The 52426-nt window shown below is 58.1% G+C and carries 46 protein-coding genes and 2 pseudogenes; 21 read left to right on the top strand and 27 right to left on the bottom strand.

Going from position 1 to position 52426, the window contains the following annotated elements; all coding sequences use genetic code 11:
• Nucleotides 1-97: 97 nt before the first annotated feature.
• The gene (locus BXP70_RS25525; protein WP_086596960.1) at nucleotides 98-298 is read right to left on the bottom strand and encodes a hypothetical protein; all 201 of its coding nucleotides are present in this window, start codon (nucleotides 296-298) and stop codon (nucleotides 98-100) included.
• 251 nt (nucleotides 299-549) lie between these two features.
• Here BXP70_RS25525 and BXP70_RS25520 point away from each other — a divergent pair, with 251 nt between their 5' ends.
• From BXP70_RS25520 to BXP70_RS25510, 3 genes are all read left to right on the top strand, one after another.
• The gene (locus BXP70_RS25520) at nucleotides 550-831 is read left to right on the top strand and encodes a hypothetical protein (RefSeq protein ID WP_086596959.1); all 282 of its coding nucleotides are present in this window, start codon (nucleotides 550-552) and stop codon (nucleotides 829-831) included.
• Between the two features lie 208 nt (nucleotides 832-1039).
• A complete protein-coding gene (locus tag BXP70_RS25515; RefSeq protein ID WP_218779868.1) occupies nucleotides 1040-2071 on the top strand; it encodes a hypothetical protein in 1032 nt (343 codons plus the stop codon).
• A 269-nt stretch (nucleotides 2072-2340) separates the two neighbouring features.
• Entirely contained in the window at nucleotides 2341-2559 is a 219-nt protein-coding gene (locus tag BXP70_RS25510; RefSeq protein ID WP_086596958.1) for a hypothetical protein, read from the top strand.
• A 339-nt stretch (nucleotides 2560-2898) separates the two neighbouring features.
• Here the strand turns inward: BXP70_RS25510 and BXP70_RS25505 are convergent, their stop codons facing one another.
• The 6 genes from BXP70_RS25505 to BXP70_RS25485 form a co-directional block, all read right to left on the bottom strand.
• Entirely contained in the window at nucleotides 2899-3306 is a 408-nt protein-coding gene (locus BXP70_RS25505; protein ID WP_086596957.1) for a hypothetical protein, read from the bottom strand.
• Nucleotides 3307-3557: 251 nt separating this feature from the next.
• Nucleotides 3558-3884 (bottom strand): hypothetical protein, encoded by a 327-nt coding sequence (locus tag BXP70_RS25500; RefSeq protein ID WP_086596956.1) that lies wholly within the window; start codon nucleotides 3882-3884, stop codon nucleotides 3558-3560.
• A 737-nt stretch (nucleotides 3885-4621) separates the two neighbouring features.
• Nucleotides 4622-4792 (bottom strand): hypothetical protein, encoded by a 171-nt coding sequence (locus BXP70_RS30060; RefSeq protein ID WP_179197838.1) that lies wholly within the window; start codon nucleotides 4790-4792, stop codon nucleotides 4622-4624.
• 3 nt (nucleotides 4793-4795) lie between these two features.
• On the bottom strand, nucleotides 4796-5077 hold the full coding sequence (locus BXP70_RS25490) for a hypothetical protein (protein WP_086596954.1): 282 nt from the start codon (nucleotides 5075-5077) through the stop codon (nucleotides 4796-4798).
• Nucleotides 5078-5307: 230 nt separating this feature from the next.
• Nucleotides 5308-5478, bottom strand: coding sequence for a hypothetical protein (locus tag BXP70_RS30055; RefSeq protein ID WP_179197837.1), 171 nt, complete (start codon nucleotides 5476-5478; stop codon nucleotides 5308-5310).
• Between the two features lie 174 nt (nucleotides 5479-5652).
• Entirely contained in the window at nucleotides 5653-5937 is a 285-nt protein-coding gene (locus tag BXP70_RS25485) for a hypothetical protein (RefSeq protein WP_086596953.1), read from the bottom strand.
• A 155-nt stretch (nucleotides 5938-6092) separates the two neighbouring features.
• Between BXP70_RS25485 and BXP70_RS25480 the strand changes: the two genes are divergently transcribed.
• The 4 genes from BXP70_RS25480 (at nucleotide 6093) to BXP70_RS25465 (ending at nucleotide 15976) form a co-directional block, all read left to right on the top strand.
• On the top strand, nucleotides 6093-6686 hold the full coding sequence (locus tag BXP70_RS25480) for a Crp/Fnr family transcriptional regulator (protein WP_086596952.1): 594 nt from the start codon (nucleotides 6093-6095) through the stop codon (nucleotides 6684-6686).
• 92 nt (nucleotides 6687-6778) lie between these two features.
• Nucleotides 6779-7711 carry an NAD-dependent epimerase/dehydratase family protein gene (locus tag BXP70_RS25475; RefSeq protein WP_086596951.1) on the top strand — a complete coding sequence of 311 codons (933 nt, stop codon included), beginning with the start codon at nucleotides 6779-6781 and terminating at the stop codon, nucleotides 7709-7711.
• Between the two features lie 129 nt (nucleotides 7712-7840).
• Nucleotides 7841-8539 carry a hypothetical protein gene (locus BXP70_RS25470; RefSeq protein WP_086596950.1) on the top strand — a complete coding sequence of 233 codons (699 nt, stop codon included), beginning with the start codon at nucleotides 7841-7843 and terminating at the stop codon, nucleotides 8537-8539.
• A gap of 678 nt (nucleotides 8540-9217) precedes the next feature.
• Nucleotides 9218-15976 (top strand): FG-GAP-like repeat-containing protein, encoded by a 6759-nt coding sequence (locus BXP70_RS25465; RefSeq protein ID WP_086596949.1) that lies wholly within the window; start codon nucleotides 9218-9220, stop codon nucleotides 15974-15976.
• An 857-nt stretch (nucleotides 15977-16833) separates the two neighbouring features.
• Here the strand turns inward: BXP70_RS25465 and BXP70_RS25460 are convergent.
• Complete coding sequence (locus tag BXP70_RS25460) at nucleotides 16834-17814, bottom strand: IS110 family RNA-guided transposase (RefSeq protein ID WP_086596948.1); 981 nt, start codon at nucleotides 17812-17814, stop codon at nucleotides 16834-16836.
• A 639-nt stretch (nucleotides 17815-18453) separates the two neighbouring features.
• Between BXP70_RS25460 and BXP70_RS25455 the strand changes: the two genes are divergently transcribed.
• The 3 genes from BXP70_RS25455 (at nucleotide 18454) to BXP70_RS25445 (ending at nucleotide 20935) form a co-directional block, all read left to right on the top strand.
• Nucleotides 18454-19662, top strand: a complete 1209-nt coding sequence (locus BXP70_RS25455; protein ID WP_179197836.1) for a helix-turn-helix domain-containing protein — start codon at nucleotides 18454-18456, stop codon at nucleotides 19660-19662.
• 134 nt (nucleotides 19663-19796) lie between these two features.
• A complete protein-coding gene (locus tag BXP70_RS25450; protein ID WP_086596946.1) occupies nucleotides 19797-20348 on the top strand; it encodes a hypothetical protein in 552 nt (183 codons plus the stop codon).
• A gap of 35 nt (nucleotides 20349-20383) precedes the next feature.
• Entirely contained in the window at nucleotides 20384-20935 is a 552-nt protein-coding gene (locus BXP70_RS25445) for a YceI family protein (protein ID WP_086596945.1), read from the top strand.
• Between the two features lie 568 nt (nucleotides 20936-21503).
• Here BXP70_RS25445 and BXP70_RS25440 read toward each other — a convergent pair.
• Nucleotides 21504-22715, bottom strand: coding sequence for an alpha/beta hydrolase-fold protein (locus BXP70_RS25440; RefSeq protein ID WP_086596944.1), 1212 nt, complete (start codon nucleotides 22713-22715; stop codon nucleotides 21504-21506).
• A 350-nt stretch (nucleotides 22716-23065) separates the two neighbouring features.
• Nucleotides 23066-23290, bottom strand: a complete 225-nt coding sequence (locus BXP70_RS29675; RefSeq protein WP_143436680.1) for a hypothetical protein — start codon at nucleotides 23288-23290, stop codon at nucleotides 23066-23068.
• Nucleotides 23291-23705: 415 nt separating this feature from the next.
• On the opposite strand from BXP70_RS29675, the gene BXP70_RS25430 reads away from it, so the two are divergent.
• The 4 genes from BXP70_RS25430 (at nucleotide 23706) to BXP70_RS25420 (ending at nucleotide 27495) form a co-directional block, all read left to right on the top strand.
• On the top strand, nucleotides 23706-24854 hold the full coding sequence (locus BXP70_RS25430) for a TlpA disulfide reductase family protein (RefSeq protein ID WP_317044489.1): 1149 nt from the start codon (nucleotides 23706-23708) through the stop codon (nucleotides 24852-24854).
• 402 nt (nucleotides 24855-25256) lie between these two features.
• Nucleotides 25257-25802 (top strand): hypothetical protein, encoded by a 546-nt coding sequence (locus tag BXP70_RS29670; RefSeq protein WP_143436679.1) that lies wholly within the window; start codon nucleotides 25257-25259, stop codon nucleotides 25800-25802.
• Between the two features lie 286 nt (nucleotides 25803-26088).
• On the top strand, nucleotides 26089-26559 hold the full coding sequence (locus BXP70_RS25425; RefSeq protein ID WP_179197835.1) for a S41 family peptidase: 471 nt from the start codon (nucleotides 26089-26091) through the stop codon (nucleotides 26557-26559).
• A 114-nt stretch (nucleotides 26560-26673) separates the two neighbouring features.
• The gene (locus BXP70_RS25420; RefSeq protein WP_086596941.1) at nucleotides 26674-27495 is read left to right on the top strand and encodes a hypothetical protein; all 822 of its coding nucleotides are present in this window, start codon (nucleotides 26674-26676) and stop codon (nucleotides 27493-27495) included.
• Nucleotides 27496-27673: 178 nt separating this feature from the next.
• On the opposite strand, the gene BXP70_RS25415 is transcribed toward BXP70_RS25420, so the two are convergent.
• The 4 genes from BXP70_RS25415 to BXP70_RS30695 all read right to left on the bottom strand — a co-directional run bounded on the left by BXP70_RS25415 (nucleotide 27674) and on the right by BXP70_RS30695 (nucleotide 30811).
• Nucleotides 27674-29401: an FG-GAP-like repeat-containing protein gene (locus tag BXP70_RS25415; RefSeq protein ID WP_086596940.1), complete on the bottom strand. Its 1728-nt coding sequence runs from the start codon at nucleotides 29399-29401 to the stop codon at nucleotides 27674-27676.
• Between the two features lie 227 nt (nucleotides 29402-29628).
• On the bottom strand, nucleotides 29629-30027 hold the full coding sequence (locus BXP70_RS25410; protein ID WP_086596939.1) for a hypothetical protein: 399 nt from the start codon (nucleotides 30025-30027) through the stop codon (nucleotides 29629-29631).
• Between the two features lie 104 nt (nucleotides 30028-30131).
• Entirely contained in the window at nucleotides 30132-30491 is a 360-nt protein-coding gene (locus BXP70_RS31130; protein ID WP_394335009.1) for a recombinase family protein, read from the bottom strand.
• Nucleotides 30470-30811, bottom strand: a complete 342-nt coding sequence (locus BXP70_RS30695; RefSeq protein WP_394335008.1) for a recombinase family protein — start codon at nucleotides 30809-30811, stop codon at nucleotides 30470-30472. Before BXP70_RS30695 ends, BXP70_RS31130 begins: the two co-directional genes overlap by 22 nt.
• 272 nt (nucleotides 30812-31083) lie before the next feature.
• Here BXP70_RS30695 and BXP70_RS25400 point away from each other — a divergent pair, with 272 nt between their 5' ends.
• Together BXP70_RS25400 and BXP70_RS25395 are read left to right on the top strand one after the other, a co-directional pair.
• The gene (locus BXP70_RS25400; protein WP_086596938.1) at nucleotides 31084-31758 is read left to right on the top strand and encodes an IPT/TIG domain-containing protein; all 675 of its coding nucleotides are present in this window, start codon (nucleotides 31084-31086) and stop codon (nucleotides 31756-31758) included.
• Between the two features lie 383 nt (nucleotides 31759-32141).
• The gene (locus tag BXP70_RS25395; protein WP_086596937.1) at nucleotides 32142-32597 is read left to right on the top strand and encodes a GNAT family N-acetyltransferase; all 456 of its coding nucleotides are present in this window, start codon (nucleotides 32142-32144) and stop codon (nucleotides 32595-32597) included.
• Nucleotides 32598-32602: 5 nt separating this feature from the next.
• On the opposite strand, the gene BXP70_RS25390 is transcribed toward BXP70_RS25395, so the two are convergent.
• Nucleotides 32603-33190 (bottom strand): Crp/Fnr family transcriptional regulator, encoded by a 588-nt coding sequence (locus BXP70_RS25390; protein WP_086596936.1) that lies wholly within the window; start codon nucleotides 33188-33190, stop codon nucleotides 32603-32605.
• A gap of 110 nt (nucleotides 33191-33300) precedes the next feature.
• Between BXP70_RS25390 and BXP70_RS25385 the strand changes: the two genes are divergently transcribed.
• The 4 genes from BXP70_RS25385 to BXP70_RS25370 all read left to right on the top strand — a co-directional run bounded on the left by BXP70_RS25385 (nucleotide 33301) and on the right by BXP70_RS25370 (nucleotide 36402).
• Nucleotides 33301-34230, top strand: coding sequence for a DMT family transporter (locus BXP70_RS25385; protein WP_086596935.1), 930 nt, complete (start codon nucleotides 33301-33303; stop codon nucleotides 34228-34230).
• Nucleotides 34231-34241: 11 nt separating this feature from the next.
• Nucleotides 34242-34748, top strand: a complete 507-nt coding sequence (locus BXP70_RS25380; RefSeq protein ID WP_086596934.1) for a GNAT family N-acetyltransferase — start codon at nucleotides 34242-34244, stop codon at nucleotides 34746-34748.
• Between the two features lie 49 nt (nucleotides 34749-34797).
• Nucleotides 34798-35586: a PhzF family phenazine biosynthesis protein gene (locus BXP70_RS25375; protein WP_086596933.1), complete on the top strand. Its 789-nt coding sequence runs from the start codon at nucleotides 34798-34800 to the stop codon at nucleotides 35584-35586.
• A 222-nt stretch (nucleotides 35587-35808) separates the two neighbouring features.
• The gene (locus BXP70_RS25370) at nucleotides 35809-36402 is read left to right on the top strand and encodes a GNAT family N-acetyltransferase (protein ID WP_086596932.1); all 594 of its coding nucleotides are present in this window, start codon (nucleotides 35809-35811) and stop codon (nucleotides 36400-36402) included.
• 24 nt (nucleotides 36403-36426) lie between these two features.
• Here BXP70_RS25370 and BXP70_RS25365 read toward each other — a convergent pair whose 3' ends face one another.
• From BXP70_RS25365 to BXP70_RS25320, 10 genes and pseudogenes are all read right to left on the bottom strand, one after another.
• Nucleotides 36427-37050: an NAD(P)-dependent oxidoreductase gene (locus BXP70_RS25365; protein ID WP_086596931.1), complete on the bottom strand. Its 624-nt coding sequence runs from the start codon at nucleotides 37048-37050 to the stop codon at nucleotides 36427-36429.
• 14 nt (nucleotides 37051-37064) lie between these two features.
• Complete coding sequence (locus BXP70_RS25360) at nucleotides 37065-37868, bottom strand: inositol monophosphatase family protein (RefSeq protein WP_086596930.1); 804 nt, start codon at nucleotides 37866-37868, stop codon at nucleotides 37065-37067.
• 81 nt (nucleotides 37869-37949) lie between these two features.
• Entirely contained in the window at nucleotides 37950-38813 is an 864-nt protein-coding gene (locus BXP70_RS25355) for an AraC family transcriptional regulator (RefSeq protein WP_086596929.1), read from the bottom strand.
• Between the two features lie 584 nt (nucleotides 38814-39397).
• On the bottom strand, nucleotides 39398-39895 hold the full coding sequence (locus BXP70_RS25350) for a hypothetical protein (protein ID WP_086596928.1): 498 nt from the start codon (nucleotides 39893-39895) through the stop codon (nucleotides 39398-39400).
• A 634-nt stretch (nucleotides 39896-40529) separates the two neighbouring features.
• Nucleotides 40530-41519, bottom strand: a pseudogene (locus BXP70_RS25345) (pectinesterase family protein).
• A complete protein-coding gene (locus tag BXP70_RS25340) occupies nucleotides 41507-42568 on the bottom strand; it encodes an alpha/beta hydrolase (protein WP_086596927.1) in 1062 nt (353 codons plus the stop codon). The pseudogene BXP70_RS25345 and the gene BXP70_RS25340 overlap by 13 nt, the downstream one beginning before the upstream one ends.
• 52 nt (nucleotides 42569-42620) lie before the next feature.
• Complete coding sequence (locus BXP70_RS25335) at nucleotides 42621-44291, bottom strand: glycoside hydrolase family 28 protein (protein ID WP_086596926.1); 1671 nt, start codon at nucleotides 44289-44291, stop codon at nucleotides 42621-42623.
• A gap of 20 nt (nucleotides 44292-44311) precedes the next feature.
• On the bottom strand, nucleotides 44312-44527 hold the full coding sequence (locus BXP70_RS25330) for a pectinesterase family protein (protein ID WP_245849750.1): 216 nt from the start codon (nucleotides 44525-44527) through the stop codon (nucleotides 44312-44314).
• A 58-nt stretch (nucleotides 44528-44585) separates the two neighbouring features.
• Complete coding sequence (locus tag BXP70_RS25325; RefSeq protein WP_086596924.1) at nucleotides 44586-46229, bottom strand: RagB/SusD family nutrient uptake outer membrane protein; 1644 nt, start codon at nucleotides 46227-46229, stop codon at nucleotides 44586-44588.
• A gap of 21 nt (nucleotides 46230-46250) precedes the next feature.
• Nucleotides 46251-49226 carry a SusC/RagA family TonB-linked outer membrane protein gene (locus BXP70_RS25320; RefSeq protein ID WP_245849751.1) on the bottom strand — a complete coding sequence of 992 codons (2976 nt, stop codon included), beginning with the start codon at nucleotides 49224-49226 and terminating at the stop codon, nucleotides 46251-46253.
• 1367 nt (nucleotides 49227-50593) lie between these two features.
• On the opposite strand from BXP70_RS25320, the gene BXP70_RS30690 reads away from it, so the two are divergent.
• On the top strand, nucleotides 50594-50731 hold the full coding sequence (locus tag BXP70_RS30690; protein WP_394335007.1) for a beta-xylosidase family glycoside hydrolase: 138 nt from the start codon (nucleotides 50594-50596) through the stop codon (nucleotides 50729-50731).
• A gap of 348 nt (nucleotides 50732-51079) precedes the next feature.
• On the opposite strand, the gene BXP70_RS25315 is transcribed toward BXP70_RS30690, so the two are convergent.
• Both BXP70_RS25315 and BXP70_RS30685 read right to left on the bottom strand, forming a co-directional pair.
• Complete coding sequence (locus BXP70_RS25315; RefSeq protein ID WP_086596922.1) at nucleotides 51080-52132, bottom strand: LacI family DNA-binding transcriptional regulator; 1053 nt, start codon at nucleotides 52130-52132, stop codon at nucleotides 51080-51082.
• 199 nt (nucleotides 52133-52331) lie between these two features.
• A pseudogene (locus BXP70_RS30685) lies at nucleotides 52332-52426 on the bottom strand (short-chain dehydrogenase); the annotation flags it as partial.

The raw sequence follows: 52426 nt of genomic DNA, 5'->3' as shown, positions 1-52426 counted from the left end.
CCCGTAGCATGGCCGACGACGTACTTACCAACGGGCAAACTAGTCATCGCCGGGCTGGCGCGCAAGCCGCCCCAGCCGCTCGCTTGCTGCCGACAAGTTATAAGCCGCTCATTACTTCTTGGGAAGCGAGTATCTCTACCCAACTCAGCTCCCCGGCCACGTAGCGCTGGTAGAGTTGCTGGTCCTGCGGCGAGGACTTGCGGTGCGCTTCGGCGGCCAAGACGAGCAGTTGGTGCAGAATGTGCGCGCGCTGCGGCGGGGTTTGGGCGGCGGGTCCGAACTTACTGTTGTAGGCCATATCAGAAGAACCAGAAGAATGAAAGGTTTCCCAAAAGTACCGGCCCAGGGTAGGAAACGTGCCCGTATAAACGCGGGAATACGCTTGCCGTAACTACGGGATATAATTACGTAGTTGCCTTTTGGGAAACCAGTATTTTGACGGTAGGAGGCAGCTGGTCCAGTAAGTTCCTTTGTCCGAGTAACTTACTTCCAGCGTCGGCGTGCTTGTTCGCTTTACCAGCAAGTGTCCCCACGACAACCCGGTCCCTTATGCTTGCTCCTACCCACTACCAGTTCGGCAGCGCGCCCTTGGGGCCCTCGCTCGCACTAGCGAATCTAGTCGACAACGTAGTCGCTTCGTCTGACCAGCCCCGTCCGGTGCTCCACCTCGATGGCAGCGCCCTGCCCTATCAGCGCACGCTGGGTGTGTGCCACCAAGTAGCGCAGCTGCTGTTGCTACACCGGGCCGGGTTCCGGGTCCGGCTCTACCCCATACACCCAGCCCTGCACCGCTGTCTGCACCTGTTAAAAGTCGCGCACTTGTTCCGGTAGCGTGCCTAGCGGACGTCTGCTGATCATCGACCCAAGAAGGACGGCCAGCGAATAAGACGGACAATGACCAGTTGACGCGCGAACCGAGCTGGGTGCTTTCTCGGTCGCCTTCCACGACCAGCTTCTGCTAGCTTCTCGCTGCTTTTCTACTCGGATCACAGGGGCAAGCGGCTACTAATTCTCTATTTACTTCACATCCTGTACGCCGATGACACCTACGACCCCTCTGCCCGCTCCGGTCTCGGAGCAAGTGGCGGCTTTTACCCCCTCGCACCCCGGCCTCGCGGCGGGTAAGCGCATTTCCTGGGGCGCCGTCTTCGCCGGCGCCCTGATCGCCATCGTCCTGCAACTGGCGCTCAGCTTGTTGGGCTTAGGCATTGGCCTGGGCACCATTGACCCCTTGAGCGAGAAAAACCCGCTGGCGGGCCTCGGCATTGGGGCCTCCATCTGGTGGCTGGTTACCACGCTGGGTTCGCTTTACCTAGGCGCAAGTGTTGCCAGCCGCTTCGCCGGCATCCCGCGCCGGATCGATGGCTTGCTCCATGGCCTGCTGATGTGGTCGCTCGTCACGCTGATGACGTTCTACCTGCTCACGACCGCCGTGGGACGCATCATGGGGGGCGTGACGGGCGTCGCCGGCCGGGCGTTGTCAGGCGCAGGTGCGGGGATTGCTGCCGCCGCTCCCGGCGCGGGCGAGGCGATTAAAAGCGAACTGAAAGAACAGGGTATTGACTTGAGCGACCTCAAGCACCAAGCCCGCCTGCTGCTGCGGCAAACCGGCAAGGCGGCGCTAACGCCGGAAAACCTGAAACGCCAAGCGACAGCAGTGGGTACCCAAGCCCAAGCGGAAGCTAGTCAAGCCGCAGCCAACCCGCAAGCCGCCAGCGACAGCTTCGACGACGTTATTGACAACCTAACCCGTAAAGCCGAAACCCTGGGTAATGCCGCCGACCGCGACGCGGCCGTAAACGTGGTGATGCAGCGCACGGGCAAGAGCCGCCCCGAGTCGGAGCAAATCGTGGATAACTGGCTTGCCACCGCCAAGCAGGCGCAGGCCAAGTTCGCGGCAGTGAAAGTGCAGGCCGAGCAGAAAGCCCGCCAAGCCGGCGATGCCGCCGCCGAAGGGCTCTCCAAAGCGGCTCTGCTCGCGGCCCTAGGTCTAGGGCTGGGAGCAGCCGTAGCGGCCTTTGGCGGCCACCGGGCCACCCCCACCCAGGACACTATGCTCGCTCCTGCTTAGAGCACCCGCTACAATGCCTCCGCAGCCCCTATCTACCCGGATCTCGCGCTATGCTGCACTACGCCGACGCCTACTTGGGGGTGCCTTGCTCGCCGGCTTGCTGTGGCTGTTGCAGCCTACGTAAGGCGCACTCGCGGCGGTAACTCGTTGCCGACATGCGCGGCTCTGTGGCGCGGTTACAGGCCTTAAACCACTGCTGCACAAGCTGATAAGATAAATTTAGGATCTTGGGACATGCAGGCTGCGCTGGGCGACGTTTTATTTGCCTTGTGGACAATGGCCAGCTGTGGCTAAGTCCCACCTACCGCTTGCAAAAAGTGTGGTGCTCCGTTGTGCTCGATCGGAAGCGCTTACACCACCAAGCGGCGCTGGAGTATGGGCAAGCCTTGTGCATGGCTTACTTGCAGATGTACCCCCAGGCAGCACACCGCGTGGGCCAGCGCCAGATTCTGAGTGTGTTGCTGCGAGCGTTAGATACGGTGAGCTAGCTTCTGCCGTAGGCAAGAAATGCTCTGGTCAACGAGGCAAGGCGTTTACTAGTCCAGATGGGCACCTGAACCTGTGCCGCGGCCCACCGACGGGAAAGCAGGAAGCAGCGGATTGCCCCAGCTAGGAAGCTGTTCAGTGCGCTAACCAGGAAAATAGTAGAGATAAGAGGCTATCATAGTGGTGAATAGGTGATAGCGCTAGTGGCAAAAGGCCCGGCCAATGACCGGGCTCTTTTGTTAGACCTACTCTATAGTCCTCGCGGTAAGTTGGCGCCTTGCAGTAGTTTATTGGTGTAGGTAGTACTTTTTTGGATCAGTGTACATCTCGCCTAAAAATTGCTAAGAGCAAATAAAATGGGTATTACGAAGCCACTCATACGCAGTTGCCCCTTCGTTAAAGGTAGCGATGAACGGCTTGTCCGAGTGCTCCACAAAGGAGGTGATGGTATCGTTAGTCGACCAGTCAGTCGCATTGATCCAAGAGATGACACAGACTCCCAGGTCCGCGAGCCGAGGTAGGTAGTTGTTCGCTACCCAAGTACTGATTTCGCTCCAGCCATCCAACGCTTGGCTGCTATCACAAAGAAGCTTCGAAACTGGCACTTCGTGCACGTGCTGCAAAATAATGGCGCAGGCCGCCAGCGAGGTTGTACTATCCTGCCGCCCAGTCCACTGGGCATAGAGCCAATTGTTATCCGAATCGTGGTGTAGCGAGAAAGTCGGGCAGCGAAACAAGGGGAACAGCATAGCTTACTTACGCCAAAGCAGTTACTTGTAGTTATACGGAAAATTCTAGTCGCCTTTTGCAACCGTTGTATTAAACACGTAGAGTTGCGGGTAGTACCTAGGAAATTAGTTGTTGCGCTTTACTCACCACGCCGCTTTAGAGCAAGCTGGTCTGTATAGATTACTATGCACGCTGTTGGCACTCTCGCAGCCATTCTTCTGCTTCCGTGAGTTGGTGGAAGACTTGTAATTCGATTACGTCTACGACGGCTCTAGGAAGGGAGAGAGACAATATCGGCGCGCGTGTCGGCTTGTACCACGTGCGCCACGTAGCGCAAGCCGACCTCCAAGGCTTGAGGTAGCCATACCCGCTGGAGCCATTCCACGGCGTCGAACCACGGCCCTTGCAAGCCACTGTTGTCGTTGAGCAAGTACGGACAGGGCCGAACGCCCGCGTGCGCCAGGTATTGCTCGGCGCTACTCATGGCTTCTACCGGATCCACGTAGCCGTGCCACGTGGCGCGCAGCCACTGGTCCTGTTCCTCATACGTGAGCGTGCGGCGGCTGCCATCGACAGCACGTAGCGCACCTAAGATCATAAGGAAAACAGAATAGTAGTGCAACTAAATACAGTAAGCAGTTGGTAGAACAGCTGTCCTTTATGGCTAGGAAACTGCGCACTCCCGCGAGGCTCCAAACTTTCTGGCAGCCTACTTCTAACATCTTGCCTAAGATAGCCTTAGTTCGCTGCTCAGGGTCTAGTTGGTTATTCACGGCGGCAAGTACTTCCTCAGACACAAGGAACTCTCCAATGCCTTCCAAGCGTAGCAATGGTTGATGTTTTTCTCCCTTCGCTACTTGCTCAGAGTCGAGTGCATAACTACCTGTTTCAAATTCCAGGTGCCCGTGAACGCCAGGGGTAAACATTTCGCCAGGTCTCAATGGGATAGCCATAGTGGGTAAGCGTTAGGGTGAGAGAATAAATCTTACCAGAAGATAAATAGACTATTGAAAGCTTTTAGCCTGTAGATAAAGATCGGCTTCGTTTTCTCCTCAGGCGAGCGGAACTGACAAGGGTTGATTCGCTTTCTCAACTCCGCTATCAAATCAGCAATAGTCACTTCCTCATAAGTCATCAGGTGGTATCGTCCGTGTCCTCCTGAGTTGATATAAGCATACACTCTGGTTGCCAATTGCTCCCTATCCGCACCAAACCACTGGATAGTTTCAATGCAGAACTCGTTGTGTAGCCCCTTCTTTCGCTCAACATGTGCGTGGATCTTCTTTCCCAGCCATCTTAGCACCGCTGCTGATTAGTGGAGTGCTTATAGCTGTCTTACTTGATTATACCTTTCTCCTGCCGCTCATAGCGCCGAATAAAGCAGGCTAGCTCATCAGCCGGAATACCTTGCTCACTCTCAGCAAAGGCTTTCGCCTTACGTGGATGCACCTGGTAATAGAACGCCTCCATGCGCAAGCGTTCCCCACCCTTAGGCTCTCGCTGCATGTCCTATGTATCCTCGGCTGAGAAGGGCACGATCGTACTCCTACTTCCTTTCGGCGAGTACACCCTCAGGTCGCTCTTGGTTGCCGTGGTCAGAGATACATCCCAACCTGCCTCTCGCCACTGGCGCCACTCGACAAGAGGATCGGCTAGGCGCACTACCTCGGCCGGCTCGAAAGGCGCACAGAAGCGGGCTAGCTCAGCGGTGAGTGGTACGCGCGCTTGTACATCGAGGGCACGAGTCACCAGCACGAGCGCACCATTTTTCTGCCCTTCTAGCTCCCACAAAAACGAGGCTTCTAGTGGGCTATCTTGCCCAGCAAACCGCTACACAACGACCCGGTTGCTTGCTTGGCTAGGCAGTCCCGACACGTCGTAAACTATAGTAGGCATACGGAAAGAGCTTGCAAATGCTCGGGGCTCACCGCAGTATTCTCTTATGCTAGATCCGTTAGTTTTACGTAGGGCAGGTAGTCCGCCAAGGCATCCGGGCTAGTGAAGCATCGGCACCGGTGTAGCTAGTTGCTCTCCGGATCATAGTAGACCTCGACAAAGAAACTACCGAGGTAGTAAAGAGTGATCAGATCTTCCCCTTCGTAGCGGGTAGCCAGATGGGTGCCTTCCATCAGTGCGGTACCGATTTGAACGGCCCGAGAGAAGGCTTGGAACTTGGCAAGCGTCAGCAGCATGCCTAAAGATAAAAAAGCCTTTGCCGCTCTATCCCTCTACGGCCGGTAGCACTCGGGTGCTTCATTGACAAAGGGGATCTCTCGCAGCTAACAAGATCATTTTTTTACGTATGTTGGTGTTGCTAGAACATTACCCATTAGCGACGAAAGAGCCCGGTTATTGACCGGGCTTTTTTAGGGACGGTTTTCGGGTTGAAAAATAGCATCAAACAAAGCCCGCAGCTGCTCCTGCAACGACCGAGGAAGCGTAGCATAGGGATAAAACCAGTACGTAGCACCCTGCTTGGACAGCACGTAATAGTGGCTGATATCGGGTTCTGTGCCTTCCTCAGTTGGTAGTTCGCGCTCGAAGAAGCGGCGATACGCCTCGTGTTGTTGCAGCTGGTGGCCGGCTTTGGTGAGCACGGCGGAAAGGCGGGTGCCAACGAGGCCGGTGCCGCTGGTGAGGAGGCTGTTCATGGGAAGGGGCTTTGGAGTTCCGGCAGAAGAGCATCAGAACACCACAAAGGACCGGCCTGCCCGCGAGCCCAAACGATAACAAACGCTAAGAAATGCGGCACCAGCGGTATCTTCCCCAGCCTCTTCCTCCATGCCGTATCACTGCCTGTTCATTCATGCTGCCGTCCTTCCCCGAATCTGCGTTGCGCCTGCGCCAGCACCTGACCCAGTTTGCTCCTCTGAGCGACGAAGACTGGCGCTTGCTGGTGCCGCACCTGCGCCTGGCGCCCCTGGCCCGGCACGCCGTCTTTGCCGAACAGGGCCGCGTCGCGGCCGACGTGGGTTTTGTGCTGGAAGGCATGTTCCGGCAGTATTATACCAAAGATGGCGAGGAGCGCACCAGCTACTTCTTTTTTGAAGACCAGTTGATCGGCGCCTACTTCAGCAGCCTGACCGGCCGGCCCTCGCTGGTCACCATCGAGGCCTTGAGTGCGGGCTGCTGCCTGACGTTTCCCTACGCGGTGCTGGTTGACTTATTTGGTCAGCGCATGGCCTGGCAGGAGTTCGGCCGGCGGTTTGCCGAATACCTGGCCGTGGGCCTGGAAGAGCGCCTGGTAAGCCTGCTGCTGCTCAGCCCCGCCGAGCGCTACCAGGCCCTGCTGGTCAGCGGCGACCCCAATATCCTGGCGCGGGTGCCCCAGCACTACATCGCCAACTTTCTGGGCGTGACGCCCGTGAGCTTAAGCCGCATTCGCAACCGCACTGCGTAGGGGCAGTAGGGCCGCCATTTCTTAGCATTTGTTATCGTTTTAGACCGGCGGCGCGGCGCAATTTTGTCCCGTCACTTACCTGCTAAAACCGCATGAAACTCCACACCATCCTGGGCGCCAAGGGCACCATCACCACGCAACTACTGCCGGTGCTACAACAGCACGGCGAAAAAATCCGGTTGGTTTCGCGCCACCCCACCCCGGTGGTGGGAGTCGAAACCCGGTCAGCCGATTTTCTGGACGCCGAACAAACCCGGCTGGCCGTGGACGGCTCCGCCATCGTGTACCTGCTCGTCGGCTTAGAATACAGCGCGAAAGTGTGGCGGCGCGACTGGCCCGTGATTATGGGCAACGTGATTGCCGCCTGCAAAGCCACGCAGGCCCAGCTGATTTTTCTCGACAGCCTCTACACCTATGGCCGGGTGGAGGGCGCAATTACCGAAGCCACGCCGACGCGGCCAGTGAGTGAAAAAGGCCGAATTCTAGTGGAGGTTGAACAACTGCTGCTGGCCGAGCGGCACCGCGGCGGGCTGCCGGCCATCATCGCCAAAGCCTCCGATTTTTATGGACCCGGCGTAGTCGAGAAAAGCTGGGCTGGTACGCTGGTGTTCAGCCGTCTGAAAAAGAAACAAACCCCGCAATGGCTCGTGAATGCCCGCGTGCCGCGCACCTACACCTACACGCCCGACATCGGCCAGGCCCTGTACGTGCTGGCGCAGCACCCGGAGGCCTTCCACCAAACCTGGATATTACCCGTCGCCTCGCCGACGCTAACCGGTCAAGAATTCAGCGCCTTGGCGGCGGAGTACATGCAGGGTACCGGGAAGGTGAAGGTGCTGCCCAAATGGTTGTTTGGGCTGATGGGGCTATTCATTCCGTTTATGAAGGAGGCGCGCGAAATGATGTACCAGGACGAGAACGGGTACGTGCTGGACTCCACGCGCTTCAACCAAACGTTCGGCTTTACGCCGACCCCCTACGCGGAAGGCATTCGGGTCACGGCGGAGTGGTTTCTGAGAAATTGATCATGGCGGCAGCCGGCCCAATGTGCCGGCCCTCGGGGCCACGCCGCGCTGTAAGTAACAGAAGCCCAGGGCTAGCCTGCCTGAACCATTGTACGCTGCTTTTACATCCTTTTCCCCAACCCCCATTTTATGTTTCTCGGACATTTCGGCGTCGGCTTTGGCGCCAAAACGCTGCAACCTCGGGTGTCCTTAGGCACCTTCTTCCTGGCCGCCCAACTCGCCGATTTGGTATGGCCCACGCTGCTGCTGCTGGGCGTGGAGCGCGTGAACATCGTGCCGCACGCCACGGCCACCAACGCGTTTGCTTTCGTGTATTATCCCTTCACGCACAGTTTGGTGGGCGAGCTGGTGGCGGGCCTATTGCTGGGGTTGGTGTACTGGTTGCTGCGCCGTAATGGGCAAAGCGCGATGCTGGTGGGCCTGCTGGTGCCCAGCCACTGGCTGCTCGATGTGGTGGTGCACACCCCCGATTTGCCCCTGTATCCCGGCCCGTCGCCGCTGTTCGGGTTGGGGCTGTGGAACCAGATTGCCTTAACGCAAGTGGTCGAGTTTGCGCTCCTGGGCGCGGGTCTATGGCTTTACGTGCGGCGGACCACTGTCCGCAATGGCAAGGGACGCTATGGCCTACTGGGATTGGTGGCGTTCCTGGTGCTGATCCACGTGGGTAGCCTGTTCAGCCCGCCGCCCGCCTCGGTGGAGGCGTTGGGGTGGTCGGGGCAGCTGTTTTGGGTGATTGTGCTGCTAGCCTATTGGGTGGACCGCAACCGTGCGGTGCGAGGCCTGCCGGAGGGCGAACCGCGGCGGGCGGCTGTCCCACCCATTTCTTAGCGTCTATCCGAACAGGAATTAAAAACTGGTCATGCTGAGCTTGTCAAAGCAGCTCCACCGCAGCAGTAAATTTCCTTTGGTGTTCGAAAGCTAGGTTTGTTGGAGCCACACGGCACCCAGGCAAACTAGCAAGCCAAGCTTACGGCTTTACGCTTTTATACTTGGGGCCGTTTCAGCAGCAAGTGGCGCTTTTTGGGTACGTATCTAACCGCTCCTTTCGGTGAACACCTGGCAGCTGCCTGGCACCAGGTGCTCGTCGGTCATTGCAGCGCTCGGCGAGTTTAGGAAACGCGCCAGAAGTAGCAGTGTGCTTGGACATTTTACAAGGCTCTCATGGTCACTGATGTGATCCCTCAGATTCACTGCCGAGAATTATTGCAACCATCACCTGGGGTAAGGTACCAACAATGATCAGCGCCTCGTAGGCTCTGGTCGTTTTGCTTAGGGCCAAAGTAGTAAGAACATGGCGCGGGCAGGCAAGCTGCTTACAAGCAGTTGACGCTTATATTATTATACTGATTTTTAATAGTATTTACTTGGCAGATAGCTTACGTTTAGGCCTCTCCTATAGAGGTCACCTAGGTCTGCTAAATTCCGCTTACTCCATACCGCTAGTTGCTGGCTTTCAGCAGCCTATGCTTTGATTTTGCTTTCCACTCTCGCCCACCTTTACCTACTATGGATCAAACTACTACTCGGTTAAGTTACACCAACAGGCTGACGACCAAGCTTCCGCGCTTTTTGCGAAGCGGGTTGATGCTGATGCTGCTAGGCCAAATCGGTGCTGCTAGCGCCCAGGCGCCGGTTGTTACAAGCCTGTCGCCAACACGTAATGCCCGCACCGCCCCGCGCACTACCACTGTCGCCATCAGCTTGAGCCAACCCTTAAGCAACAATGCCAGCACGCAAGGAGCGCTGAAGGTTTTTAGTCAGCAGGTGGGCGGCAAGCAAGCGGGCACGGCTGTGGTTAGTGGCAGTACGCTCAGCTTTACTCCTGGCATCAGCTTCAAGCCTGGCGAAACGATTTTTACGACCATTACATCGGCAGCGCAAAGCGCAACGGGCAGTGCCGCCATTCCACACGTATTTCAATTCACGACCGCTACCGCACCTAGCCCTGGCACGTTTACCGGGGGTTCGGACCCAGCAGTGGGCGCCAACCCACAGGAGGTGACCCTGGGGGATGTGGATGGTGATGGCGACTTAGACCTGCTCACGGCTAACTACGTAGCTGCCAGCAACAGCTTTGGCACCGTGAGTGTGCGCCTGAACAATGGCAGCGGCTCCTACAGCGGCGGCGCAGAAGTGAGCGTCGGCATCGGGCCTTATCAAGTGATACTCGGCGATGTGGATTCCGACGGCGACCTGGACCTGCTCACAGCCAATGCTAACTCCGGCATTACGGGCACTGTAAGTGTGCGCCTCAACAACGGCAACGGCAGCTTCTCGGGTACCACCGAGGTAGCCGTGGGCACCAGTCCGCACGGTCTAGCTCTCGGCGATGTGGATGGAGATGGCGACCTGGATCTGCTGGCCGCCAACTACACCGTAGCGGGCCCCACCACTACCAGCACCGTGAGCGTGCGCCTGAATACGGGCAATGGCACCTTCAGCTCGGGGCCTAGCCCTGAGGTCAGTGTGGGTCCACGACCAATAGCGGTTGTGCTCGGTGACGCCGACAGCGATGGCGACCTAGACCTATTCACGGCTAATTCCAGCGGCACCACCGTGAGCCTGCGCCTGAACAACGGCAGCGGCTCCTTCTCCGGTACCACGGAAATAAATGTTAATAGCACTCCGCATGCGCTGGCTTTGGGCGATATTGATGGCGACGGCGACCTCGACCTGCTGGCCACCAACACCTACGGCAACCCCAGCGCCGTAGCCGTGCGCCTCAATAACGGCAGTGGCTCGTTTTCCGGCACCCAAGTCGTGCCAACCGGAGCTGGGCCGCGCAGCCTAGCCCTGGCCGACGTAGACGGTGACGGCGACTTGGACTTCATCACGGCTAACTCCGGTAACTTTTTTAGCAGCGCACCGAACGGCACCACCGCGAGCATCCGGCTGAATAATGGCAGCGGCACTTTCTCAGGCACGCAGAACGTAACGGTAGGCATGCAGCCAAACGATGTAGCCGTAGGCGACGTGGATGCCGATGGTGACCTCGACTTCGTAACGGCCAATACGGTAAGCAACACTGTTAGCGTACGCCTGAACCAGCCCTTAGCCCTACCCGTCATCACCAGCTTGTCGCCGACTGCAGGCCCTCCGGGTTCCAGCGTGGTGATTACCGGCACCTTCCTGTCTGTCAATAATTCGGTTACGGTCACTGGGGTCACGTTCAACGGCGTACCGGCAGCTAGCTTTGTGGTAAACTCAGCCACGCAAATTAGGGCTACCGTACCAGCCGGTGCCACGTCCGGCCCGCTCGTGGTCGTAACCACCCTAGGTGCTAGCAATGGGATGAATTTCAACGTGGTGCCGCCATTAGCAGTTACTGCAGTTTCGCCGGTGCGAAACGCCCGCTCGGCGCCGCGCAATACGGTCGTGGCCGTCACCTTCGATCAACCGCTGAGCCCGGCCAGCAGCACTGCGGTTCGGGTTTTCAGCCAACAGGCCGGCGGCGCAAAAGCCGGAGCTGTTGGCGTGAGCGGCAGCACCCTCACTTTCAACCCGACAACCGGGTTCAAGCCCGGCGAAACAGTTTCTGCGACGATAACGACCAACGTGCGCACCGCCACTGGTACGCCTCTGCTGGCGCCGCACGTTTTTCAGTTTACCACCGCTACCAGTCCGAGCACCGGCACCTTTGACACCGCCGCTGCCGTGCCAACGGGCCTCTCGCCAGCAGTAGCCGCCACCGCCGACGTAGATGGTGACGGTGACTTGGATCTACTTGTGGCGAATAGCGGCATCAACACGGTGAGCGTGCGTCTAAACAACGGTAACGGCATCTACACCGGCAGCCGGGAGGTGACCGTCTTCGGCAACGTACTGGACCTGGCCGTGGGCGATGTAGACGGCGACGGCGACCTGGATTTCGTGACCGCGCCTGTCAGCTTTAGCACTGGTAACATCCTAAGCATCCGCCTGAATGATGGGGCCGGCAACTTTAGCAGCGGCGTGAATGCCAGCACTTTCGGGGAGCCACTTTCCATTACGCTCGGCGACGTAGATGGTGACGCCGACCTAGATCTGTTGGTCGGAGCTAGCATTGGCGTGGGCACGGTGAACGTGCTCCTTAACGATGGCACCGGTCGCTTCCTCGAAGATTACGCTCAGTCTATTACTGTGCGTAATCCTACCGAGCTGAACCTAGGTGATATCGACAACGACGGCGACCTGGACCTACTCACCGTCTACACGTCCGGCAGCGCTGTGAACGTCGCGTTGAACAATGGCAATGGTCGCTTTGCCAGTCCGCAGAGCATTGGGGTGGGCAGCAGCCCCTACCTGTTAGCCCTCGGCGATGTCGATGGTGACAATGACCTGGACTTTATTACGACTAGCTCCACTACCAACGCACTCAGCCTGCGGCTAAACAATGGCAGTGGCGCGTTCAGTAATGGCTCGGCCTTCACCCAAACCAACAACCCGACTGCCCTACGCCTGGGCGACATTGACGGTGACAGCGACCTGGATCTGTTGCTGGCCTATGGCAATAGCAGTGTGGGCGCCGTGAGCGTGCGCCTGAACAACGGCACCGGCAGCTTTAGCGGCAACCAGGAAGTAGTCGTGGGCAATCAACCGACGGCAATTGCCTTGGGAGATGTAGACGGCAACGGCACGCTCGACCTAGTAACAGCCAATCTGGCGGCTAACACGGCTAGCGTATCCCTCAACTTGAATCAGCCGCCTCCGGTTATCAGCAGCTTGTCGCCGGGGAGAGGCCCGGCGGGAACCCGCGTGGTCATTACGGGTGCTAATTTTCTTAACTTCAGCACTGTTACGTTCACTGGAGTCCCGGTTGCCGAGGTTATTTCCCGCTCGGCGACTCAGTTAGTCGCATTAGTGCCGGCGGGCACAACCAGCGGTCCGGTAGTCGTTACGACTCCTTCGGGCACCAGCAACGGCGTATTCTTTACCATCACGTCTCCTTTGCTGGTTACGGCTGTGGTGCCGGCGCGCAATGCAAGCGCCGCGCCACGTACCACCCCAGTAGCCGTCACGTTTGATCAAGCGCTGAATACCAGCTCCGTCTTTCAACAAGCATTGAACGTATTTGGCCAGCAAACGGGCTTGAAAGCGGGCCGTGTAGCGGCCAGCGGCAGCACCCTGACCTTTACGCCAGGCACTGGTTTCAAGCCCGGGGAAACAGGGTTTGCTACCGTTACCTCGATGGTACAAAGCACAACAGGTATCCCTGCCAAGCCGCACGTATTCCAATTTACGGCAGCTACGGCACCAGCGGCGGGCACCTTTGGCGGCGGCTCTGACTTGTCAGTAGGCACCAACCCAGTGGCCATTGCCACCGGCGACGTGGATGGCGACGGCGACCTGGATCTAGCCGTAGCCAGCATCTACAGCGTCGTGAGTGTGCGCCTGAACAATGGCAGCGGCTCCTACAGCGGCGGGCAGGATGTGAGCGTGGGACGCATTCCGCGCGACCTGATTTTTGGCGACGTGGATGGCGACGGCGACCTGGATTTGCTGGTCAGTGATGACCAGAACAGTAAGATAAGCGTGCGCCTGAACAACGGCAGCGGTAGCTTCAGCGGTGACCAGGAAGTGTCTGTTGATAATAGCCCGCAGAGTCAGGCACTAGGTGACATCGATGGCGACGGCGACCTGGATCTGGTGACGGCCAATGCCAGCGGCACGGCAAGCGTGCGTTTTAACACGGACGGCATATTCAGCGGCACGCAGGAAGTAAGCCTGGGCGGCACGCTCCTGCGCGTGGCCTTAGGTGATGTAGACAGCGATGGCGACCTGGACCTGCTCACGACCAATAGCAGCGGCTTTGTGAATGTGCGCCTCAACGACAGTGCGGGCACCTTTAGCGGCACTACCAACGTCCCCGTCGGCGGCTACGCGTATTCGCTGGCCACCGGCGATGTCGACAAGGACGGCGACCTGGATTTGGTAATAGGCAACTTTTATAACTTCGGCGGCGGCAACGATAACACGACCGTGAGCGTGCGCCTGAACAAGGGTGATGGCACATTCAGCGGCAACCAGGAGGTACTCATTGGTGCCTCCATTCAGAAGGTAGAGCTCGGCGACGTAGACGGCGACGGTGACCTAGACCTGCTGGCCGCGAACCTCCTGAATGCCAGCGGTGCCGTGAGCGTACGCCTGAACAATGGCAGCGGCACCTTCTCCGGTGTGCAGGAAGTAGCGGTATTGCAGCCCTCCGGCCTAGCTATCGGCGATGTGGATGGCGACGGCGATCTGGACCTTCTAACCTCCAGCAATGCCAGCAGTGGCGCGAGCATCCGCCTGAATCAGGCCGTGGCGGCACCTAGCATCTCGGGCATCTCGCCAGCGATCAGTCCGGTGGGCAGCACGGTGGTGATTACGGGCCACGACTTCCTGAACACCACGGGCATTACCTTCAACGGCGTGGCTGCTACCAGCTTTGTGCTGAGTTCGACCACGCAACTCACCGTTACGATACCCGCCGGCGCGACCTCTGGCCCAGTGGTTGTCACGACGAACGTGGGCGCCAGCAACGGCTTCCAGTTCACGGTTGGTCCTTTGCTTTCCATTGTCACCTTCAACCCGGCGCGCAATGCCACGGCGGCCCCGCCCACTACGCCGGTGGCGCTTACCTTCAACCGCGAGCTAAGTACCAGCGCGGCTACCTTGGGAGCCTTGAAAGTCTTCAGCACGCAGTCGGGCGGCCAGAAAGCAGGTACGGCAAGCGTTGGCGGCAACACCCTTACCTTTACCCCCAGCGCTGGCTTCAAGCCCGGCGAAACCGTCTTTTCGACGGTGACGACAGCTGTGACCAGCAGCGGCAACCAGTCCTTCCTGGCGCCTTACGTGTTCCAGTTCACCGCGGCTACGGCTCCTGCTGCCGGCATCTTTGGCGGCACTCTTGAAGCGAGCGTCGGCACCAACCCGCAGAGCGTGGCCATCGGCGACGTGGATGGCGACGGCGACCTGGATCTGCTCACCGCCAACAATCTGTATAATTCCGCTTCTACCAGCACCGTGAGCGTGCGCCTGAACAACGGCAGCGGCATCTACACGGGCATGCAGGAGGTAAGAGTCGGCACGGGTCCTTACAGCGTGAAGCTGGCCGACGTGGATGGCGACGGCGACCTGGATCTGGTGACGGCCAATGCTAGCTCTGGGCAGAGCAACACCATCAGCGTGCGCCTGAACAATGGCAGCGGCCTCTTCTCCGGCACTCAAAATATGAGCGTCGGCAACCTGCCCCACGATATTGCTTTGGGCGACGTCGATGGCGATGGTGACGTGGACCTGCTCGTGGCCAACTACGTTACCTTCGGTCCGAACTACGAGACCAACAGCACCGTGAGCGTGCGCTTGAACAACGGCAGCGGCATCTTCAGCACCACAGGCCAGGATGTGGTAGTAGGGCCACGGCCGCTGCACCTAGCGCTGGGCGATGTCGACAAAGACGGCGACCTGGATTTTGTGACGGCCAACTCCAGCGGCACCACTGCCAGCGTGCGCCTCAACAATGGCACGGGCACCTTCTCCGGCACCCAAGAGGTGACGGTAGGCTTCAGTCCGCAGGATATCGTACTCGGCGACGTGGATAGAGATGGCGACTTAGACCTGCTCACGGCCAATTACTACGACTACACCAACCCAGCTGATAATTTCACCAACAGCACCGTAGGCGTGCGCCTGAATGATGGCAATGGCATCTTCAGCGGCACCCAGCAAGTCTGGGTGGGGCAAGGGGCGAGCAGCATTGTCCTAGGTGATGCCAATGGGGATGGTGACCTTGATTTGTTTGCCACGAACAACCTCACGCGCAACATTGGGGTACGCCTGAATAATGGGACGGGGACCTTCAGTGGCTTGCAACAGGTAGCCGTCGGCATAAACCCCGCCGGCATTACCCTAGGCGACGTGGATGGCAACGGTACATTAGACATATTGGTAGCGAACAACAGCAGCAACACGGTGAGTGTGCGCCTGAACCAAGTAACAGCGACAGCTACTACGCAAGCGCGTGTGTTGGCAACTGTTTCGCCGCAACTAGCGGAGCAAGTGAGCCTATATCCAAACCCGGCTCGCACGTACGTGCGGCTTCAACTGCCTCGCGCGCTCACCCAAAAAGCGGTGCAGGTACGCATGCTTAATGCGCTCGGTCAAGTTATGCTCAACCAGAAGTTCACGGCTCAGCAGGCGGCCGATGGGGTGGAACTGACGCTCGGCGAGCTAGCGGTGGGCATCTACACGGTACACGTACATACGGCTGATGGCATTGTCACTAAACGCCTAGCGGTGGAGTAAGCGGATTGCCAGTGGCAGAAGCTTCTCACCGCTTCCTAAAAAGGGGTTACCGGTCAAGAGTTGCTTACAAAAGCGACCGAAGCCTGTCATAGGCTTCGGTCGCACTGTTTTTGAGTCGGCACAGCTGCCTTACCACGGAGCTAATGGCTTATACCTAGGGTGGCTGTTGCAGAACTTGCAACAACAGGCTTACGCGATACCAGCAGCAGTAATCAACCAGGTAAAAGAGTATGGTGGTAGGCTTCGCTAATCCAGCACAACTTGCTTATCATCCATGCGGCTAAAAAGTGTACCGGAACGAGGGAAGCGAACGGCACTTAATACGGACGCCGCTCACTTCCCTCGTTCTGGGCTCATGGGGGCGCTTAGTGGCTCCTCTTTCTACCGCAGCGCGGCTACTCTACGACCAGGTGCTGGATGACTCAGCTTTAGTTTGTGTGTAGGCACATCCTGTAGTGGCTTGGTGATAAGGGCTCTACCTCGAGTTCTAGGACCGTTTGCGGGGCGGCAACTGATGCTCCAGCACCAGTTGCCCTAGCGCGTTGAGTACGTGTACGTACAGGGCGTGCTGGCGCAGCAGGGCCGGCAGCAGGAGCCACACCACTTCCTCAACCGGGTTCGAACACAGGCTAAGCTGAGCGGCGGGCGTGGTGCTGCTGACAGCCGCGAGCCTAGCGGAAGCAGTGGTGGAAATAGGCGCGCACCCGGCGAGCTGGTTCCTGCTGCGTGGAAGGAGCCGTACGCTTGTCTTTACAGAAAATGTTCTAAGTAGACAAAAGCCAGATTCAGGCTGTGAGTCAATTTGCCTGTAATCTTGAAAAAGCTGCTTAACACGAACTGTGTTGAAAGTCAAGTATTCAAGATGATTTTGAAGCAAATTCAGCTTGATACGGCACGCCGGATTTGACAATGGCAAAAGCTTGTTTGAGCAGTTTGTTGCAGACCGCAATTAGGGCCACTTTCCCGTTCTTGCCTTTGGCCACCAGCCGATCGTAGAGCGCCTGACACGCTGCATTCTTCTTCTTGGCCGAGAAGCTACACATGAACAGCTTACCGCGGATTAAGCCGCCGCCCATTTTCGTGATGCGCACCTTGCCGCGGATGCTGGTGCCCGAGCTGTGCTCCCGGGGCGAGAGCCCGGCCATGGCAATAAGTTGGCGATAGTTGTCTAGCTGCCGGAACCCGCCGGCAAATAAGAGCAGCATACTAGCCGTCTTGCGGCCAAGGCCTGGAATCGAGCACAGCAGCGCAATTTCCTTACTGAACCGCTGTTCGAGCAAGAACAGAAGTTCGGCCTCCACCGCCTCGACCTGTTGAGTCAAGACTTTTAGGGTCTGTTGAAGCCGCTTCAAGGCAGTCTTGCTGATCACAGGTTGCCGTTGTAGCGCTTCCAAAGAGTTGCTGACCATTGTTTTCTGCTTGAGTAGCTGCTCGGTCACTTGTTCGAGCTGCCGGCATTCCACCAAGACCGCTTCATCCGGTTGCCAGAGGGTAACGGGCTGTTGCTGGCCATAGCGCAGCAGCCACTGCGCATCTTTGCGGTCACTCTTGCCTTTGCTCAGGTGCATCTGAATGAAGCGTTTGATGACCAAGGGGTTGAGTACCGCTACGTGGCCGCCCTGCTCGTACAGGTAATAGGCCAAGGCCAAGTTATAGGTGCCGGTGGCCTCTATCACAAACAGGCAGTGCGCCCCACAGGTCTTCACCAGCTGCTGAAAACCCGTTTTGCTGTTGCTGACTTCCACGTGCTTTAGTTGCTGGTCAGCCTGGTAACACACGGCGAGCGTGGCTTTACTCACATCAATGCCGACGACGGGAAAAGACAACTGAGGATCCATAGTGGGCCACGTTTAGCATGAACAGAAAGAGAACAAAGGAATTCTAGGGAGTCTTTTGCTATCCTACTACAGGCTCTCAGCCTCACGGAACTGTCCAAAGTGGCCCTAGAAAAAGGAGGGGATTGTCATGTTAAACGGGCTCGTAATGGCCCCATAATCGGTGAATCTTACTCCTCCTTTTTCCTTCTCATCAACCCTCAATACGGTGGGTAGGCGAACATAGGATAATGCGAGAGTTATAAGAGCAACTTCGGAAAGTGGTTGTTTTGGCCTCCTCACTCGGCCTAGTCCCAGCGTGGTACTTTGCCAGAAGACTGGGCTCCTATTTGGGGTGTTGTTAAACAAATAGGGCAAAACCTCCAGCTCAAGAGCACCGGGGTCTACTTTCCGAGCTTAATCCAGTCAAAACTAGGTATAACGGCGTGATCGATAGCATAAACGTTTGTTTATACAAGCTTCTTTCGACTGCTTTAAGGAGCGTGTAAGACTATCATTCCTCGTTGCTTTTACGACGTATTTGTGCCTTATCCTTATCAGCAACATTTAAGATGCTTAGCTTCCGAGTTGGAGGTGTTTCCGATTTGTTTAACAACACCCTAGATGCTGAGAATAGGACATTCTTTTCTGGCCTTCATGCCCATGCAAGTCCCGATTTCCTTAATGACGGTATCGTTGTTTGCCGTCATTGCACAAGCTTTGTTCGCGGCCGGGCTGCTGGCTGCCGCGCCCATCAACCAGGTTTCCAACCGCTTTTTGGCCCTGTTGATGGTGGCCATTGCGCTGTGGGTGCTCGATGGATTTTTCCGAGTGTCGGGGCTATACGGGCAGAACACGGGGCTGTATTTCTCGCCCATCTACTACTCGCTGGCTTTTGGGCCGCTGTTGTATTTCTACGTGCGCAGCCTAGTCAACCACGGGTTTCGCTGGCGGGCGCTGTACGGGTGGCACTTCGCGCCGGTGCTGGCGCAGGCGGGCCTGTACTGGTGGCTACGTTTCCAGCCCTACGCCGTGCGCAACGACTTTTGGCAGCAGGTGCACCGGCCATTCACCTACCGCTTGGAATTTCTCGGCACTTGGGTGTCGCTGATGGGATACCTGTTTCTGAGTTTGCACCTGCTGCGGCAGTATAGCTACTGGCTGGAAGATAATTTCTCGGAGGTGTCGCGGCTGCGGCTACGCTGGTTGCGCTGGCTGCTGATGCTACTGGCCTTTGTGAGCGGGCAGTGGCTAGTGGAACTGGTGCTGCGCGAGTTTTTTGACGTGTACTACCGCTACGATTATTCTACTGAATTGCTGGGCGTGGTGGTGTTCGTCATCGGCGTCGTGGGGCTGCGGCAGGCCGACATGCGGGCCGTGCATTTCATACCGGAGGCAGAGACAGACTCAGGCACCGCCGCCACGACGAAGCCTGCGTTTACTGCGGCGCCTTTTGTCGCGTCGGCTGTACCGCCTCCGGCCGAGGCGGAACTTAAAAAAATTCCTGCATCCGTCGAAGCCGCGATTTCCGTCCAACCCGACGCGCTCATCATGGAGTGCATTCGCCGGGCACTGGTCGACGACAAGCTGTATCAAAACCCAACGCTAACGCTGGCCGAACTCGCGGCCCACACCGGCTTGGCCCCGCGCCTCATTTCCTTCACCGTGAACGCCGGCTTTGGTCGCTCCTTCAACGACTTGGTGAACGGCTACCGCGTGGCCGAAGTGCAGCGCCGCCTCGCCTCGCCTGACGCCCGTCGCTTTACCCTCCTGGGCATTGCCTTCGAGAGCGGCTTCAATTCCAAAACTACCTTCAACCGCATCTTCAAACAGGTGACCGGCATGGCCCCGCGCGACTACAAGCCGGGTTAAATACAGCACAACAACCGCCGTTACCCGGCGGAAACGTCCCACATCCGGTCTTGGGACGGCCCACATCCGGTTTTGGGGCGCTTGGCATTAGGAGGGGCCACCACCTTTGGGTCGTACTTCAAACGCCCCACCCCATGACCCGTTTCCTGCTGCTAGCCCTCGGTGCGCTGGCCCTCCGCCCGGCCCTGAGCCTGGCCCAAACCACCCCCGCGGCGCCGACCCCGCCAAGTACGGCCTGGACCGACCGTTCCCGCGCGCTGCCCGACGAGTTGCGACGCCTGCCCGTGGGGCTCACGCTGCGGCACTCGCCCGGCGTCATTTACCCGGAGCCCAACCCCGCCGTGCCCGGCGGCTACGTGTGGAAGCACAGCACCGCGGTGCGGGCCGAAGACGCCGACTTGGAAATCGTGACCTGCGGCAGCTACATCTGGTACAGCGCCGCCGGCTGGCAAACTAACCTGCACGAAACGCCCGCTGAATTCGCCGAGTTGTTCAACTGCCCCGGCGGCAAGTTGAAGAAGGGCGTCACCTACACGTTTGCCCGCAACTACCGCTACGCCGCTAGTGCTAAAAGCCTGTATGGCGGCGATGCTCTGTGGTTCATCATCGCCAAAGACGCGCAAGGCCGCCTCTACAAAGGCTACGGCCTGATTGAAACCGAAGCCGCCCCCCAAGCAGTCAAATAACCGTTCCACCTCGCCCATTCGTTGCTCAAACACTCATGAAAAAGCTGTTGATTCTCTTGTTGCCCTGCCTGGCTCTGCTGGCTGCGCGGCCCGCGACCACCACTTACCGCCTCGACGCCGAGACCAGCGCCCTCACCTGGACTGGCCACGCTGAAGCTGGTTCCTGGGCCCCGCAAGGCACCATTCGCTTGCGCGAGGGCCGCGTGCTGACCGATGGCCAAACCGTACGCGCCGCCCGCGTCGTGGTCGACATGATCACCATAACCCACGAGAAAGCCGACTTGGCCGAACACCTGCGCGGGGCCGACTTTTTCGACGTCAGCAAGTACCCTACCGCCGTGTTCGAGCTCACTGAGTTCCACGGCGGCCAGGCCACGGGCACGCTCACGCTGAAGGGCGTAACCAAGCCCGTGGCCTTCCCTGTGACGGTGACCCCGGCGCCCGGCGGTCTGCGCCTGCGCGGCACTGCCAACCTCGATCGCACGCAGTTCGGCATCAATTACAACTCCACGGCCTTTTTCCAAAACCTGGGCAGCTACGCCATTCGCAACGACTTCCAGATAGCGTTTGACGTGCTGGCGCGCTAAAGGCCGGACAGCTACGCTACACAAACAACGTCAGGCCGAGCTTGCCGCAACCTCTCGCCGCAGCAAGAAGGAAACGTTCATAAGTACACAACCAAAAGACGGTCGCCGCCAAATGAACGAAGTCCAAAGAAGTGCGTCGCACTTACCGGAACGTGTGGCCAAGCGCCGAAATGGCTTTAAGTAGCTGAACGCCCGCTTCTCAGGTCAAGTGGGCCTTGGAATCGGTCCGCTCTAACGCCTGCGGCCCGGAAGCCGTCAGCAGCCCCGCCACTAGGCCCGCGTGGGGCCGTGAACACGAGCTCTTCATGTGTGTCAACGAAAAGAGAAGGGTAGTGATGGTGCTAACGGGTAGGCCGACGCCTTTCCTATCCCGCACCCGTGGAAGAAAAACAACGCTCCTTTATGCTAGCAATTAAGTTTTCAAGAAAAGGGTGATTCAAATAAGACCCTCCTCCCGGGAAGCGAGGAGGGCTCCCGCCACTAAGCGTGCTGCCTACCGAACGAATCACCCAATAGGTTTTGCTCAGGGAGTTGCCTAGCCACTCGCAGCGCGGAGCCCCCACGTAACCTATCGCTTCGTCTGCAGGGCCTGTAACTTGGCTCGGGTGTCGGCAGCGGCACCCAACGCGAGCGCTTGTTGATACGCCGCCAGGGCCTGCCGCTTGTTGCCCTGCTGGGCATAGGCATCACCCAGGCTGTCATAAGCATTGGCGCTGCGCGGATAGTTGGCCACATTCCGTTGAAAGAGGACCAAGGCCTTTTGCGGCTGGTGCCGACTTAAGTAGGAATAGCCTAAACTATTGAGGAGCTGCTCGTCGGGTTGAACGGGGTAGCCCATCTGCTGCGAGACGCGCGCGAAGTGCGCCACGACCGCAGAATCTAAATCGGCTTTCGGTTGGAAGGTAAACCGGCTGGCCCGGAAGCCATACTCATCAAACAAAAACTTGAGCCCGTCATACTGCCCCAGCAATTGCACCGTGCCGTGCTGCTCGGCGGGGTAGTACTTAGCTTGCCAGTGCAGGGCAGGCGTCGGGCGGCGGCGAAGTGTGTGGGTCAGGTGCGTGACGGCGCGGTACAGCGCCGTGTAGTCCGACCGGTCCAACTGGGCGGCGAGGGTATCCAGGCCTGGCGGCAGCAACGGTTGCGCACTGGCGATAAACAAGGCTTTCGGCGCAAAGTGTATCTGTGGAAGCGTTGCTTCGGCAGTGCGCAAGGTCTGCTCGTGGTCCCACCACAAGCTCGGGTCCAGGGCGAGATACGCATTAAATAGATCCGGGTGCGTGACCAGCGTGTGAACGACGGCTAAACCGCCGAGCGAATGGCCACTCAGGATTCGATACGGGGTAGTGGGGTAGAGCGAATCGATGCGCGGCAGAAGTTCTGCTTGCAGAAACTGCTCGAATGCGTCCCCACCGCCGGAAACGGTGGCGGCGGCGGGGTCCACAAAGGCAGGGACGGGCGCGACGTGGGTGGGAGTGAAGTCCCGGTTGCGGTTCCTGTTCAGGATGCCGACGACAAGCAGGCGCGGCCAGCGCCCGGCGAGTTGTTCGGTCATGGCCACGGTGCTGGTGAAATAGCGCTCCCCATCCAGCACGTACAGGACGGGAAAGCGCTCGTGCGGAGTGGTGGTGACAGGCAGGTGTACCCAGACCGTACGCTTTTCGTGAAGCACGGAGGAGTAAAATTCGTGTGCCTGGCCGATGGCCGGTGGGGTAAGGGGCTGCGCGTGCGTGGAGAGAGCAAAGAGCCAAGACAGGAGCAGGAGCAAGCACTTTCGCATAGCGATGACGCGCCGGGAAAAACGGCACGCATGAATGTACTACCCAGTACTATGTATTGCAATATAGACTGTAGCTTTCCTTTCTTACAAGCTAGTGAAGCGACTCTCCAAATCAATTAATCAATAATCTGTGAAGTAGCCTGTAGCCAAGCTTATTTCTACTTTACATAATTCGAGTGGCTGTTGCAGAACTCATCCCCCATCAAGCCACCAGCGCAGACTAGCTGCTTATCCTAGGTAAAAAGGCGTTCAAACGTCCTTTTTAGTTTGATTTAGCGCATAGCGCCTTTGCTTGGGGTGGCGCGTCGAGTTCTGCAACAGCCACTCGACTTATCGGACAAGTACATTCGTTAACGCTTTAGAAAGGTATCGTACTCGGCATAATCATAAATCGAATCAATCGAGTGCGGCTGCGTGACGTGCAAGTGAAGGTGATGCGCCCGTAAACGGACGATTGTTTCGATGAATGGATCCTCGGGTGGGTCCCCATCCAGTACGATCCGGAGAGTATCACCCCGACGCGTATAGGGATTAGTGATGGAGTAGATACTATCGCCTTGAAAGTGGTAAATCATGACACGATCAGTGAAAGTCAAATACGTGTACGTGCTACTGTACCGAGGCATTTTGCCTCGTTGGCGCAGCTGTCCTTCCCGCGTATAATCCGCTTTGATAATTCGCTGTAACTTCCACTTTCCCTCCAAAAGAGCTGGTAATGGGTGGCGCTGACAAGCAGCTATTACACAAGGTCCTATTAGGAAGACAGCCCGTTTAATCATGAAGGCAAGAATAGAATATTATACGGTTCAGCGTTCACAATAATGATGGTTGCCATTCTCAAAATAGTTGATAAACATAAGATTTTATATCGGATAGGGCTTAAAAAAGTGATAGTTATCGGCTCGACTATCTGCTGCGGCCAGTATGGTACTTTTGTAAGTTAACCTTGCTAAGAGCACTGTCACTCATTCAGTGTCTTCAATAGGGCACATGCTATTTTCTGGTGGGCGTAAGTATCTTGGCGGCATGAAAACATACTTACTCGTGGGGCTATTGCTCAGTGGGCTAAGTGCCTGGGCACAAAGTGGCTCTTTTACCGTGCGGGGAAAGCTAGGCTCGAGAACTCCCCCTACGCAAGCCTATTTGGTCTACCCAATAGCGCAAACCATGAAAACAGACTCGGCCGAAGTGAAGAAGGGCCGCTTTACGTTTAAGGGCAGCGTACCCGAGCCCACGTTAGCTTACCTATTCGAGAACAGAACGAATCGGCGCTTTTACAAAATCTACTTAGAGCCAGGTGTCATAAAAATAAGCAGCCCCGACTCCATACTGCATGCTTCGCTATCGGGCACTCCGCTCAATGTCGACCAGAATCGGTTGCTCGTCCTGCTGCGCGCTACTACCGAGCGGCGATTCAATCTGCTGCGAGATTACCGCGCCGCCTCCCTTAAACAGCACCAAGACAAGGCGTTTGAGGAAGCCTATGACCAGCGTTCAAAGGCTGTCGATACCGAGCAGGAGGCACTGCGAAAGCAGTTTATTCAGAGCCACCCACAAAGTCAAGTGAGCTTAGAGGTGCTGCAAGAGTACGGCGGCCTCAGTCTCGACCCAGCGGAAGTAGGTCCCCTTTTCGACGGGCTGGCTCCGGCTCTGCGCCAAAGCAAGGCCGGTCAACAATACGCGGCCCGGCTCGCGAAGGCCCGCCTGTTGGCCGTGGGAGCCCAAGCACCGGATTTCACCCAAAATGCCCCTACTGGCAAGCCCGTGAAGCTGAGCGATTTTCGAGGTAAGTACGTGCTGGTAGATTTTTGGGCCAGTTGGTGCAAACCCTGCCGGGAGGAAAACCCGAATGTGGTAGCCAATTACAACCAGTATCAAAATCGTAACTTCACGGTACTCGGCGTGTCCCTTGACCGCGTTCGTGAGGCTTGGTTGAAAGCCATTGAGGTGGACCACTTGAACTGGACGCAAGTGTCCGACCTGAAATTCTGGCAGAACGAAGTAGCCCAGCTTTATGACGTGCAGGCCGTGCCCCAAAACCTACTCATTGATCCCAACGGACGCATCGTAGCCAAAAACGTGCGGGGCGAGGAACTAGGTCGAAAATTAGTTACACTGTTGCCTGTCACTGAGCCTTAGCGTTGCTATTCTTTATTACACGAGCTTTTGCCTACTGAAAACAGTCTTTCACCACCTGTAAAGTGACTCATAACGTTTTCCAAAGGTTGCTGAGAAAACGTTAAGCGCTGATTATGGCCTTCTATATCTCCCGTTGACGCCTTGTGATAGGATAGGCCTGTTGGCGTAGGGAGAAGTACGTCAGTGAATGAAAGACCGCCTAGCAGGACTGGCTACGTGTCGGTCCTGCTAGGCCGCTTTCATCTTACTACGGGGCGGCGTATTTTGCTGCTATGCTTACTAAGTCTCGCCTCTGGATGCTGCTCCCGCTCGCGGGCCTCGTTCTGCTGCTGGGTAGCCGCGTCGGCCAGGCAGCCCCATCAGCGCCCGCTCCCGCCGCGCTGACCTAGCGTCTGGCCACCTTTGCCCAGGTCTGGGGCTTTCTCAAGTACCATCACCCCGGTATCGTACGACCGCAGCTGGACTGGGATAGTGTTAGAGTGGCTCGCGCACGACCCCTTGCTCTCCCCGGCCCTGCGTCAGCAACTTACCCAGCTCGGGCAACAGCACGCCTTCCCACCACGCATCCTCTTTATCCCGCGCTTCCAGCAGGCGACCACCGCGCCGGCCTATCACCTGCTGGAGCTGGAACTAGTCGCCCAGCTGCATGATACACACGCCTTCTTGTATGGTAGCGCCGTGCTCTCGGCCCAGTTCGGGGACTACTATCCGCCCCTAAAACTCACGCAACTCGAAGGCCAGGTGGTGGTGACGCAGGTCTACCGCGAGGCCACGCCAACGGCGCTACCCGTGCAGGTCGGGGATATGTGCTGCAAGCCAATGGCGTGGCCGTGCAGCAGATTCTGGCCCGCTACCAGCTCTACGTGGCGGCCTCCACGCCGGCGGCCCTGCAGCGCGATCTGCTGCGCTTTGTCTTGCGCGGGCAAGCACAAGACTCGCTGGTGTTGACGCTGCGCACCCGCACGGGAGGCGTGCGCACCGTGCGGGTGGCGCGCTCCCTCTCGATTCTCTCCCTGCGCTCGGCTACCTATAAGACCTACTTCTTTGGCATGAACCCACTGGACTCCACACGCACTTGGCGGCGCTTGCCCGGTGGCATCGGCTATGTGCACCTCGGGGGGCTGCAAGAGACCCAGTTGGCCCGTGTGCTGCCCCAACTGGAACACACGCGCGGCCTGATCCTGGACCTGCGGGCCTACCCCAGTGCGGGGCTCGGCCCGTTGCTGGCGGCCCTGTGGCCAGTGGCCGCGCCCGCACCACGCCTGGGCTTGCGCGCCGATTCGGTCGCCGCTATTCCGTGGGCCCGTTCTACGGTGCCGGTCCGCTCCTATCCGGGCTATACCCGCTGGACGCCGGTGGCGACGCTGGCGCCCAGCCCAGCGTCCTACGGGGGAAAGTGGTGGTGCTGGTCAACGAAAAGACGCAGAGCTATGGTGAGACCCTAGCCATGCTGCTGCAAGCGCGGCCGGGCGTGGTGATCGTGGGGAGCCAGATGGCCGGCGCGAACGGCAACATCGTGCAGGTGCCGTTACCCGGGGACCTGGAAACCTACTATAGTGGGGCCGGCATGTACTACCCGAATGGGGGGGAGACGCAGCGCCGGGGCATCGTGCCCAACCTGGTCGTCACGCCCACCTTAGCCGGCTTGCAAGCCGGCCGCGATGAGGTGCTTGACCGGGCCGTCGCCTATCTGCAACAGCCGTAGCGTACCAGCGCCAGGCGACGGCTGGCTGACCGCGGGCGAGCCGTTCTTCGGGCAGTAGATGCAACCCGTACGGGGCAACAGGGATCTACTTAAAAAACGTACTTCACGGCTTCTATGCTGCTGCTTCGCTCCGGCTTATTGGTGGGTCTGCTGCTGCTCTCCCGACCCGGGCGGGCACAAGGGCCTACGCCACAGGACCTGCCGCCACCCCGGTCCTCTACGGCTGCTCCCCAACCCGCGCCGCTGGTGCCACCCCACCGGTGGTCCGTGGTCGCCGCCGCACAAGCCCACGGGAGTCGGCACGTCGTTGCCGATCAGACGCTGGTGAGTCCGCGCCTGCTGCTGCGCCCCACCGTCGGCTTGGCGGGTCTGCTCGGGGTCCGTTATGGCCTGCGCCGCCGCCTCGGCATTGAGGCGGGCGTGAGTGTGCGCTCGGACGGGGTCTCGATTGCCTCCGTGGCGGACTACCGCGGGGGGCGCTATGAGTCTGTGCAAGTCTCCACAATTTGGTTTAACAGCCCGCAGCTTCAGGTGCTGCTACTCTATCAAACAAGCCCCTCCCAGGCGGGGCATTGCTGGATCCTGCAAGGGGGCGCGGATGTGATATCGCGCCGGTATCTGAATCTAGGCGGGTATGGTACGGGCTTAAGTACCAATGCCGGGCAGCCCCCCGCCACGCTGACCGCCAGCCAGCAACTTGTCCAAGGGTCCGTTTGGCGCCTCGGGCTGCAAGGATGCATCGGACGGGAATGGCACGTGTCGCCGGCGCAGTTTGTCGGGTTACGGCTCGTCGGGCGCGTGGGCCTACAAGAATTTAACCGCTGGCAGTTGCGGTATACCTTTACAGAGGATGGCATTCAGCGGCACTATCAAAACCAGATCCATACGAAGCTGGGCTATGTCGGCCTACAAACATGGTATCGGTTTCAAGGGTGATCAGTGCTTGCGTCGACAGAAGCAAGGGTAAAACGGCTACGACTGATGGGGATCGGGTCCCCTTCTTTCCTTGCTAAAAGAGCAGGAAGGTGCCTTGGACATTTTCTAAACGGAGCCCTATAAAGTGTCCAAGACCACTATCATTAACCTGCCATTACCCATAGGCAGCGAGACCAGCCTATTCGATGAGTAGCCGGGTGGAGAGCTGCTGTTGGCTGGTGCGTACGTGCATCGTGTAGAGGCCAGCGGCTAGTCCAGCCACCGACAACTGCGGGGCGGTCGGGTTGAGTGACTGCTCCCGCACGACTTGCCCCAGCGCATTGCAGAGGCATAGCTGCACAGCTTGCCCGCGAAAGGCGGCCGGCAGTTCCACTTGTACCTGTTCATGCGCGGGGTTGGGATACAGCTGCCACGCGGGCGTAACCGCGCGCGGGCTTGTTGCTAATACTTGACTATTCAGGCGCACGCTCACGGAGGTGCCCGTTTCATTGGCCGTGAGCAGGTCCAGCGTGCCGTTATCATCCACATCGGCCAGGACCACGCTGTAGGGCCGGTTGCCGACGCTTACTTCCTGGGCATCGCTAAAGGAGCCCGTACCCGCATTCAGGCGTACGCTCGCTGTGTTGCGGGCCAAACTGACACTGACTAGGTCTAGGTCGCCATCCCCATCCACGTCGCCCAAGGCCACGTCCTGTGGGCTCACCGTGACCAGCACATCGGCCTGGCGCGTGAAGGTGCCCTGCCCCTCGTTGCGAAACAGATTCAGCACGCCCGGGGTGTTGGCGACCTGCGTCTGGATCACAGTGACTACGTCCAAGTCGCCGTCGCCATCCACATCACCTAAGCGCGTCTGTAAGGGATAGGAACTCGTCGGGAGGGTCTCGCTCAAGCGAAACGTGCCTGCCCCATCGTTGAGCAGCGTCAATACGCGTCCCGGATAGCCTAACTCGGTGGCGACGAGATCGAGATCCCCATCGTTGTCTAGATCGCCTAGCACTACTTTGTTGCCCCCACCCACGAGTTGGCCGCTGGCCAGAAAATTACCCTGCCCGTCGTTCAGGCGGATGTTCAAGGCGCCCGCCAAGGCGCCGATTACATCTACGTAGCCATCGCCGTTCACGTCCCCCAGGGCTACCCCCGTGACGCGGGCGGGAAACGAAATACTGCTACTGCTGAAGCCCGCGGCTCCGTTGTTGCGCACTAGCACAGCCGTACCCGAAGGGGGACCAACGATGCTGCCGCCGCCATCCACGACGAGGTCCAGATCCCCATCATTGTCCACGTCTCCGACCGCTAGGTCCATGCCGTTGAGTACGCCCACGTCCGGTCCACCGCTGAACGTGCCTGTACCCGTGTTCAAGCGGATACTCAGACGATTGCCGGCATTGTGGGTAATCAGGTCGGGCCAGCCATCCCCGTTCAGGTCGCCGGCGGCCACGGCATAGGGCGCATTGGTTATGGCTGGATCGGAGCCGCCGGTGAACAGGCCCGCACTGGGGGTTGTGGCGGTGGTAAACCGCACGACTTGCGGTTGGGCGAGTGGCACATCATTGAGGCTACGCACCGCAGAAGTCAGGGTCGCCGAAACCGTCTCCCCAGCTTGCAAGAGTTGAGCGGGGGTGAAGCGAAGCGTACTGCCGCTAATGGTAGTCGTCCCCGTCAGCCGGCCCCCACGCCGGGTACTGAATACGCATACACCTTGGGCGCTGCTACTGCTCAGCGGTTGGGAGAAGCCCACTGTAAGGGCTGTGGTGCGCGGCACAGCCAGAGCATTGCGCACCGGGGCGAGGCTGGTGAGCGTAGGGGCTTGTGCCTGCGCAGGAGCCCCCACCAATAGTAGTCCGCTAGCGGGTAGCAGGTGAGCAAGCAGCAGGAAGGAGGAACGAAAAGGAGTAGATGTTGGCATCTAGTAGGAGCAGGGGGTAGCAGAGGAAGGAGAGTACTCGCAAATACGGACCATTTCCCAAAGGAATCTCGTAAAATGTCCAAACTCAGTGTTTTCTTCCCGACCGCCCCGGCAGCCAGCAGATCATTGCTCCGTTAGTGTAGCAACGTAGCGGCGGCCGGTTGTCCGAAAAATTAACTAGGTATCTTATCTAGGTCCGGGCACTAGGTCTTGTGAGCGCTATTTGCTTACTCCTCCAGGCTGGGTTGGCGAGTAGACACGTACCCGGCAGCAGAAGCTCCCATCGTCAGCACCACGAGCAGGGACGCGATACCCAGGCCGGGATTTGTGTTGGCCAGCGCCAGTCCCCAGCCCAGCCACCAAATCCCACAGGATAGCCACAGGCCCAGGGTCGCTTTGGCGGTGTGGTAGGGATAGAGAACCTCTAGCACCCAGTAGGTGAGTGCACTCAGCAGTAAGGGCGCAGCCAACCCCAACAAGAAAACGAGCGAAAGCGTCCTGGCTAGCCAATTCTTTGCCTCTTCGATCTGATGGTCATGAATGGTGTATTGCGCGTGCGTCGGCACGCGAAAAAGGAGCCAGCTACCGAGGACAAGCAGCAGGCGGGAACAGGCTTTTTTGCGCATGATGGAGCGGTAAGGCAAGGTAAACGGGCCTTCGCTAGTAGGATAGGGTTGCCCGAGACATTGTTGCGAAAGAAACTGGACAAAGGATGGTAGTCCTGCTGATGTTAGACCGGGCGTAGTAGCAGCAGTTGCACGCCTTTGCCCGTGAAGGCACAGCCGCGCCGGGTGCGATAGCCTTTCTCGTTCAAAGCGTGCGCGATCTGGCGCAAGCTTAGGCCCTTCTCGTGCAGTAACTGGCTCAGATGCTGGGCCTGTACGTTGGCGGGGTGCAGGCGGGCATTTTCCTGCTGGCGGGCTCGCCCGTGCGCACGGCCGCCTTCGCTGAGGTTGACCCGCGTGCCGAGCTGTTCGCCGCGGGCTTTCTTGGCCGCCAAGGCTTCTTTGGTGCGTTTGCTGATGAGCTCGCGCTCATGCTGGGCCAGGCTAGCGAAGATGCCCTTGGTCAAGGTGTTGAGCTCGGGCATGTCCACGGCCACAAGGGCACGTCCAGGCGCAGAATGTAGGCGGCATCCCGGCTCATGCGATCCAGCTTGGCCACGAGCAGCGTGGCACCCAAGCGCCGGCACTCGGCGACGGCCTTGGCCAGCTCAGGTCGCCCGTTGTTCTTACCCGATTCTATTTCCTGAAACGTGGCCACGATCGCCGCGGGGTCTGGCACATAAGCCTGCACCGCGGCTTGCTGCGCTTCTAGACCTAAGCCCGACTCGCCTTGCTTTAGGGTAGAGACGCGATAATAGGCCACATACGGCATCAAGAAACGGGCTTGGGTAGCGGGATGCGCCAAAGATACTCTCTCTGCTGTGTAATACTAGGAAGGGAGGGGGCTAGTATTACACGCGTGTTCCTGGCCTATACGGCGAAGAGTAGAGCGGGTACCCCATGCGCCGCTGCCCAGATTTAGTCCGGATTGGGCATTCTTCGCCGAGCGCGTATCGTCCAGACCTGTGCTTGTACCGCTCCTGAAACATGTTCCACATAGCACGACGGCCACACTCGCTTCTACCCACTCCTCGAATAAATGGCTATCTTGTCTAGTACCCTCTGCTCTTCTCCGCTATGAACAACACCTTCGCTATCGGCAGTCTCCTTCTGCTCGTGTTCTTTGCGACGAGTTGCGAATCAGAAAACGAAGCGCCCCGCCTCCTGCAGGTGACCAGCATCACGCCGGGCACGACGTTGCTCGGGGGGAGCAGCCTCAATACCGCCATGATTGGCGATACGCTCACCATCCGGGGCGAAGGCTTTAGTTCGGTCGCCGCCGACAACCAGGTGACGGTGCAGGGAATCGCCACCCCGGTGCTGACCGCTTCCGCGACGCAGCTGCAAGCGACGGTACCCACCGGCGTGCCCTATTCCTATGTGCAGGTCATCGTGCGTCGGGAAGGCTACCCGCCGGCCGAGAAACAAATTAGTATCCGCTCGACGCCTTCGCCGGTGATCACGGGCATTCGCCCCACCCAGGGCCGGGTGGGGTCACTGGTCACGATTTACGGTCATCACTTACTGGAAACAGTGGAAGCAAACCAAGTCGCGTTTGCCGATGCCAATGGCCAAGCGGCAGCCGTGTTCGTCCGGCCGTTCACCCCCTTGTGGGCGATGGCGGACTCGCTGCAAATCCGCGTACCCGCACAGGCCGGAACGGGGAGGATTGCGCTCTATGTGCGCCCGGCGCAGAATGTCGCTAATACCTATTTCAGTATTACCACTCCGGTATTCACGGTCGTTCCGTAACCGCTTTGTCCGTCGGTACAAAGCGCGCCAGTAGACGCTGGCGTTGGGCGGCGAAGCAAGATTGCAGCTTGGACATCTTACGGTAGTCCCTTTACAAGATGTCCAAGCTCCCTATCTTTAAGATAGCCTTCCTTACTGAGATTTCAGTCGTACCGGGTTCGGGCTGCATAGCGGGATCGTCTTACACCCTGTCTTACCGATGCTTACAATCTACGTTTAGCCTTATCCTGGACAGCACCCGCAACTCTGCTGGGGCATATTCCTACATCGTCAGGCCGTTTTTAACATTGGTAAAAAGAATCGCGGAGGGGAGTCAATACCTTTGTCTTACACATTTCATCAAGACAAATCATTGTCTATCAGCTTATTAAATCTGCATTGCCATGGCCTTACAGTGGACTACTAAGCTCTTTTCTGACCTCACGTTGTTAGAACTCTACGCCCTGTTACAACTTCGCAACGAAGTCTTTGTGGCTGAGCAGGCTTGCCCCTATCAAGACATTGATGGATGTGACCAGCAATCGCTTCACCTATTGGGGCAGACTGAAGCCGGAGAATTGGCCGCTTATGCCCGGCTGCTACCAGCGGGCGTCAGCTACCCACAAGTCAGCCTTGGGCGGGTCGTCACCTCGCCGCGCTACCGGGCGCACAAGCTGGGGCGGCCCCTACTGACCGAAGCGATTCGGCAATGTGAGGCGCAGTTGGGGGCAGGTCCGATCCAGATTGGGGCGCAACAGTATCTACGGGGCTTCTATGAGCGCTTTGGCTTTGTAGCCGAGGGGGAAAATTACCTGGAAGACGGTATCCCGCACGTTCATATGATGCGCGCACAGCAATAACCTGCTTAGGCTTGTCTACTAGCGCGGCCCCTATTAAGCTTGGCTCGTACGCGGCTTAGCGTGACCTGGGTAATACCTAAGTAAGAGGCCAAGTGCCCCAGCGCGACGCGTTGCAACAAATGCGGCTGCTGCGCCAGCAGGTCCGCGTAGCGTTCTTCGGCTGTGCGGAACTGCCGGGCTAGGAGTTGCTGCTCCGTATGCTGCCATACCCGCTCCACCATCACCCGCCCCCAATTGGCTACGTGTACGTCCGTACGGTACAACTCGTGCAGCGCCTGCATGGGGAGCCGAAACAGGTGGCTATCTTCTAACAGTTCTATTGTTTCATAGCTCACCGCCTGCTCGGTGTAGCCCCGAATAGAGGCCAAAATAGCCCCCTCTTCGGAAAACCAGAACGTGACTTCTCTATCCGCCCGGCGGGCGTACACGCGGGCCAAGCCGCGTTGCAATACATAGACGTGGTGGGCCAAGGTATCGTCGCGAAACAAGCACGTCCGTTTAGGCAAGTCTACCGGCTCGGCCAACGCCAGCAGCTGGTCGAGCGAGGCGGGCGGCAGCGGATAGATGGCGTGCAGAATTTCGGGTAGGGTCATGGGCAGTGCATCAGGGGCCGAAATAAGTACGTCACCTATCCCCGGCCCTGGCCCAAAGAAACCACATTCCCTGACAGCCCTGGCCTTGGCTGCGCAACTCCTGCCCTACGATGCCCAAAAAACAACTCTTTCTAGCCCTGCTCGTCTTGGGCACCGCCTTTTGGGGTGTCTCGTACACCGTCGTTAAGGCGGGGGTAGGCTACGCTGACCCTTATAGTTTTCAGACTTACAAGTTTGCCGTAGCCGCGGGGGCCGTGGCGCTGCTTTTTCCCCGGCAGCTCGCCCGCCTGACGTGGCATACGGCTGGGTGGGGACTGCTGCTGGCCCTTCCCCATTTCCTAGGCAGTACGTGGCAAACAATTGGTTTACAAACCACCAGCGCCGCCAATGGCGCTTTCCTTTCGGGGCTGAGCGTGTTGCTGGTGCCACTGGGCAAGGCCCTGCTCTATCGGCAGGCGGTGGCCCCGAAGATGTGGGTTGCGAGCGGGCTGGCTCTGCTGGGCCTGTATGTCGTCGCCCTGCAGGCCGGTTGGCACCTGCACGCGGGCGACGGCTGGATGCTGGCTAGCGCCTTTGCTTTTGCCGCCTACGTGTTGCTCGGGGGGCGTGCCGCCCACCAATCGCAGCCGATGGCGATGCTCGTCGTGCAGTTGCTCAGCTGCACGGTACTTGCGCGGCTCTCAGGCTGGGGCGCGGGCCAGGTACTGGCGGTGCCTGCGGCGGGTGCGTTCTGGCTGGCGATTGGCTTTACCGCCCTGTTGGCCACGGCCTACATGTACGGGGTGCAGTATTATGCTCAACGCTATCTGAGCGAAGAGAAAGTGGCCCTGACGCACTTATGCGAGCCTATTTTTGCCGCTATAGCGGGCGCACTGTTCTTGCACGAGGCTATTACCCCCCGCATCCTACTAGGGGGACTACTCATTTTTAGCGCGATGGTCTTGAGCGAAGTACCCTTTCCCGGCCGGAAACGCCGCTCCGGCCAGCCGCAACCTCCCCGGCCAGCCGCCCATCATCCGGATTCATCTACCTTATTATAACCCTGCTGCTCATGACCTCTTCTCCGTTTCGTGTGGAACTTGCTACGGCCACCGACATTCCCGCCTTGCTGCCCCTAATGGAGGGCTTGGCCGACTTTGAGCACTACCGCGACACGTTCGCCGTCACGGCCGACGTACTCTACCAGCACGGTTTCGCCCAGACCCCACCCGACTTCTACTGCCTGGTGGCTCGGTCCGCCGACGGGCCACTAGCGGGAATGCTGGTGTATTACTTTATTCCGTTTACGGCCAGCGCCCGGCCCACACTCTTTATCAAAGAGCTATTTGTGACCGAAGCCTATCGGGGCCAGCACGTAGGCGAGGCGTTGCTGCGGGCCGCCGCGCAAGCCGCCGTGGCCCACGGCTGCGGCGCCGTGCGCTGGGCCGTAGCTTCCTGGAACGAAGCCGGGCAGCGCTTCTATGAGCGGCTGGGCGCGCAGGTCAACCCGGTCTGGATAGACTATAGCCTGAGCGGCGACGCACTGGCGGCCCTCGCGGGCCCACCCGCTTCGCGTTGACTCATCGCAACGCCCCCTCACCCCCACTTGCTGGTTATTTAAGCGCCCCATGAAACTAGACCTGTATCAAATCGATGCCTTTACAAACGAGCTGTTTGGCGGTAACCTCGCCTGTGTGGTGCCCTTATCCGACTGGCTGGCAGATGAGGTGCTGCTGCGTATTGCCCAGGAAAACGCCGTGGCGGAAACGGCTTTTTTAGTGGAGCAGGGGGACTACTTCCATTTGCGCTGGTTTACGCCCGACATCGAAATGGACTTATGCGGGCACGCCACGCTGGCCGCCGCGCACGCCCTGCACACCATTCGCCAGGACCGGCGGGAGCACTTTGTGTTTGCGACGGCCAGTGGTGAGCTGACCGTCACAGTCGCCGGCGACCGCTACACGCTGGATTTTCCCGCCCGCAAACCCCTCGCCGCCAAGTTGCCCGCCGTCATTGGCCGTGCGTTGAACATCCAACCAACGCACGTGCTGAAGTCCCGCGACTACGTCCTGGTCTACGAAATGCAAGAGCAGATACGAAACCTTCGGGTAAATCGTGCCCTCTTTGACCAGTTGAACCTGGACCCGGGCGGGGTAGTCGTGACCGCGAAGGGCGAGGAGGTGGACTTTGTTTCCCGCTATTTTACGCCCCAGGCGTCCATTCTGGAAGACCCAGTAACGGGGTCCGCACACTGCTCCCTAATTCCGTACTGGAGCGAGCAGTTGCAAAAGCCGGAGTTGGTGGCCTGGCAGCTATCGGCGCGCGGGGGCACCCTCTATTGTATGCAACAGGGAGAACGCGTGCTCATCGGCGGGCAGGCCCGTACCTACTCGATAGGCACCTGCTGGATAGCCTGACCGGGTAATAAGGGAGGCATTAGCCTCAAAAATCCGGCGGTGGGCTGTTGTCACCCGGGCACTACCCGCTTTCAGGTTAAAACGCCTAAAGTCTATCACAATTCGGCTAAGGCGGCGATTGGTACTTACGCCGTTCGGGTAGTAACCTTTTCGAGCAGCTTAACGCTTAGGAGGCGTATTACTCCCCAGAACCTGTTTTCCATCTTCTCTATCCCACACTGGATGTCAACCCAATTCCAGCCGCCGTTCTCTATTCAGCCTACCCTGGAAACCGCAACGGCCTATGTGCTTCCGCTTCAGACCGCCGACTTTGAAGCGCTCTATGCCGTTGCTGCCGACCCGGCCATCTGGGCACAGCACCCCAACAAGAACCGGTGGCAGCAGCCGGTATTTGCCACTTTTTTCGAAGGCGCGCTGCAAAGCCGTGGGGCCTTTCGATTAGTGGATAAAGCTACGGGCGCCACGCTGGGCAGTACGCGCATCTACGGCTATAATCCGGCCGATAACAGCATCCTTATTGGCTATACGTTCTACGGCACCGCCACCTGGGGCACGGGCCTCAACCAGGCAGTGAAGACATGCCTGCTGGACTATCTTTTTGCCTTTGTGGATACGGTGCGCTTCCACATTGGCGTGGATAATATCCGCTCGCAGGTAGCCATACAGCGCCTGGGAGCGAATATTGTCGGCGAGCAGCCAGTGGCCTATTACGGCGAGCCCCCGCTGTTGAACAAGGTATTCGAGGTCACCAAAGCAGCCTGGACAGCCCGACAAAACCAGCCCGCGTCTCCGGCAGGTACTGAGTTACTAGCCTAGTGCTGCTACTAGCTTGCCCTGGGCCTAGCTTGGAAGGGCGGGGTAACGGTGCAGCAGAGTCGGCTGCTGTGCTTGGCGCAAGAGGAAATCAGCCACGCTGGCCCGGCTGATGCGGCCGACCCGCATACCCGGCGTCAAGTCAGGCAGCACCTGGTAGGGCGCCAGCGGGCCATCGGTCAGCATGCCAGGCCGCACGATTTCCCAGAGTAAGTTACTGGCGGCCAGCAGCTCCTCCAGCTGCGTCTTGTTGTCGTACTCGGGCTGCATGAACCAGCGGATGGCCAGGCGCATCCACCAGCTCAAGTAGCCGGCGCTGGCCCCGGTCCCGAAGCCCGTCAGCACGAGCACGGGGGCGAGCAGGGGCGCATCGGCTGTCGCCTCCAGCAGGGCCCAGGCGGTATCGGTGAAGAGCGGGGTGGCGTTCTTCTTCGCCGTCCCGACCGTAATCAGGACCGCCTCGGCGCCGGGCAGCACCTGACGCAGGTCGGTCGCCGAGGTGGCGCTGCCCACTATTTTGATCAGCTGCGGGTGCTCGGGCAGCGTGGCGACAGTGCGTGAGAGGGTCGTGACGTGGTGGCCCTGGGCCAGCGCCTGCTGCACGGCTAGTAGGCCGACGCCCGACGAGGCCCCAATGATGGTGAGGTGCATACGCGTGGCGATGGTTAAGCAGGTAGCTGGATAAGCGGGAAGGTGGCACTCAGGTCGAGGGCCGTCACGAGTAGGCTATCCGCTGCCCACTGCCAGGGCTGGCCCGTAGCCGTTAGCACGTCGGCGCCAGCTTCGCGGCCGATGAGCAGCCCGGGCAGCCAATTTTCCAGGTCGCGGCCCACTTGCAGAAACACGTCGAGCCGCCCGGCCCCGATGTAAGCCAGCTGCAAGCCGTGGGGACCATAGTTGCGCACCACACCATAAGTACCTAACAGAGTGGCCAGGCCCTGGCTGACGCGCTGACGCAGGGCGACATCTTCATCCAGGCCGTGGGTGTGCTCGAACACGGCCACCATCACCCCCGGCTCACGCTTGGTACTGGGGCGCAGCGGCGTCTTATTAACAAAGGCCCCCGCCCCGGCCTGGGCCCAGAACAGCTCCTGGGCCAGCGGATCGTAGATGGCGGCGAAGACGGGCTCGGCCTGGTGCATCAGCACCAGGTTAATTGTCCAGCCCGGCAGTTGCTGCACGTACTGGATGGCCCCGTCCATGGCATCGCAGAGCCAGTACTGGGCCGGTAGCGTGGCGGCTTCGGCCGAGAGGCCAAAGTCGTCGGCGGCCAGCCAGGGGGTAGTGGGAAAAGCCGCGGTCAGGGGCGCTTGCAGGGCCGCCATACAGCGCGCCTCGATATCCGCGAGACGGGCCTGCAGCTCAGCCATAGTTTGTGGCACAGGCAGGCGGCGAAAATCGAGCAGAAACTGGTCACCGGCGGTGCGCACGGCCGCATGGATAGTGGCGATTTCGGAAGAGCTAAGCATCACAAAATAGAGTTAAGTACCCGGGCAAAGGTCGCGGGTCTTTGCCCCCGAAAAGTAGGCGTAAGGTCAGGAATGCTAGTTCTATTCGCGGATGGTGCGTCGAAACTGCTGCGGGGTAAGGCCGGTAACCTTTTTGAAGAGCTTGCCGAAGTACAACGGCTCCTCGTAGCCCAGGGCGTAGCCAATCTGTTTGACCGGCTGGTCGGTGTGGTAGAGCAGGCGCTTGGCTTCCAGCATCGCGCGCGCCTGCAGGTGCTGGCTCACAGGGTGGCCACTGAGCGCCTTGACCGTGTCGTTGAGGTGCGAGGGGGACACGGCCAGCGCCGCCGCGTATTGGGCAGGCTGCTTCCAGGTGGTAAAGTGTTGGCGCAGTAGCTGGTAAAAGCCTGCCAACAGTTCTGTTGCGCGGGTGCCCGCCCCGGGGCGGGCAGCGGGCGGGGCCAGTACCCCGGCCGTCAGTTGCAAGAGCGCCGCCAACAGCGCTTGTAGGGCGGAGCCGAGATGGACCGGGGAGGACACGTCCTGCTGGCAGTCCATCAGCAGCGCGAAGAGCGTTTCGCCTCGCGCTTGAAAAACGGGCTGCGCCCCCAGCGGTAGTGGCTGCTGGAGCCCATACTCGAGCAGGGTCCGGACTTCTTCGGCCACCAAGCTCGGCTCGAAGCTGGCGCCCCAGCCTTGGGGCGCCACTGCTTTGCGCAACTGGTGCACCTGGCCGGGACTGATGAGCACTAAGGCCGGCGCACCGAGGGTAAGGTCTTCAAAATCCAGCATCAGGTGCAGCTCGCCCGCCGTGAGCAGCACCAGCAGGTAGTGGGCGTCGCGGTGGGCGGATGCCGCCGGGTGCGGGGCTGGCCCGGTGGCATCGGCCAGGGTCCGCACGAGCACGCCTGCGCGCGCCAGGGGCGAAAGCGGGTAGTTAGGAAGAGGTGCGGTGGCTTGCTTCATGAATAACAAGGTAAGGATGCACGATTCGCTGCGCCATCAAAGAAAGCCAGGCAGACGCTGCGTTCTACAGACCTTATCAGTCGGGGACCTATCTTTCTTTAGCTCTGTGCCTATTTACCCGCTCTACCGCCAGTAGGACGAAGCCGGCTGGCAGTAGAGCGGGTAAATTCGTCCGTGTGGAAGTAGCCCTCGACCGCTACGAAGTCTACGAAGCCGGTCTTGCTTTCTAGGCTCAGGGGAACAGTTGCCTCAAGCAAACCATCAATGACGCCTTGCAATCGACGGTTTGATAAACTTTATAAGCCTTACTTGTGGTCTTTTGAGTCGAAGGCCAGCGCTCATAACGCTTTCCAATAGAACGTGGCTGTTGCAGAAGTCTGGGTCTTGCGTTCCGCACGCAGTAGGAGTGAGCTTCCGCCTCGTGAAACACGGTTTCCAACACTTTTCTGGGTGACTCCTCCCGATAAACCTACGACTAGGGCGTTCGTCGAGGAGTTCTGCAACAGCCACGAACGTCTGGAAAATATTAGGCGCTTCTAACTCTTTGGTTGCTGTTCTGATTCGTGGCGTACGTGCGCCTGCGCTTAATCGTCGTGTTGCCCCTCGCGTTTTCGGCTAAGTCCTTCGTAGAAGGTCCAGGTCACCCCTTTTTCTGTTTTCCAGGCCTGATTGACCTGGTCAAAATAGGTGTCTAGCAGAGCATAGGCAGCTTGCGTCCTAAAAAGCGCATGTTGCGCTTGTAATTCACCCACCATGGCTGGTCGTCTCTCCTGCAGTAGTTTCGTGATTGCCCGTTTAACCAGCGGCGACGTAAAGGGACCTTTCATGGCTTCGATCACAGCGACACAGGCCATCATCGCTTCCCCAGCATCCTGGCTCTGCAATAGAAACTGAACAAAGAAGGGTAAGTAGGCGCTGCAATCGTAGTGTTCACAGGCCCAGAAATACGTTGCATTATAGTCCTGATTGAGAGGCAGCTTGGCCGCACGGATCAATACGGGCACCACGCGTGGATCTTGCGCCGCCCCGAAAGCCTCGGCGATGTAGTGTTTGGTGACGTGACTGGTTGCCCGTTGCAGCAAGCGCGTGAATTACGGAAAAGCGTGTACCCAAGGCTGCTGCCAAATAACCAGTACTTGTTGTAGTTCCACTACCAGCAGCAGATTGCCCGCTCCTTTTGCTTGCCGTAACGAACGGCGCACTGGTCGGAGAAAGATAGACGGCTTAGGGGGCATATCAGAAACAATATACGCTATTGCCTCTCGCGAAAATACTATGGCCTATCGGGTAACAGAAACAGGCCATAGTAGTGAAATTGCAAGAATGTCTGTATAAATAACTTTATGATAAGAGACGAAAGCCAGATGGCGGAAGCAGTAGTTACCCTTCCCCACTGCCCCCAAAACCTTGTCTACTCCGGCCCAGGGAAACGTCTAGTTTTGAGGTGACAAAATTCATCTCTGCGGCACGTTTCGTTAGCGTTGAATCGTCGACGAGGTTCTTCAACTCGCCCTGCCTACTTCGGGCTAGCTGGCCATTAGGTGCAAAGCTGGTTTCTGCCGTTTACCAAGCCAGAGAGTTCTAGCGTAACTGTTATAGAACTCTGCTACAGGTCTAAGTAGCTTCGCCAACTGACAGTATCCCCAATGGCCTATTCAGCGCCTTTTTACAGCTGACACCAGTTCCAATCTGTTGTTCTTCCAAAAGCCACAATTATTAAATGGGGTACGACTTAGCTGGCTTCCAGTCGCCTAGCACGTTCTTGGGTGTGTAACGCTGGGCTTGCGCTTTAATCAGCTGGTGCGACCAGCCGACGCGTTGCGTGGCATCGGTGGCGCCCGAACCGGCACTGGCAAACTCGGCGTAGTAGGCTGTGCTTTCGTTGCTGGACTTGCCCCAATTGTGCCAGCCCGCAGGCCTGATATGTGGACCTAGCTCACAGCGTAAAAAGACTACCTTGGCGTTGGGCCGCCACGGCCGACCGAGGTAATAGCTGCCGACTGGCGCGTCGCCGGTGATGTGGCAGCGATTGAACACGTAGCTATAGCGCACGGTGTCGGGCGTCGAAGCGGCGGTGATGTAGCTGCCGCCCTTGCGGCATAACAGCTCGCATTGCTCAAACCAGGCAGTCGAGTTGCCGAAAATGTAGTCCGTGGTGCCTTCGATGTAGCAGTGGTCAAAGTACTGGCGGCGGCCACCGGTGTAGATTGTGTCTTGGTTCTCCAGGAATCGGCAATTTTTGAACTGCACCCGGTCACCGCCGATCCAGATGGCTAACGCTTGGCCTACGGGGCCGGCTGCATTCTCGAAGGTGAGGTTTTCGGCCCAGAAATCGGTGGAGCGCACGTAAAAGCTGGCTGAGCCCGAGGTGCCAATGTCGCGGCCTTTCAATGTTTTCTTCTGAGCATAGTCATCCTAGGTAAAGATGGTGTTGTCGCGGTCCTCGCCTACAAGCCGCACGAAGTTCTTGCCCTCGGCTAAGGTGAGCTTTTCCTTGTAGCGCCCTTTCTTGATGAACACAGTCGTGGTATGGGTTTGGCCGCTCGGTACGGCGTCGAGGGCCTGCTGCACGGTACGGTAGTCGCCGCTGCCATCGGTGGCCACTACTAGGCGGCGCTGACTTAGTACTTGCGTGGTTAGCAGCAAAAACACCCCGACAATGCCTAAAGCGCCTTTGATCTTACCTAGCGTCTTCAACTTTTGCATGTATAATCTTCACTATCACCAAGAAGGCTTAGCCCTAGCTTCGCAGCCCACCGTTTAGCCTTAAACACCTTATCGAGAAAGTCGGCCGTGTAGTTCAGCGTGGGCTCGAACCACGGGTTGAAGAGCGGAAACGTGTGGGGCGTGTCGGGGAACGTGTGCGTTTCGTGGTAGATGTGGTAAGCATCTAGCTTTTGAATCATGTCTTCGCGGCCCGCGTGCATGCGGTCGATGGAGCTGTTGATGAACACGATGGGTGGGGTTTGGGACGTGACGTGGTTTAGGCCCGCGGCCTGCTGCCACAGCTCCGGCTTTTCTGTTTGCGAAGCCCCAAACCAGTACTTAGAGGCCGTCGGCCTCTCGCTCACCTGGTAGTCGCTTGACTCTGGGTGCAGGAAAGCTAGGGTGCCGTCCACATCCACAATGGCTTGCAAGCTGCTGGAATGGCTGGTGTTACAGTCGCTGCCTTCTAGCTGCTTGTCGCCATTCGTCGTGCCCACCAGCGCCGCCAAATGCCCGCCGGCCGAGAAGCCCCACACAGCAATCTTGGTGGTGTCGATGGGGTAGTGTTTGGCGTTGGCCCGCAGCCAACGAATAGCGGCTTTTAGGTCGTATACGGCGGCCGGGTACAGCGCCTCAGTAGAGAGTCGATACTCCGCCGTGACGGTCACGTAGCCCTTGGCCGCAAGTTGTTGGGCCATGGGTAGGTGGTTCGAACGGTCGCCGGAGCGCCAGCCGCCCCCGTGAATGAACAGTACCGCCGGGTAGCCTTTCTTGCGCTTAGCTTTCGGGTAAAAGATGTCCAACTGCAAGTTGCGGGCACCTAGGGTGCAGTAGGTTAGATTGTAGCTAGCCTGCACCGTTGGCGGCAGCGCGGGTTGGGCAATGCTGATAGAAGGCCGGTTTTTCTTCTCCTTCAGATAAGCGCTTCGCACCGTGAATGAGGTGTCGCGGGCCGCAGGAAGCTGCTGCGCTTGGGTCGAACCCGCCAGCAGTGAGCCGCCGATTAGTACGGACCAAGCCAGCCGTAAAATGAGTTTTTGAAAAGACATGTGTACCAGGAAGAACAGAAACAACAGGCTAGGGCTAGACCCTAGCCGCACCCTAGCTTTTTACCTTAAGCGCCTTGATACTCGCGCCGGCTTTTGCCTCGATGGGCGTACGTCCTTTGCCCGCCTCGGTGCGAGCAGCCGTAATCTTTTCGGTGCGGTTGCCGCTCACGCTGAACAAAGCCTGGTTAGTAGGCGCGTTTACTTGCATGCCGTCGAAGCTGATGTTGCGACTGTTTTCCACGTACACCACGGGCGCGGCCGCTTTGGTTTCGAGCCGCAGATTGCTGATGCGAATGTCTTGGGCCTCAATCAGCTCCACACCTTTGTTGACCTTCAAGACGAGGTTGTCGAGGCTGATTTGCCGGACGCTCATTTCGGGCAGGCCCCGCAGGAAAATGCCACGCTCAGCCCCGTCGCAGACGATGTTGCGGATGGTGAAGTTCTGAAAGCGCGGGGTAGCTTCCGATACGGCCGGAACCGGCTCGGTCGCTGCTTGGCCGTCGGCTAGCTTAGCGGGCGGCTTCATGAAGTAGTACATGTCGAACAAGATGGCGTCGTGCACAATGTCCTTCATGGCGATGTTGCGCACGTGGATGTTCTCCACCACACCGCCGCGGCCGCGGGCCGTTTTGAAGCGCAGCCCGATGTCGGTGCCCATGAAGGTGCAGTCCTCCACGAACAGGTTGCGGGCCCCGCCCGACATTTCCGAGCCAATGACGAAGCCGCCGTGCGCCCGGTACACCACATTGTTGCGAATCAGCGCGTTTTCGGTGGGGATGCCACGCTTGCGGCCTTCCTCATCTTTGCCCGATTTGATGCAGATACCGTCATCGCCCACGTCGAAGGTGCTGCCTTCCACCAGCACGTTGCGGCACGATTCGATGTCGAGCCCGTCGCCGTTCTGGGCGTAGTCGGGGTTGCGGACTAGCGCGTTGCGCACGGTCAGGTCTTGGCACATGATCGGGTGCAGGCACCAGGCCGGCGAGTTCTGAAAGGTCACGTCCTGCAGCAGCACCTTTTTGCAGCTGGTGAGCACCACCATGTTGGGCCGCAGGTAATCCTTCACGGCCTCGTACTCGGCTTTGGTCCGGCCCGGCGCGCTAGCATTCGGGGTTTTGGCACCGAGCCGCGACTTTTCCGAAGGGTACCACACCTTGCCATCCTCGCTGACCGAGCCCCCCGAGGCTACCTTGCTTTTCCACTCCCGTTCCGTCAGCTTATCGCGGCCCACCATGCGCCAGGCGTCGCCGTTGCCATCCACGATGCCGTGCCCGGTAATGGCCACGTTCTCCAGCCCCGTGCCCGAGAGCGGCGACTGGTTGCGGTAGGCAGGCTGGCCTTCGTAGCTGCCCAGCACGAGCGGGTACTGGTTGAAATCGGCGGAGAACTGCAACACGGCGGCCCGCACCAAGTGCAGGTTCACGTTGCTTTTCAACTCCACGGGCCCCGTCAGCCACAAGCCTTGCGGCACCAGCACCACGCCCCCGCCCTTGCTGCTGCAATCGGCAATGGCGGCGTTGATGCTTTGCGTGTTCAGCGTGAGGCCGTCGGGCTTGGCGCCGTAGCGCGTGATGTTGAACGTATCAGCTTTGAAAGAAGGCTGCTGCGCCGTCGGCAGGCGCGACCAGGAAAACTCGGTGGACGACTGTGCGTGAGTTGACTGTGCAGCACTTAACAGCGCGGCCGTCAGCAGCGCCACGGGCAGGGAGAGAGAAAGCTTCATGGGCGAAAACCTAGGTTGAGCTATTGCTTGGCAGCCGTTGAGGACGGCGTTGGTTTTGTTTCGGGCAGCCAAGGCTCAGCCCCCGCGAAGATGTTCTTGAGGGTGTATTGTTTGGCCTCCTTATTGGTAAGCTGTTTGCTCCTCTTCACTCGGTCTTTGGTGTTAGCACCGGGACCCTTCGACTGGTACTCGGCGTAGTAGGCAGTCTTTTCATTGTCAGGCTGGAGATGCTTCAACAGGCTCAGCATGACGGACAGTTGACTAACCTATAAAAGCTAGGTTAGTCAACTAGGCCTATTGATAACCAAGATTTTGCGTGAACTCACTCTTGTTGGTCACGGCATCTAGCTGCGTTTGCGGAATGGGCCGCAGCGTGTGATAGGATTGAATGTTCACCGCATTGTCTGGCGAATAGAGTTTGATGCGGTCTACCAATTTGCCGGTGCGCTTTAGGTCAAACCAGCGGAGCTGCTCGCCAGCCAGCTCACGAGCCCGCTCATCCAGCATAAAATCCAGTGTCATTTGCGCGGCATTCACCTGCATGGCGGCAGCGCGACCGGGTTTGGCGGCGCGGGTGCGCAGCACGTTTACGAAATCGGCAGCGGCTTGCGTATTCCCTAGCTTCAGCTGCGCTTCGGCGGCAATCAGGTACACTTCGGCCAGGCGGATGACGAACACGTCGCGGGCACTTTGCGCTTCGTTCAAACTGGGCCGGGTGGGGTCCATAAACTTGGTGAGGCTAGGATAGCGCAGGCCGTCTTTCACCGTGCCGTTGGCGTTGTAGATCTTGCTGCGGTCCACCGTCTGGTACTTGCGGGTGGCCTCATACGCATCCGGAACCTCGCGGCGGGTACAGTACACGGCCGTGTCGCCCAGGGCCATGCCGGCGGGCCGGGTGGTGGAGTTAGCGTACCACACCTCGTTGAAGGAACCTTCGTAGCGGGCATCGTTGGTGCTGTACAAATCGAGCAGGAAGCGGGTGGGCATGTAGCGGTTGAAGGGGCGCCCGTTCGGAATATCGCGCACCATGCCGGGCCGGTCGTCGTACTTCATGATGTACAACAGGTGGGCGTTGTTACCGCCCCGGCTGTGCCCGTAGGGGTTAAAGGTGGTGTTCGCGAGGTCGTTGAGCGCTAGGTTAGACGAGTAATCCACGACATAGATGGCCTCTCTGGTCTTCAGATTGCTCATCTTCCACAAGTCCGCGTAGTTGGGTTCGAGCCGGTACGCGGTGTTGGCGAGCACTGCCTGAGCCATGGCCAGGGCTTCCTTGTTCATGCCCCGCGTCAGGTAAATGCGCGCCAGAAAGGCCTGCGCGGCGCCTTTGGTCACTTTGCTATACTGCGGCTGGGTGGCGGGCAGCTTGTCGACGGCCGTGAGCAAGTCTGAAATAATCAGCTCGTAAAACGTACTTTCAGGCGTGCGGTTGGCGGTCGACACGACCCCGCTGGTTTCCTCGGTGGTGAAGTGCACGCCGCCCCAGGTTTCCACGATGTGCCAGTAGTAGAAGGCGCGCAGAAACCGTAGCTCGCCCTCCCGAACGGACCGCAGCGTGGCCGAGAGGCCAGCTTTGTCGATGCGGGCTAAGCCGCCATTGCACAGGTTCACGGCCGCGTACAGCTCGCGCCATTCGGTGGCCAGGTACGTATTGGTACCCTGCAGGTTGAGGTACTGGCTCAGGCCCCGGTCAGTGTCGCCGGAGGCACTAGTCCAGATGTCGGTGCCCATCTCGGCAATGTTGTGGGCTTCCTCTTTGCCGTACCACCAGCGCTGGTACGAATAAGCCGCGTTGACTAAGGTTTCGAAGCCCTCGGGCGTGGTATACACGGTGTCGGCGGTCAGGCCGCTGGGGTTATATTCCTCGAGCGTTTTGTCGCACGAAAATAGCGCGAGCAGGGAGAGGGTTAGCACCCCCTTTTTGGTGAAAAGAGCGTTCATGGGATGGATGGGATGCTAGGGTTAGAACGTGGCATTCAGGCCAACTACATACAGCTTGGTCATGGGGAAGCTTTCGCCGCCGCCCCGCTCCGGGTCGTAGTTTAGCTTGGTGAAGGTGTACAGGTTCTTGCCTGTCACGTACAACCGAACCCCGCTAATTGCCTTGGGCAGCAACGTCTTAGAGAAGTTGTATCCAATCGTGACATTCCGGATGCGGCCAAACGAGCCGTTCTGGTAAGCCAGCGTGGAGAGGTATTTCCCGCCCCCGTTCTTGTTGGGGCGCGGGTAGGCATTGGTCGGGTTTTCAGGCGTCCAGTAGTCGAGGCCGGCCGTGCTGTTGCCGATGCCCTGGTAGTCGAAACGCGCCGAACGGTCGGAATTAATCATCTGGCCGATGCGGGCGTAGATGAAGAAGTTCAGGTCAAAACCCTTGTAGCGTACCGTGTTATCGAGGCCGCCGCTCCACTTGGGGCGCGGGCTGCCCAGAATGATCCGGTCGTTGATGGCGTCAATCTTGCCGTCGCCGTTCTGGTCCTTCACCTTGATTTCGCCCGGTAGTTGAGTGGGCTGCATCTTGGCGGCCTGATCGGCTTCGTTGGTTTGCCAGATACCTAGCTTCTCGTAGTCGTAGTGCACGCTGATGGGCTGTCCGATAAACCAGCCATTACCTACGTCGTTGCCATTGGTTACGAGTTCGGTAATCTCCTCTTTGTTGCGTGTAAAGGTGAGCGTGCTGGTCCAGGTCAGGTCTTTGGCTTTGATGTTGGTGCTGGTCAACGAGACTTCCACGCCCCGGTTGCGCGTGCGGCCGATGTTCTGCTTCACTGTGGTTACGCCCGTCGTGGGAGGCAGGCCTCGGTCCAGCAGCAGGTCGCGGGTGCGGGTGTCGTAGTAGTCGATAGAACCCGCCAACCGGCCATTGAATACACCCACATCCAAGCCGATGTTCTTGGTGTACGACAGCTCCCACCCGAGGGCCGCGTTGCCCACGTTGCGCGAAAACGTGTAGGCCGGATACGGCACGTCGTCGTAGCCGAAGGCAATGCGGGTGAGCGTAGTTTGGGTGGCGTAGGGCCCGGAAGGGTCGTTGCCGGCCACGCCGTAGCTGGTGCGCAACTTCAGGTCGGTCAGACCTTTGATACCCTGCATAAAGGGCTCATCCACAATACGCCAAGCGAGGGCGGCCGACGGAAAGAACGTCCATTTGTTGCCCACCGCCAGCTTCGACGATCCATCTTCGCGGGCCGTCACCGTCAGCAGGTACCGGTCGCGGAAGGCGTAGTTGACGCGTGCCGCAAACGAGACCAGGTTGTTCTGCGAATAAGCCGAGTTGATCTTGATTTCCTCGGTGGCGCTACCCAGCGCGTAGAAGAGCTGCGAAGGTAGCAACTGGTTGACGCCTGAGGCCGCTGCGTTGTCGGAGGTGTTACCTAGGTAGCTGGCGATGCCCGTCACGGTGAGGGCGTGCTTGCCAAACTCCCGCTGGTAAGTAGCCACGTTTTCCCAGTTGATGGCGCGGCTGTTGCTGGTGTTGTACGTAGCCAGCGACTTGCCCGAGAGTGACCGGTCGATGGACTTGGGCGACATATACGCGCCGTCACGCGCCGACGACAGGTTGACGCCCAGCGTGCTCCGAATCATCAGGCCCTGCACGGGCGTCAGTTCCACGTAGCCGTTGGTCAGCGTGCGGGTGGTCAGCACTTGGCCCTTAAATACGTTCGGCTGCTCGTCCGAAAGAGGGCTGGCGGTTTGGCCGTCCAGCATGATAAAGTTGAAATTGCCGTTGGCGTCGTAGAGCGGACCTAGGGGACTGATTTTATTGGCCTGGTTCAGCGGGTCGCGCCGCACGCCCTGGTTGTAGTACGTCAACTGACTTTGCAGGCCCACCTTCAGCCAATCGGTGGCGATGAAGTCGACGTTGAGGCGGCCGGTGTAGCGCTTCAGTTCATCCATTTTCAGGATACCCTTTTCGTTGAAGTAGTCGACGGAAACGTATCCCTTCAGGCGGTCGGTACCAGCCCGCACGCCCACTTGATAATCTTGTTGGAAGCCATTGTGAATGAGCTCATCCTGAAAGTCCGTCCACACACCATCTTGCAACGCCTGGTATTCGGCTCCGTTGGTGAAAATGGCGGGGTCGTCGGCCGGGCTCTTCCACACGCCGGCCGCGCGCCACGCTTCGCGCTTCAGGTCACGGTAGCCGTACAGGTCCATGGCCTTCGGGTACATCGTGACCTCCGAAACGCCCGCGTAGGTATTGAAGGAGATTTCCGGCTTGCTCGACTTGCCCTTTTTGGTAGTGATCAAAATAACGCCGTTCGAGCCGCGCGAACCATAGATGGCAGTCGACGAAGCATCTTTCAGCACGTCCATCGTCTCGATGTCGTTGGCGTTGATGTCTTGCAGACTGTTGTACTGAATGCCATCGACAATAATCAGGGGCGAGTTATTGCCGCCGATAGAGCGGTTGCCGCGGATATTAATGTTGACGGCCGCCCCAGTCTGACCACTGCTCCGGGTGATATCGGCTCCCGCAATCTTGCCCTGGGCGGCTTCCAGCACGTTAGCCGACGGAATTTCCTTCAGCTCCTCCCCCTTTAGTTGGGATACTGCCCCGGTCAGGTCCTTCTTGCGCACGGCCCCGTAGCCGATGACCACGACTTCGTCGACGGCATTGGTTGCGGGGGCTAGGGCCAGTGTAATCGTTTTCCGATTGCCGACCACTATGTCCTGGCTTTTGTAGCCGATGTAGGAAAAAGTAAGCACCACCTCGCCGGTTTCGGGCACCGTCACCTGAAACTTGCCGGCTATGTCGGTGGTCGCGCCCTGCTTGGTGCTTTTTACCACGACGGTCACGCCGGGCAACGGCTCATTTTTCTCGTCGGTCACAAAACCGGTTATCACCCGGTCAGCGAACGAATGGGCAGCCGAAGAGGCTGCCCATTCGTTTGCTTCGTCGCTACCACGCGCCAGCGAAACCGACGGGCAAGTAGCCACCAAAAACAGCGAAAGAAATGATGTACAGGTTAGGCTCCGCCAGGAACCAGCGGGGTGAACGGGTGTAAACCTCATAGGCAACAGTAGTTCTCTTTTCATAGTGCATTGATCGTGTTGTTAAAATGCTTCGGCTCGGCTGTTTAGGTAGTCAATCCCTATCGTCGAGCGGAGCGTCAGGTTCTTGAGAATGTTGAAGCTAGCAACCGCGCTAGCGTTAACTAAGCGCTAGTTGTTCCGCCGATATTCGGATTGCACTATCACAATCGGGTTGATCAACCTGCTAGAACCGCCGCTGGCCGTGCCCTGCCTAAGAGTGTTTTGGTTGTTGACGCACACGTTAAAGCCGAAGCGAAACTTACCCCTGGCTTTGTAGTAGATGCGGAAATTGACCAGCTTGCGGTTGTAGTCGGATTATTACAGAATCCCCAGCTCCCAGTTGTAGATTGAGCTCAGCAAAAAGGTAGTGCCCTTACCCTCGCCGGCTACAGTCATGTTTTGGGTTTGTTGGAAGGAAGGGTAATTGTCATCACTGTTGCCCTTCATCGTTAGTGCCTTAAGTGATGCCCACCTCAATAGTACTGTAGAGGTTATAGCTGCTACTAGCTCTCCGATTGACCAAGCAGTACCTTACTTGGCTGGTGTTTGATCAATTGTGGCTGTATTGACCTCAATATCTGGCTTCAAACCCAAGTGAGTTAATGGAAGGAATTGGCTCACCAAGAATAAGGCAAAGTGAGAATACGCGTGTCACTCCAATTCACGTCTCACATAGCTTCGTTGAGGTTGCGGTATCACTGCTACGTATGTAGATACAAGCAAGTATTTGTGTGGTACGCGCATGAATACCATTCATTAGTCAAGGTCCATAATGAGCAATAAGAACAAATGCTTCCGAGTAGTGAATGTGTCATAAAAAGCTAAAAATGCTATAAAAGAAAATTATACCGGAATCACTTCCGGTATGTCAATATGAATAGGACTTATACTTTTAACAACTGTTTATTCGAAATAACTTTCGGCAACGTTCCCGGGAACGTTGCCGAAAGTTATTTCGAATAAACAGTTGCTGGTTTAAGTTATCCAAAAACATCTGGTCAAATGCAGCAATAATTTTTTTTAATTATGTATATATCTGTCTTGCAAATAATTGCAGTTATCATAAGAGAAAATTATTTTTTTGTCTTAGTTAAATATTTACTTTTTTTCTTGATAATGTTTTATTATATAAAATAACAGTAAGAGTATTTAGAATTTACTGCGAAGCTTCCGAGTACTTTTTCCTACTCGTAGCGGTATCGATTCCGAATAGGATTTATCTGTAATGATAGCTTATCTTATTCAGCATATTTGACCTCCTCCTTGAAAATTTGAGTTTACTCAATGGACAGTCTACCTATACACGGGAAGGCAAGTGGATTGGAGCGAAAGTAGGGCTGTTCAGTACCCATATCGCCAAGTTTAACGACGCTGGCAACGCCGACATCGACTGGTTTCGCGTGGAATAAGCAACTGGTCGCTTACAACGTAGAACCAGCCATATCAACTGCAGCTAGGAAGTGCTGTATTACGTGGGCTAAACTTGTTCCTAAACCAGCCAAAAGCAACAAGCGCATTCTCTTCAAACAACTACCTAATTATCATTAATCGCTACTATGAATGACGAGCGGTTAGCACTCCGCTACACCTAGCTTTCTTTTAGAGAAGGTTGTAGGCAGGTTGTGTGACTAACAAGCATACCAAGGCCTGCGTGCTGCCCCTACCGATGCATGACGTTCTAGAGGTAAAACCATTAAGCTGGTTGGTTGCTGTCCACTCCTGCGAGGTCGGGCACGACAGCATCAGCGTTAAGAGTGCTATTCATTCTTCTCAACGAAGATTTTTTTTTGCAGGGAGGACTCGCGGATAAGAAGTTGAGGCTTCAAGGTAATACGTTGACCAGTCCCGTAACCTGGGCGCTTCAGCAACTGTAAAAATAGCTGGATAACAGCTTCGCCCATCTGCTTGGCTCGCTGGTCGACGGAGGTTAGCCGTGGCTTGAGCATCGTAGTAAAGGGTTCATCGCTATACCCAACGAGGGCTATGTCTTCGGGCACTCGGATGCCGCGGGCGTCTAATACTTCTAGCGCGCCAACGGCCGGAAAATCGTAGGCAGTGAACACGGCATCGGGCCACACAGGCTGTTGCAGCAGGGTCGTCATCGCCTGGGCGCCAGCTTCGGTACTTGGGTTAGGCAAATGAATAACTAGCTCCTCCTTATAAGGAAGCCCGTGGGCAGCTAGCGCGTCGCGGTACGCCCGGTAGCGGTTATGCGTCGTGCTGACGGTTTGGTGGCCGGCCATGTGCGCAATCCGACGGCATCCCTGCTTGATCAGATGTTCCACTGCCTGGTAAGCACCCCGATAGTCGTCGGAAACGACTGCGCAGGCGTTTGCTAGGTTGGGCATGCGGTCGAAGAAAACCAAGGGAATGTTTTTGCTACGGACTCGCTCAAAGTGTGCAAAGTCGTAGGTGGTTTTCGACATGGCCACCAAGATGCCGTCAACCTGCCCCTTCAAGAGGACTTCCACCTGCTTTTTTTCCCGGGCTACTTCTTCGTTCGTTTGGCAAATCATCACGTTGAACCCTTCCTTGCTCGCCTCTTCCTCCATGCCATGCACGACCGCAGGAAAGAAGGCTCCGGTAATGTGCGGCACAATAACACCGAGCACATTGCTACGCCCCCGGCGGAGTGCCGCAGCTAGCCCATTTGGCTGATAGTGAAGTTTTTCAGCCAGCGTCCACACTTGCGCTTTAGTTGCTTCACTGACATCTGGAGCATTGTTCAGCGCGCGCGAAATAGTAGAGGCAGATAGCCCCAATTCTTGTGCAAGGTGTGCAATAGACAGGCGCTTATTTCCCTTGGCCATGAAGCAATCAATTGTCTTTGCTGACTCAGTTCAGCCTGCTCTCAGACCTGCAAGTTAGGCAAAGGGAAACCTTCCGAAGTACTCTATTTTTGTATCCACTTCGGGCTTGTCATTCTAGTAGCATGCAGTGCTCGATGGGCATAGGTAAATCCAACTAGCACGAGCTAGCTAATGCGTAGGCACGCGCCAAGACGCGTGCCTACGCATTAGCTAGGGCGCGGTCGAGGTGCACGTAGCCGCCATCCACGTGGATGATTTGGCCGGTGGTATGGCTGGAGCACGACGACAGCAAAA

The sequence above is a fragment of the Hymenobacter crusticola genome (genome assembly GCF_002154225.1).
In the GTDB taxonomy this organism is placed as follows: domain Bacteria; phylum Bacteroidota; class Bacteroidia; order Cytophagales; family Hymenobacteraceae; genus Hymenobacter; species Hymenobacter crusticola.
This window is presented reverse-complemented; position numbering and strand designations above follow the sequence as displayed.

Bases quoted from the DNA above. Each gene is read 5' to 3' on its own strand.
- BXP70_RS25525 (WP_086596960.1), bottom strand. From the start codon at position 298: ATGGCCTACAACAGTAAGTTCGGACCCGCCGCCCAAACCCCGCCGCAG.
- BXP70_RS25520 (WP_086596959.1), top strand. From the start codon at position 550: ATGCTTGCTCCTACCCACTACCAGTTCGGCAGCGCGCCCTTGGGGCCC.
- BXP70_RS25515 (WP_218779868.1), top strand. From the start codon at position 1,040: ATGACACCTACGACCCCTCTGCCCGCTCCGGTCTCGGAGCAAGTGGCG.
- BXP70_RS25505 (WP_086596957.1), bottom strand. From the start codon at position 3,306: ATGCTGTTCCCCTTGTTTCGCTGCCCGACTTTCTCGCTACACCACGAT.
- BXP70_RS25500 (WP_086596956.1), bottom strand. From the start codon at position 3,884: ATGATCTTAGGTGCGCTACGTGCTGTCGATGGCAGCCGCCGCACGCTC.
- BXP70_RS30060 (WP_179197838.1), bottom strand. From the start codon at position 4,792: ATGCAGCGAGAGCCTAAGGGTGGGGAACGCTTGCGCATGGAGGCGTTC.
- BXP70_RS30055 (WP_179197837.1), bottom strand. From the start codon at position 5,478: ATGCTGCTGACGCTTGCCAAGTTCCAAGCCTTCTCTCGGGCCGTTCAA.
- BXP70_RS25485 (WP_086596953.1), bottom strand. From the start codon at position 5,937: ATGAACAGCCTCCTCACCAGCGGCACCGGCCTCGTTGGCACCCGCCTT.
- BXP70_RS25480 (WP_086596952.1), top strand. From the start codon at position 6,093: ATGCTGCCGTCCTTCCCCGAATCTGCGTTGCGCCTGCGCCAGCACCTG.
- BXP70_RS25475 (WP_086596951.1), top strand. From the start codon at position 6,779: ATGAAACTCCACACCATCCTGGGCGCCAAGGGCACCATCACCACGCAA.
- BXP70_RS25470 (WP_086596950.1), top strand. From the start codon at position 7,841: ATGTTTCTCGGACATTTCGGCGTCGGCTTTGGCGCCAAAACGCTGCAA.
- BXP70_RS25465 (WP_086596949.1), top strand. From the start codon at position 9,218: ATGGATCAAACTACTACTCGGTTAAGTTACACCAACAGGCTGACGACC.
- BXP70_RS25460 (WP_086596948.1), bottom strand. From the start codon at position 17,814: ATGGATCCTCAGTTGTCTTTTCCCGTCGTCGGCATTGATGTGAGTAAA.
- BXP70_RS25455 (WP_179197836.1), top strand. From the start codon at position 18,454: ATGCAAGTCCCGATTTCCTTAATGACGGTATCGTTGTTTGCCGTCATT.
- BXP70_RS25450 (WP_086596946.1), top strand. From the start codon at position 19,797: ATGACCCGTTTCCTGCTGCTAGCCCTCGGTGCGCTGGCCCTCCGCCCG.
- BXP70_RS25445 (WP_086596945.1), top strand. From the start codon at position 20,384: ATGAAAAAGCTGTTGATTCTCTTGTTGCCCTGCCTGGCTCTGCTGGCT.
- BXP70_RS25440 (WP_086596944.1), bottom strand. From the start codon at position 22,715: ATGCGAAAGTGCTTGCTCCTGCTCCTGTCTTGGCTCTTTGCTCTCTCC.
- BXP70_RS29675 (WP_143436680.1), bottom strand. From the start codon at position 23,290: ATGATTTACCACTTTCAAGGCGATAGTATCTACTCCATCACTAATCCC.
- BXP70_RS25430 (WP_317044489.1), top strand. From the start codon at position 23,706: ATGCTATTTTCTGGTGGGCGTAAGTATCTTGGCGGCATGAAAACATAC.
- BXP70_RS25420 (WP_086596941.1), top strand. From the start codon at position 26,674: ATGCTGCTGCTTCGCTCCGGCTTATTGGTGGGTCTGCTGCTGCTCTCC.
- BXP70_RS25415 (WP_086596940.1), bottom strand. From the start codon at position 29,401: ATGCCAACATCTACTCCTTTTCGTTCCTCCTTCCTGCTGCTTGCTCAC.
- BXP70_RS25410 (WP_086596939.1), bottom strand. From the start codon at position 30,027: ATGCGCAAAAAAGCCTGTTCCCGCCTGCTGCTTGTCCTCGGTAGCTGG.
- BXP70_RS31130 (WP_394335009.1), bottom strand. From the start codon at position 30,491: ATGCCCGAGCTCAACACCTTGACCAAGGGCATCTTCGCTAGCCTGGCC.
- BXP70_RS25400 (WP_086596938.1), top strand. From the start codon at position 31,084: ATGAACAACACCTTCGCTATCGGCAGTCTCCTTCTGCTCGTGTTCTTT.
- BXP70_RS25395 (WP_086596937.1), top strand. From the start codon at position 32,142: ATGGCCTTACAGTGGACTACTAAGCTCTTTTCTGACCTCACGTTGTTA.
- BXP70_RS25390 (WP_086596936.1), bottom strand. From the start codon at position 33,190: ATGACCCTACCCGAAATTCTGCACGCCATCTATCCGCTGCCGCCCGCC.
- BXP70_RS25385 (WP_086596935.1), top strand. From the start codon at position 33,301: ATGCCCAAAAAACAACTCTTTCTAGCCCTGCTCGTCTTGGGCACCGCC.
- BXP70_RS25380 (WP_086596934.1), top strand. From the start codon at position 34,242: ATGACCTCTTCTCCGTTTCGTGTGGAACTTGCTACGGCCACCGACATT.
- BXP70_RS25375 (WP_086596933.1), top strand. From the start codon at position 34,798: ATGAAACTAGACCTGTATCAAATCGATGCCTTTACAAACGAGCTGTTT.
- BXP70_RS25370 (WP_086596932.1), top strand. From the start codon at position 35,809: ATGTCAACCCAATTCCAGCCGCCGTTCTCTATTCAGCCTACCCTGGAA.
- BXP70_RS25365 (WP_086596931.1), bottom strand. From the start codon at position 37,050: ATGCACCTCACCATCATTGGGGCCTCGTCGGGCGTCGGCCTACTAGCC.
- BXP70_RS25360 (WP_086596930.1), bottom strand. From the start codon at position 37,868: ATGCTTAGCTCTTCCGAAATCGCCACTATCCATGCGGCCGTGCGCACC.
- BXP70_RS25355 (WP_086596929.1), bottom strand. From the start codon at position 38,813: ATGAAGCAAGCCACCGCACCTCTTCCTAACTACCCGCTTTCGCCCCTG.
- BXP70_RS25340 (WP_086596927.1), bottom strand. From the start codon at position 42,568: ATGTCTTTTCAAAAACTCATTTTACGGCTGGCTTGGTCCGTACTAATC.
- BXP70_RS25335 (WP_086596926.1), bottom strand. From the start codon at position 44,291: ATGAAGCTTTCTCTCTCCCTGCCCGTGGCGCTGCTGACGGCCGCGCTG.
- BXP70_RS25325 (WP_086596924.1), bottom strand. From the start codon at position 46,229: ATGAACGCTCTTTTCACCAAAAAGGGGGTGCTAACCCTCTCCCTGCTC.
- BXP70_RS25315 (WP_086596922.1), bottom strand. From the start codon at position 52,132: ATGGCCAAGGGAAATAAGCGCCTGTCTATTGCACACCTTGCACAAGAA.